Source organism: Streptomyces sp. NPDC030814, assembly GCF_055572155.1.
Genome location: NZ_JBVIDX010000015.1, coordinates 113,677 through 171,347 on the forward strand (window position 1 = coordinate 113,677; position 57,671 = coordinate 171,347).

The 57,671-nt window shown below is 71.5% G+C and carries 48 protein-coding genes, 1 tRNA gene and 1 riboswitch (2 of these 50 only partly in view); of the genes, 23 read left to right on the plus strand and 26 right to left on the minus strand.

The genetic code is table 11. The features are described 5' to 3' along the window. The 3 genes in view from ACZ43N_RS28065 to ACZ43N_RS28075 are tightly spaced (at most 24 nt apart) and all read right to left on the minus strand, a layout consistent with a single transcriptional unit that may run on beyond the window. Positions 1-825 carry the 5' portion of a DegT/DnrJ/EryC1/StrS family aminotransferase gene (locus ACZ43N_RS28065; protein ID WP_468101378.1) on the minus strand. It extends 309 nt beyond the left edge of the window, so the window shows 825 of its 1,134 coding nt (coding positions 1-825); its start codon is at positions 823-825; its stop codon lies off the left edge, out of view. A 23-nt stretch (positions 826-848) separates the two neighbouring features. Beyond that, positions 849-1,424 carry a dTDP-4-dehydrorhamnose 3,5-epimerase family protein gene (locus ACZ43N_RS28070; RefSeq protein ID WP_468101380.1) on the minus strand — a complete coding sequence of 192 codons (576 nt, stop codon included), beginning with the start codon at positions 1,422-1,424 and terminating at the stop codon, positions 849-851. A 24-nt stretch (positions 1,425-1,448) separates the two neighbouring features. Continuing rightward, complete coding sequence (locus ACZ43N_RS28075) at positions 1,449-2,588, minus strand: glycosyltransferase (RefSeq protein WP_468101381.1); 1,140 nt, start codon at positions 2,586-2,588, stop codon at positions 1,449-1,451. A gap of 226 nt (positions 2,589-2,814) precedes the next feature. On the opposite strand from ACZ43N_RS28075, the gene ACZ43N_RS28080 reads away from it, so the two are divergent. Further along, complete coding sequence (locus ACZ43N_RS28080) at positions 2,815-4,485, plus strand: MDR family MFS transporter (protein ID WP_468101383.1); 1,671 nt, start codon at positions 2,815-2,817, stop codon at positions 4,483-4,485. A gap of 265 nt (positions 4,486-4,750) precedes the next feature. On the opposite strand, the gene ACZ43N_RS28085 is transcribed toward ACZ43N_RS28080, so the two are convergent. Together ACZ43N_RS28085 and fabG are read right to left on the minus strand one after the other, a co-directional pair. Beyond that, a complete protein-coding gene (locus ACZ43N_RS28085) occupies positions 4,751-5,698 on the minus strand; it encodes an aromatase/cyclase (protein WP_468101384.1) in 948 nt (315 codons plus the stop codon). Between the two features lie 25 nt (positions 5,699-5,723). Next, positions 5,724-6,509 (minus strand): 3-oxoacyl-ACP reductase FabG, encoded by a 786-nt coding sequence (gene fabG / locus ACZ43N_RS28090; protein ID WP_468101386.1) that lies wholly within the window; start codon positions 6,507-6,509, stop codon positions 5,724-5,726. 231 nt (positions 6,510-6,740) lie between these two features. Here fabG and rfbB point away from each other — a divergent pair, with 231 nt between their 5' ends. The 13 genes from rfbB (at position 6,741) to ACZ43N_RS28155 (ending at position 20,103) form a co-directional block, all read left to right on the plus strand. Then, positions 6,741-7,730 (plus strand): dTDP-glucose 4,6-dehydratase, encoded by a 990-nt coding sequence (gene rfbB / locus ACZ43N_RS28095; protein ID WP_468101388.1) that lies wholly within the window; start codon positions 6,741-6,743, stop codon positions 7,728-7,730. Further along, positions 7,727-8,515: a thioesterase II family protein gene (locus tag ACZ43N_RS28100; RefSeq protein ID WP_468101390.1), complete on the plus strand. Its 789-nt coding sequence runs from the start codon at positions 7,727-7,729 to the stop codon at positions 8,513-8,515. Before rfbB ends, ACZ43N_RS28100 begins: the two co-directional genes overlap by 4 nt. Further along, complete coding sequence (locus ACZ43N_RS28105) at positions 8,512-9,783, plus strand: beta-ketoacyl-[acyl-carrier-protein] synthase family protein (protein WP_468101391.1); 1,272 nt, start codon at positions 8,512-8,514, stop codon at positions 9,781-9,783. The genes ACZ43N_RS28100 and ACZ43N_RS28105 overlap by 4 nt, the downstream gene beginning before the upstream one ends. Beyond that, entirely contained in the window at positions 9,780-11,042 is a 1,263-nt protein-coding gene (locus ACZ43N_RS28110) for a ketosynthase chain-length factor (protein WP_468101393.1), read from the plus strand. The genes ACZ43N_RS28105 and ACZ43N_RS28110 overlap by 4 nt, the downstream gene beginning before the upstream one ends. A gap of 106 nt (positions 11,043-11,148) precedes the next feature. Next, on the plus strand, positions 11,149-11,412 hold the full coding sequence (locus ACZ43N_RS28115; RefSeq protein ID WP_468101395.1) for an acyl carrier protein: 264 nt from the start codon (positions 11,149-11,151) through the stop codon (positions 11,410-11,412). Between the two features lie 220 nt (positions 11,413-11,632). Beyond that, positions 11,633-12,580, plus strand: coding sequence for an EamA family transporter (locus tag ACZ43N_RS28120; RefSeq protein WP_468101397.1), 948 nt, complete (start codon positions 11,633-11,635; stop codon positions 12,578-12,580). Further along, positions 12,516-13,310: a cupin domain-containing protein gene (locus tag ACZ43N_RS28125; RefSeq protein WP_468101399.1), complete on the plus strand. Its 795-nt coding sequence runs from the start codon at positions 12,516-12,518 to the stop codon at positions 13,308-13,310. Before ACZ43N_RS28120 ends, ACZ43N_RS28125 begins: the two co-directional genes overlap by 65 nt. 9 nt (positions 13,311-13,319) lie before the next feature. Then, the gene (gene asnB / locus ACZ43N_RS28130) at positions 13,320-15,134 is read left to right on the plus strand and encodes an asparagine synthase (glutamine-hydrolyzing) (RefSeq protein ID WP_468101401.1); all 1,815 of its coding nucleotides are present in this window, start codon (positions 13,320-13,322) and stop codon (positions 15,132-15,134) included. Further along, positions 15,131-16,180: a PrpF domain-containing protein gene (locus ACZ43N_RS28135; protein WP_468101403.1), complete on the plus strand. Its 1,050-nt coding sequence runs from the start codon at positions 15,131-15,133 to the stop codon at positions 16,178-16,180. The genes asnB and ACZ43N_RS28135 overlap by 4 nt, the downstream gene beginning before the upstream one ends. Next, entirely contained in the window at positions 16,159-17,325 is a 1,167-nt protein-coding gene (locus tag ACZ43N_RS28140; RefSeq protein ID WP_468101405.1) for an acyl-CoA dehydrogenase family protein, read from the plus strand. Before ACZ43N_RS28135 ends, ACZ43N_RS28140 begins: the two co-directional genes overlap by 22 nt. A 61-nt stretch (positions 17,326-17,386) precedes the next feature. Then, a complete protein-coding gene (locus tag ACZ43N_RS28145) occupies positions 17,387-18,805 on the plus strand; it encodes a dihydroorotase (RefSeq protein ID WP_468101406.1) in 1,419 nt (472 codons plus the stop codon). 78 nt (positions 18,806-18,883) lie between these two features. After that, complete coding sequence (locus tag ACZ43N_RS28150) at positions 18,884-19,390, plus strand: flavin reductase family protein (RefSeq protein ID WP_468101407.1); 507 nt, start codon at positions 18,884-18,886, stop codon at positions 19,388-19,390. A 17-nt stretch (positions 19,391-19,407) separates the two neighbouring features. Then, positions 19,408-20,103, plus strand: a complete 696-nt coding sequence (locus ACZ43N_RS28155) for a DsbA family oxidoreductase (protein ID WP_468101408.1) — start codon at positions 19,408-19,410, stop codon at positions 20,101-20,103. A gap of 120 nt (positions 20,104-20,223) precedes the next feature. On the opposite strand, the gene ACZ43N_RS28160 is transcribed toward ACZ43N_RS28155, so the two are convergent. Beyond that, a tRNA-Leu gene (locus ACZ43N_RS28160) sits at positions 20,224-20,306 on the minus strand. Positions 20,307-20,912: 606 nt separating this feature from the next. Here ACZ43N_RS28160 and ACZ43N_RS28165 point away from each other — a divergent pair. Both ACZ43N_RS28165 and ACZ43N_RS28170 read left to right on the plus strand, forming a co-directional pair. After that, complete coding sequence (locus tag ACZ43N_RS28165) at positions 20,913-21,683, plus strand: ABC transporter ATP-binding protein (protein ID WP_468101409.1); 771 nt, start codon at positions 20,913-20,915, stop codon at positions 21,681-21,683. A 79-nt stretch (positions 21,684-21,762) separates the two neighbouring features. Further along, the gene (locus ACZ43N_RS28170; protein ID WP_468101411.1) at positions 21,763-24,300 is read left to right on the plus strand and encodes an ABC transporter permease; all 2,538 of its coding nucleotides are present in this window, start codon (positions 21,763-21,765) and stop codon (positions 24,298-24,300) included. Between the two features lie 67 nt (positions 24,301-24,367). Here ACZ43N_RS28170 and ACZ43N_RS28175 read toward each other — a convergent pair whose 3' ends face one another. Further along, a complete protein-coding gene (locus ACZ43N_RS28175) occupies positions 24,368-25,672 on the minus strand; it encodes a class I SAM-dependent methyltransferase (RefSeq protein ID WP_468101412.1) in 1,305 nt (434 codons plus the stop codon). 385 nt (positions 25,673-26,057) lie between these two features. Further along, a complete protein-coding gene (locus tag ACZ43N_RS28180) occupies positions 26,058-27,443 on the minus strand; it encodes an NAD(P)/FAD-dependent oxidoreductase (protein WP_468101414.1) in 1,386 nt (461 codons plus the stop codon). 589 nt (positions 27,444-28,032) lie between these two features. Here ACZ43N_RS28180 and ACZ43N_RS28185 point away from each other — a divergent pair. Together ACZ43N_RS28185 and ACZ43N_RS28190 are read left to right on the plus strand one after the other, a co-directional pair. After that, positions 28,033-28,305 (plus strand): type II toxin-antitoxin system Phd/YefM family antitoxin, encoded by a 273-nt coding sequence (locus tag ACZ43N_RS28185; RefSeq protein WP_468101415.1) that lies wholly within the window; start codon positions 28,033-28,035, stop codon positions 28,303-28,305. Next, on the plus strand, positions 28,302-28,571 hold the full coding sequence (locus tag ACZ43N_RS28190) for a type II toxin-antitoxin system RelE family toxin (protein ID WP_468101416.1): 270 nt from the start codon (positions 28,302-28,304) through the stop codon (positions 28,569-28,571). The genes ACZ43N_RS28185 and ACZ43N_RS28190 overlap by 4 nt, the downstream gene beginning before the upstream one ends. Positions 28,572-28,575: 4 nt before the next feature. Here the strand turns inward: ACZ43N_RS28190 and ACZ43N_RS28195 are convergent, their stop codons facing one another. The 14 genes from ACZ43N_RS28195 to ACZ43N_RS28260 form a co-directional block, all read right to left on the minus strand. Continuing rightward, positions 28,576-29,517, minus strand: coding sequence for a Ppx/GppA phosphatase family protein (locus ACZ43N_RS28195; RefSeq protein WP_468101417.1), 942 nt, complete (start codon positions 29,515-29,517; stop codon positions 28,576-28,578). Continuing rightward, positions 29,514-30,044 (minus strand): DUF501 domain-containing protein, encoded by a 531-nt coding sequence (locus ACZ43N_RS28200; RefSeq protein ID WP_468101418.1) that lies wholly within the window; start codon positions 30,042-30,044, stop codon positions 29,514-29,516. Before ACZ43N_RS28200 ends, ACZ43N_RS28195 begins: the two co-directional genes overlap by 4 nt. 33 nt (positions 30,045-30,077) lie before the next feature. Then, positions 30,078-30,554: an FtsB family cell division protein gene (locus tag ACZ43N_RS28205; protein WP_468101419.1), complete on the minus strand. Its 477-nt coding sequence runs from the start codon at positions 30,552-30,554 to the stop codon at positions 30,078-30,080. A gap of 210 nt (positions 30,555-30,764) precedes the next feature. Beyond that, entirely contained in the window at positions 30,765-32,045 is a 1,281-nt protein-coding gene (gene eno / locus ACZ43N_RS28210; protein WP_468101421.1) for a phosphopyruvate hydratase, read from the minus strand. A 420-nt stretch (positions 32,046-32,465) separates the two neighbouring features. Next, on the minus strand, positions 32,466-33,146 hold the full coding sequence (locus tag ACZ43N_RS28215; RefSeq protein WP_468101423.1) for a transglycosylase family protein: 681 nt from the start codon (positions 33,144-33,146) through the stop codon (positions 32,466-32,468). 4 nt (positions 33,147-33,150) lie between these two features. Next, positions 33,151-33,349: riboswitch (cyclic di-AMP (ydaO/yuaA leader) on the minus strand. Positions 33,350-33,531: 182 nt separating this feature from the next. After that, a complete protein-coding gene (locus tag ACZ43N_RS28220; RefSeq protein ID WP_468101425.1) occupies positions 33,532-34,551 on the minus strand; it encodes a transglycosylase family protein in 1,020 nt (339 codons plus the stop codon). A gap of 182 nt (positions 34,552-34,733) precedes the next feature. Beyond that, a complete protein-coding gene (locus ACZ43N_RS28225; protein ID WP_468101427.1) occupies positions 34,734-36,035 on the minus strand; it encodes a cytochrome P450 family protein in 1,302 nt (433 codons plus the stop codon). After that, the gene (locus ACZ43N_RS28230; RefSeq protein ID WP_468101428.1) at positions 36,032-38,134 is read right to left on the minus strand and encodes a hypothetical protein; all 2,103 of its coding nucleotides are present in this window, start codon (positions 38,132-38,134) and stop codon (positions 36,032-36,034) included. Before ACZ43N_RS28230 ends, ACZ43N_RS28225 begins: the two co-directional genes overlap by 4 nt. A 42-nt stretch (positions 38,135-38,176) precedes the next feature. Next, positions 38,177-39,181 (minus strand): nucleoside triphosphate pyrophosphohydrolase, encoded by a 1,005-nt coding sequence (locus ACZ43N_RS28235; RefSeq protein ID WP_468101429.1) that lies wholly within the window; start codon positions 39,179-39,181, stop codon positions 38,177-38,179. A gap of 88 nt (positions 39,182-39,269) precedes the next feature. Then, positions 39,270-39,938: a SurA N-terminal domain-containing protein gene (locus tag ACZ43N_RS28240; RefSeq protein WP_468101430.1), complete on the minus strand. Its 669-nt coding sequence runs from the start codon at positions 39,936-39,938 to the stop codon at positions 39,270-39,272. Positions 39,939-40,141: 203 nt separating this feature from the next. Then, entirely contained in the window at positions 40,142-41,008 is an 867-nt protein-coding gene (locus tag ACZ43N_RS28245; RefSeq protein ID WP_468101432.1) for a glycoside hydrolase domain-containing protein, read from the minus strand. A 135-nt stretch (positions 41,009-41,143) separates the two neighbouring features. Further along, positions 41,144-42,637 carry a protein kinase domain-containing protein gene (locus tag ACZ43N_RS28250; protein ID WP_468101510.1) on the minus strand — a complete coding sequence of 498 codons (1,494 nt, stop codon included), beginning with the start codon at positions 42,635-42,637 and terminating at the stop codon, positions 41,144-41,146. Positions 42,638-42,675: 38 nt separating this feature from the next. Then, a complete protein-coding gene (locus tag ACZ43N_RS28255; protein ID WP_468101434.1) occupies positions 42,676-43,287 on the minus strand; it encodes a hypothetical protein in 612 nt (203 codons plus the stop codon). Between the two features lie 215 nt (positions 43,288-43,502). After that, a complete protein-coding gene (locus ACZ43N_RS28260; protein ID WP_468101435.1) occupies positions 43,503-45,530 on the minus strand; it encodes an N-6 DNA methylase in 2,028 nt (675 codons plus the stop codon). A 211-nt stretch (positions 45,531-45,741) separates the two neighbouring features. Here ACZ43N_RS28260 and ACZ43N_RS28265 point away from each other — a divergent pair, with 211 nt between their 5' ends. Both ACZ43N_RS28265 and ACZ43N_RS28270 read left to right on the plus strand, forming a co-directional pair. Continuing rightward, on the plus strand, positions 45,742-46,125 hold the full coding sequence (locus ACZ43N_RS28265; RefSeq protein ID WP_468101437.1) for a hypothetical protein: 384 nt from the start codon (positions 45,742-45,744) through the stop codon (positions 46,123-46,125). A 136-nt stretch (positions 46,126-46,261) separates the two neighbouring features. Further along, positions 46,262-46,996, plus strand: coding sequence for a hypothetical protein (locus tag ACZ43N_RS28270; RefSeq protein WP_468101440.1), 735 nt, complete (start codon positions 46,262-46,264; stop codon positions 46,994-46,996). A gap of 182 nt (positions 46,997-47,178) precedes the next feature. Here the strand turns inward: ACZ43N_RS28270 and ACZ43N_RS28275 are convergent, their stop codons facing one another. Both ACZ43N_RS28275 and ACZ43N_RS28280 read right to left on the minus strand, forming a co-directional pair. Continuing rightward, the gene (locus ACZ43N_RS28275; RefSeq protein ID WP_468101442.1) at positions 47,179-47,898 is read right to left on the minus strand and encodes an HNH endonuclease family protein; all 720 of its coding nucleotides are present in this window, start codon (positions 47,896-47,898) and stop codon (positions 47,179-47,181) included. Between the two features lie 126 nt (positions 47,899-48,024). Continuing rightward, positions 48,025-48,861 carry an SCO6745 family protein gene (locus ACZ43N_RS28280; protein ID WP_468101511.1) on the minus strand — a complete coding sequence of 279 codons (837 nt, stop codon included), beginning with the start codon at positions 48,859-48,861 and terminating at the stop codon, positions 48,025-48,027. A gap of 204 nt (positions 48,862-49,065) precedes the next feature. On the opposite strand from ACZ43N_RS28280, the gene ACZ43N_RS28285 reads away from it, so the two are divergent. Continuing rightward, positions 49,066-49,695, plus strand: coding sequence for a TetR/AcrR family transcriptional regulator (locus ACZ43N_RS28285; protein ID WP_468101443.1), 630 nt, complete (start codon positions 49,066-49,068; stop codon positions 49,693-49,695). A 23-nt stretch (positions 49,696-49,718) separates the two neighbouring features. Here the strand turns inward: ACZ43N_RS28285 and mfd are convergent, their stop codons facing one another. Next, complete coding sequence (mfd, locus tag ACZ43N_RS28290) at positions 49,719-53,288, minus strand: transcription-repair coupling factor (protein WP_468101445.1); 3,570 nt, start codon at positions 53,286-53,288, stop codon at positions 49,719-49,721. Positions 53,289-53,869: 581 nt separating this feature from the next. On the opposite strand from mfd, the gene ACZ43N_RS28295 reads away from it, so the two are divergent. Next, a complete protein-coding gene (locus ACZ43N_RS28295; RefSeq protein ID WP_468101447.1) occupies positions 53,870-55,312 on the plus strand; it encodes a DUF2079 domain-containing protein in 1,443 nt (480 codons plus the stop codon). 156 nt (positions 55,313-55,468) lie between these two features. Further along, positions 55,469-56,017 (plus strand): phospholipase A2, encoded by a 549-nt coding sequence (locus ACZ43N_RS28300; protein ID WP_468101449.1) that lies wholly within the window; start codon positions 55,469-55,471, stop codon positions 56,015-56,017. A gap of 193 nt (positions 56,018-56,210) precedes the next feature. Here the strand turns inward: ACZ43N_RS28300 and ACZ43N_RS28305 are convergent, their stop codons facing one another. Continuing rightward, positions 56,211-57,671, minus strand: partial view of an ABC transporter permease gene (locus ACZ43N_RS28305; protein ID WP_468101451.1) — the 3' portion only. 1,158 nt of this gene lie beyond the right edge of the window; 1,461 of the gene's 2,619 nt are visible here — the last part of the coding sequence; the start codon falls outside the window, past its right edge — the gene reads right to left on this strand; its stop codon occupies positions 56,211-56,213.

The window sequence follows — 57,671 nt, forward strand, 5'->3', positions numbered from 1 at the left end:
GTCGGCCAGCTCACGGTTGTAGGTGTCGACGATCTCGCCGCGGCGGCGGACGAACTCCGGCAGACGGCGCAATTGCACGGACCCGATGGCCGCGGTCAGGTCGTTCCCGATGACGCGGCGCGCGAAGTCCCGCACGTTCAGTTCCCACCAGCGGTGGGAGACCCTGGCGTTGGTGTATCCACTCGACTGCTCCAGCCCGTGGTAGGCGAGGCGCCGGGCACGGCGAGCCAGCTCCGGGTCACGGACGTACAGCATGCCGCCGTCGCCGGTGACCAGGACCTTCATCGCGTCGAAGCTCCACATGGCGATGTCTCCGAAGGTGCCGCAGGCACGGTCGCCCACGCGGGAGGCCACCGCGCAGGCGGCGTCCTCCACCAGCGGCAGACCCAGTTCCCGGCAGCGCGCCGCGATGGCCTCGATGTCGCCGGGGTAGCCGCCGTAGTGCAGGACGACGACGGCCCTGGTGCGCTCGGTGAGCGCCCTGTCGATGTCGGCCACGGACGGGTTGAGCGTACGAGGGTCCACGTCGCAGAAGACCGGTCGTGCTCCGGTCGCGGCGACGGCGTTGGCGGCCGCAACGAAGCTGACCGAGGGCAGGACGACCTCGTCCCCCTCGCCCAGCTCCAGCAGCTCCAGCGCCAGGAAGAGACCCGCGGTGCAGGAGTTGATGAACAGCACCTGCTCCGCACGCGCGCCGATGTGCTCGGCGAACTCCGCCTCGAAGGCCCTGCTGCGGGGTCCGTAACCCAGCCAGTTGCTGTCGAAGACCTCGCCGACGGCGGCCAGTTCCTCACTGCCCAGCTGCGGTTGGAACACATTGATCATTCGATTTCCTCCGTGACTCGTCATCAGGCGGGCCCGGGCCAGGGGGACAGGATTCCTGCGGCCAGCGCCTCGGCCAGCGAGGGGGCAGTGGCGTCCTTCCGGGACAGCACGGGCTTCTCCGTGAGGCCCCATGGCAGATCCAGTTCCGGGTCGAGCGGGTTGATCTCGAACTGGGTTCCGGGAACATAGGTGGTGGACAGCACATAGCAGATGCCGGAGTCGTCGGTCAGGGCGCGGAAGCCGTGCCCCATGCCCTCCGGGACGTACACGGCGGTGCCCTGACCGGCGTCGAGGACGGTGCTCGTGTGCCGGCCGAACGTGGGCGAGCCGACCCGCAGGTCCACGACGATGTCCAGCAGGGCCCCGCTCACACAGGTGACGTACTTGGCCTGACCGGGCGGCGACACCACTCCGTGGATGCCGCGCACCGTGTTGCGGCGGGACACCGAGTAGTTGATCTGCCGCACCTCGAAGGGCGTTCCGGTGGCGGCCCCGAGGAGGTCGGCTCGGAAGCCCTCGTGGAAGCGCCCCCGGTCGTCGGTGTGCACCTCGGGTGTGACCAGGTGGACGCCGGGCAGCGACAACTCTGTGATCTTCACAGCGGCCTCCGTCCTGTCACCGGCTCAGCCGGCAGCGGCGGCGAGCTTCTCCAGCACGCCGACGATCTCCGCGGGGGACGGCTGCGCCGCCATCTCGGCTGACAGCTCCCGGGCGCGCTCGGCGTAGGAGGGCTGGGCGAGCACCTCGCGGGCGGCCGCGACGATGTTCTCCGTGGTGTCCTCCTCGGGGGTCAGCATGCGGGCCGCGCCGAACTCCGCCAGCCGGGACGTGTAGTCGACGACGTAGGGCAGGTACGGGATCAGCACCTGTGGCACGCCGTGGGCCATACCGGTCAGCATGGTGTTGCCGCCCGCGTGGTGCACGAGGAGGTCGCACGTGCGGCCGACCACGTCGATCGGGAGCCAGCCGACGCGCACGTTGTCGGGCACCAGCGGCCGCAGGTCGTCCGCCACCTCGTGCGGCGCGGCGAGCAGCACCTCGACATCCATCTCCGCGACCCCGTTGCCGAGGGCCACCAGGATGTCGAAGTCGGAGTCCTTGGTGACGCGGCTGCCCGCCGTGACCAGGACCCTGGGCCTGTCGCCCCTGGTGTACATCCAGGGTTCCAGCGGACGCTGGGTCACGAACGGCACGTACCTCATCAGCTGAGCCGGGGGCGCGTCCGCCCGGCGCATGGTCGGCGGGCAGATGTCGACGAAGAGAGCCGGGCGCGGCATGTCGTGCAGTCCCAGCTGCTCCAGCTCGGGACCGAGTTCCGCGGCGGCGGCCAGGTCGATGGTGCGCGGCTCCCCCATGTCGATGGCATGGCGGACGAACGGTACTCCCAGATGTCCCGCGACAAGGGGCGCCGCGAAGGACAGTGCGCCCCCGACGACGAGATCGGGCCGCCAGTGCTCGGTCAGCTCCAGCAGGCCGCCGAGACACGCGGCGGCGAACCTGCCCATGATCCGCCCGTTGAAGATGAACCGCTCGTGCAGGTCCTCGGGCACTTCCACGCGCTTGCCCCGGCGGTCGACGAGGAAGTCCGGCATCGACTTCTCTGTCACGGCGACGAAGGGGAGCCCCGCGCTCGTGACGATGTGGGCGACGTTCTCGGGACCGGCCATGACGACCTCGTGTCCCGCGGTGCGGGCGGCCAGGGCCAGCGGGGTGATGGCGAAGATCACCCCGCCGCTGCCGCCCGCCACGAACAAAACCTTCATCTGCGCCTCGCTGTGTCGATCGGTCGCATGTCCCGTGCATGGTGGGGGCGTCGGCTCGAAAGGTGATCGAGGGGGCGTGCGCCACCGTTGCGCCCCTCCTCTCGAGCCGGTCTCGAAGACATCGGCATAGCTTCGGACGGGAATCGCCCGAGGGCTGACCCACGACCGGCAGCCGAAAGGATCGGGCGTTCGAGAGGGAGTTGATCGGAATGGAGATGTGCCTGTTATGAACGAGGCGACGACGGACGGGGCCGAGCCGATGGGGCAGACACCGAACCCGCGGGCGGTGCGGCTGATCGTCACGGGCCTGTTGCTGGCGGTTTTCATGTCCGCGTTGGACGGCATGATCATGGCCACGGCCATACGCACGGTCGCCGACGAGTTGCACGGGCTCACCGCGCAGGCCTGGGCGACCACCGGTTATCTGATCGCGGCCACGATCACGTTGCCGCTCTACGGCAAGCTGTCCGACATCTTCGGCCGCAAGCGGCTCTACCTGGTGGCCGTCACCCTGTTCGCCGTGGGCTCACTGCTGTGCGCGCTCGCGCAGTCGATGTACCAACTGGCGCTCTTCCGCGGCATCCAGGGCCTCGGTGGCGGTGGCCTCAGCTCACTGGCGCTCGCGGTGCTGGCCGACTTGCTGCCGCCTGAGCGGCGGGTACGGTACCAGGCCAACTTCGGGATGGTGTTCGGCGTGGCCAGCGTGCTCGGCCCGGTCCTCGGCGGGCTCTTCGCCGGCATGGACAGCCTCCTCGGCTTCGCGGGCTGGCGCTGGATCTTCCTGGTCAACCTGCCGGTGGCGCTGCTCACCTTCCTCATCATCTGGAAGCTGTTCACCATCCGGACGTCCACGGTGAGCCACCGCATCGACTACTGGGGCGGTGCGGCGCTGGTCCTCGCCTTCGTGCCGCTGCTCCTGGTGGCCGAGCAGGGCAGGGAATGGGGATGGGCGTCCCCCGCCTCGCTCACGATGTTCGGCCTCGGAACCGCCGGACTGGCGCTGTTCCTGGTGGTGGAGCACCGCATGGGCGACGAGGCGCTGCTGGCACGCCGGCTCTTCCGCAACGCCGCCTTCACCCAGGTGAACATCGTCAACTTCATCGGCGGGGTGGGAGCGTTCACGTCGTTCGCCTTCCTGCCGCTCTACCTCCAGATCGTTCAGGGCCTGTCGCCGACGTCCGCCGGTCTGCTGCTGCTGCCGCAGTCCGCCGCCACGACCGTGGGCGCCAAGCTCTGCGGTCCCACGGTCGCCCGGACGGGCCGATACAGGTCTTTGCTGGCCACCGGCCTGGGGCTGATGACCGCCAGTTATGCCGCGCTGGCAAACGTCGGCGTCGACACCTCGCTCTGGTTCATGGGCGGCCTGGCCGTCGTCATGGGCGTCGGTCTGGGCCTGTTCATGCAGACGGTGCTCACCGCCCTGCAGAACAGCGTCCCTCCCCAGGACATGGGCGTCGCGAGCGGTATGTACGGCTTCTCCCGTCAGATCGGCGCCATCGCCGGCACCGCCGTCTTCCTGTCCCTGCTCTTCGGCCTGGCCACAGGCCGCATCGCCGAGGCGTACGGCAGGGCGCGGTCGACGCCTGAGTTCCAGTCGGCCGTCGCGGACCCGGCTGTGCGGGCGAGCGCGGCCGACCAGAAGGTGATCGAGGGACTGCGGGACGGCACGGCGGGTATCGACCTCAACGATTCCTCGGCACTCCAGGAGATCGACGTCCGGGTCGCGCGTCCCATCCTCGAAGGGCTCGCCAGCGGTATCAACACCGTCTACTGGGCACTCGCCTCGCTGTGCCTCGTCGCCACCGTACTGGCCCTGTGCATCAGGGACGGCGGACAGGAGGTGGACGAAGGCCGGTCCGCGACGCCGGAGGAGAACGCCGAAACCGCCACCACATGAACCGGCGACACCCGGGGCCCGGCCGGACGGCCGGGCCCACGGTGTATGCGGGAGTGCTGATCCGGGTGGTCGTCCCGGCCGGCCCTCCCCGTCCCGGCCCGTGTGCCCGCACGTCCCAGTCGGCTGTGGTGCCGTTCTGGCGGCACAAGCCCGGCTGGGACGTGGCCGCGGCGGACGCGCCGGGAGGTGGTCCGAGCCACTCGAGCCCGAGTCCGCGACCGCCTCCCGGTGGGGGGCAGCCGCGGACGGGTGCGGGACGACCGGGTCACCCCTGGGCGCGGCGCTTCTCCGCGTACTCCTTGGCGTGGCCCAGCGTGGCGCGGCTGTTGGAGCCGAGGGCGCCCCGGATGAACTCGCGGGCCTCGGGCACCCCGGCGTCCGGGCCCAGGATCTTCGTGATGTTGTCGGCGTTGAGGACCACGGTGTGCTGGGAGGTGACGGTGGTGACGCCGTCGTCGCCCTCGTCGAGCTGCCAGTAGCCGGTGTGCAGGGTCATCAGCGCGGGCAGGGTGGTCTGCTTGTAGGCGATGCGGTGGTGCGGGAAGCAGACGCGGACCGACTCGGTGGTGTGCTTGGAGCCGTCCTTGGTGAGGGTGTCCATGCGCAGCACCTGCAGGCCCGGGGTGTCCTCGCGCAGGGAGACCTCGGCGACGTGCGGGAGTCGCTCGCGCCAGCGGTCGGCTTCGTTGATGAAGTCGTAGACGTCCTTGGCGGAGCCCTCGACACGGACGCTGTCCTCGAAGGAGAGGGTGAGCCCGACGGCCCGCACGGCGAGTTCGGCGTTGGTCTTCAGGGAGGCCAGCTCGGCGCGGCTGTTGCGGTCCACGGCCGCGTCGATCCAGGCGAGCCGCTCGGGGTCGTCGTCGATCGCGGAGTAGTCGTGCAGGAGCCGCACCCGGGACTCCTCGTCACCGAGCGGCTCGATGATCCAGGTGCCGCCCATCGCGGCCACCGGCGGGGCGGGGACCTCCTGGCGGAACTCGATGCGCAGTTCCTCGGGGTGCAGGACGCGGCGCGACGTCCAGTTCTTCGGCTCGCCGTTGGCGGTGGCCCAGATCCGGATGCGCTCCTCGCGCTCGCCCTTCTCGACGTGGTCGACGTAGATGGACGGCGGGAAGATCCGGGGCCAGTTCTCCACCTCGGCGATCAGCCGGTACAGCTCGGCGGCCGGGGCGGCGACGGTGATCTCGTGTTCGACCTCACGGGTCGTCATGTCCTTGTCCCTTTCGTCGGGCCGGTCAGAAGTTGCCGAGGCCGCCGCAGACGTTCAGGGCCTGCGAGGTGATGGAGGCGGCGGTGTCGGAGGCCAGGTAGCCGACGAGGCCGGCGACCTCCTCGGGGGTGGAGTAGCGGCCGAGCGGGATCTTGGCCTGGAACTTCTCCAGGATCTTGTCCTCGGTGGTGTCGTACGCGTCGGCGTAGCCCTGCCGCACGCGCTGCGCCATGGGCGTCTCGACATAGCCGGGGCACACGGCGTTGACGGTGATGCCGGTGGGGGCGAGCTCGTTGCCGAGGGCCTTGGTGAAGCCGACGACGCCGTGCTTGGAGGCCGAGTAGGGGGCGCCGAGCACCACGCCCTGCTTGCCGGCGGTGGAGGCGATGTTGATGATGCGGCCGCGGTCCTTGTGGCGCATGCCGCCGGTGGTGAGGACCTCGCGGGTCATCCGGAAGACGCTGTTGAGGTTGGTGTCGATGACGTCGTCCCACAGCTCGTCGGTGAGGTCGGCGGTCACACCGCCCCCGCTGCGGCCGGCGTTGTTCACCAGCACGTCGACGGTGCCGAAGCGGTCCACCGCGGCCCGCACGAACGCCTTGACGTCGTCGGCGGAGCGCACGTCGCAGGCGACGCCGTCCACCTCCAGGCCCTCCTCTCCGAGTTCCTTGACCGTGTCGCGCACGGCGTCCTCGCCGCGTGCGCAGAGGAACACCCGGTGGCCCTGCTGCGCCAGCAGCCGGGCCACCGCGAGGCCGATACCACTGGTCGCACCCGTGACGACGGCGGCCCGTCGCTCCTTTTTCGACATGAGCTCTCCTGGTTAGTCCGGCTCTTCTCGCAGAGGGAGGGTCCGGACCGTCGCTGGAGCGGCGCTCGAACATGCGTCGCGAGTCAGGCCGGGTCCGAACACACGAGCACCTTTCGACCAGCAGTCGAGCACGGATGAGCAACCTCCGTCGGGACAAGGAATCGGGGAGGCTGCCATGACCAGATGCATCCGGGACGGATACGGCGGAGCGGGCGCGGCCGAGGTGACGGCATGAGGATCCTCGTCACCGGCGGCGCCGGCTTCATCGGCTCCCACTACGTACGCACCCTGCTGGCCGGCGGCTACGAAGGCTTCGAGGACGCCCGCGTGACCGTCCTCGACAAGCTGTCCTACGCCGGGAACACCGCCAATCTGCCGATGGACCACCCGCGGCTGGACTTCGTACGCGGCGACATCCTCAACACCGAGCTGCTGCACCATCTGCTGCCGGGGCACGACGCGGTGGTGCACTTCGCGGCCGAGTCGCACGTCGACCGGTCGGTGGCCGGCGCCGCCGACTTCGTCACCACCAACGTGCTGGGCACCCAGAGCCTGCTCGACGCCTGTCTGCGGCTCGGCGTCGGGCCGGTCGTCCAGGTCTCCACCGACGAGGTGTACGGCTCGATCGACAGCGGCGCGTGGACCGAGGAGGAGCCGCTGCTGCCGAACTCGCCGTACTCGGCGTCGAAGGCATCCGCCGACCTGCTGGCCCGCGCCTACCACCGCACCCACGGCCTCGACGTCCGCGTCACCCGCTGCACCAACAACTACGGCACCCACCAGCACATCGAGAAGCTCATCCCGCACTTCGTGACCCGGCTGCTGCGCGGCATGACCGTGCCCCTCTACGGCGACGGCTCCAACGTCCGCGAGTGGCTGCACGTCGACGACCACTGCCGGGCGGTCCAGCTGGTCCTCACCGGCGGGCGGGCCGGGGAGATCTACAACATCGGCGGGGCCACCGCCCTGACCAACCTGGAGATGACCGAGCGGCTGCTCGACCTGTGCGACGCGGACTTCTCCTCCGTCGAGTACGTCGAGGACCGCAAGGGCCACGACCTGCGCTACGCCATCGACGACCGCAAGATCCGCGCCGAACTCGGCTACGCGCCCCGCCGCACCCTCGACGAGGGGCTGCGCGAGGTCGTCGCCTGGTACCGGGACCGCCCCGACTGGTGGAAGCCGCAGGCCGACGCCGCGGCCGAGGGCGGTGCGGCATGAAGCTGTACTGCTTCGCGCACGCGGGGGCCGGCACCTCCGCGTTCGCTCGCTGGCCCGAACAGCTGGGTCCCAAGGTGGAGGTCGTGCCGGTGCTGCTTCCGGGCCGGGACGCCCGCCGCCGCGAGGCCCGCGTCACCGCCCGCCGCGCCCTCTTCGCCGACCTGCTGCGCCACCACGGCCCGGTGCCCGACACACCGTACGTCCTGTACGGGCACAGCCTCGGCGGCGTGATCGCCTACTCGGTGGCCCGCGCCCTGGAACAAGCCGGGCGCCCGGCCCCCGCGCTGGTGGTGGTGGGTGCCTGCCCGCCGCCGGACGCCCGGGTGCGGCTCGTCCAGGCCGCCGACCTGCCGGACTGCCGGCTGATGGAGACGCTGCGGGAGGCGGGCGCCGTACCGCCCGACACCCCGCGCGGCGGGGTGTGGCAGCGCTCGGCCCTGAAGGTGATCCGCGACGACCTGCGGCTCGCCCAGTCCCTGCGGGAGGCCGCCGACGGCCCGCTCTCGGTGCCGCTGCTCGCCGTCTCCGGTGACCTCGACCCGCTCGCCGGGCGGGAGGTGATGGCCGGCTGGCGGGAGTGGACCACCGGCCCGTTCGTCGAACGCACCCTCCCCGGCGACCACTTCTTCCTGCGCGGACCGGCGCTGCCGCGGCTGCTGGACCGGGCCTGCCGGGTCGTGCAGCGCCGGGCCGGCGCACCGCGGTCCGCCGGGGCCGCCCGTACCCACCCGACCGCCTGGACCGCACCCCAGCTGGAGGACCCTGCCGTGAAGGACAGCCAATGAACCGACGTGTCGTCATCACCGGTATCGGGGTGGTCGCCCCCGGCGGCGTGGGCACCAAGGAGTTCTGGTCGCTGCTGACCGCCGGACGGACCGCGACCCGGGGCATCACCCTGTTCGACGCCTCGTCGTTCCGGTCCCGCATCGCCGCCGAGGCCGACTTCGACCCGCTGCTGCACGGCTTCACCCCCGAGGAGGCCGGACGCCTCGACCGGGCCGCCCAGTTCGCGCTCGTCAGCGCCGACGAGGCACTGCGCGACAGCGGCCTCGACCCCGACAGCCTCGACCCGCTGCGCACGGGTGTGACCCTGGGCAGCGCCGTCGGCTGCACGATGGGCCTGGACCGCGAGTACAACACCGTCAGCCGGGGCGGCTCCACCTGGCAGGTGGACCACACCCTCGCCGTGCCGCACCTGTTCGACTACTTCGTGCCCAGCTCCATGGCGGCCGAGGTCGCCTGGCGGACCGGCGCGCAGGGCCCGGTCTCCATGGTCTCCACCGGCTGCACCTCGGGCCTGGACTCCATCGGGCACGCCCTCGAGCTGATCCGCGAGGGCAGCGCCGACGTCATGGTCGCCGGGGCCACGGAGGCGCCGATCTCCCCGATCACCGTGGCCTGCTTCGACGCCATCAAGGCCACCTCCCCCCGCAACGACGAACCCGGGACCGCCTCCCGCCCGTTCGACGCCTCCCGCAACGGCTTCGTGCTCGGCGAGGGGTCGGCGGTGCTGATCCTGGAGGAGTTCGAGGCCGCCCGCCGCCGCGGCGCCCACGTCTACGCCGAGATCGCGGGCTTCGCCACCCGCTGCAACGCATACCACATGACCGGTCTGACGAAGGACGGCACCGAGATGGCCGAGGCGATCCGGGTGGCCCTCGACGAGGCCCGCCTCGACCCCACGGCCGTCGACTACATCAACGCGCACGGCTCCGGCACCAAGCAGAACGACCGCCACGAGACGGCGGCGTTCAAGCGCAGTCTCGGCAGCCACGCCTACGAGGTGCCGGTCAGCTCCATCAAGTCGATGATCGGACACTCCCTGGGCGCCATCGGCTCCCTGGAGGTCGCCGCCAGCGCGCTGGCCATCGAGCACAACACCGTGCCGCCCACCGCCAACCTGCACACCCCCGACCCCGCCTGCGACCTGGACTACACCCCGCTGACCGCCCGCGAGCAGCGCACCGACACGGTGCTCAGCGTGGGCAGCGGCTTCGGCGGTTTCCAGAGCGCGATGATCCTGACCCGCCCGCGCACGGGAGAAGCGGCATGACCACCCAGACCTTCGACCGCTCCGCCACCGCCACGGACGGCCCCTCCCCGGGCACGCCCCTGGTCACCGGCCTCGGTGTGACCGCGCCCAACGGCCTGGGCACCGAGGCCTGGTGGGCCGCGACCCTGCGCGGCGAGAGCGGCATCCGGCCCGTCACCCGCTTCGACGCCGGCCAGTACCCGGCGAAGCTCGCCGGTGAGGTGCCCGGCTTCGACCCGGCGGAGCACGTCTCCAGCCGGCTGCTCCCGCAGACCGACCACATGACGCGGCTGGCGCTCGCCGCCGCCGCGGAGGCCCTCTCCGACGCCGGTATCGACGCCTCGGAGCTGCCCGACTTCTCCGCGGGAGTCGTCACCGCCGCCTCGGCGGGCGGCTTCGAGTTCGGCCAGCGGGAGCTTCAGGCCCTGTGGAGCAAGGGCGGCCACCACGTCAGCGCCTACCAGTCGTTCGCGTGGTTCTATGCCGTCAACACCGGCCAGATCTCCATCCGGCACGGGCTGCGCGGACCCAGCGGGGTGCTGGTCACCGAACAGGCCGGCGGCCTCGACGCCGTCGCGCAGGCCCGCAGGCAGCTGCGCAAGGGCGTTCCGGTGCTGCTCACCGGCGGCGTGGACTCCTCGCTGTGCCCGTGGGGGTGGGCGGCGCACCTGGCCGGCGGCGAGCTGAGCACCGCCGAGGACGCGGCCCGCGCGTATCTGCCGTTCTCCGCCGACGCCTCGGGCCATGTCGCCGGTGAGGGCGGCGCGCTGCTGGTCCTGGAGGACGCGGCCGCGGCCCGCGCCCGTGGCGTGGGCGGATACGGCACGGTCGCCGGGTACGCGGCGACCTTCGACCCGCCGCGCGGCAAGGGCGCCCCGCGGCTGGGCGCCGCCGCCGAACTGGCCCTGGCCGACGCGGGGCTGACCGCCGCCGACGTGGACGTGGTGTTCGCGGACGCGGCCGGCCGCCGGGACGCCGACCGGGCCGAGGCCGAGGCGCTCGCCGCGCTGTTCGGCCCGCGCGGTGTGCCGGTCACCGCCCCGAAGACCATGACCGGGCGGCTGGCGGCGGGCGGTGCCTCCCTGGACCTCGCGGCGGCGCTCATGGCGCTGCGGGACCAGGTGATCCCGCCGACCGTCCACGTGACGGAGCCCGCCGCCGACTGCCCCGTCGACCTGGTCACCGGCGAGGCCCGCCCCGCGCCCCTGCGCACGGCGCTGGTGCTGGCGCGCGGCCGGGGCGGCTTCAACGCGGCGATGGTGGTGCGCGCCGCCGGGTGACCGCGTACGACCCCGCACGTACCGAAGGGAACGGGCCGCGCCGCGGTCCCGTTCCCGCTCTCCCATCGCAATGCCCTGGAATCGCAAGAGACCGAGAGGAAACCCCATGCCCGCACTCACCCTCACCGAGCTGACCGACCTGCTGCGCGAGTGCGCCGGCGAGGCCGAGGCGGTGAACCTCGACGGCGATGTGCTGGACGTCCCGTTCGAGGTCCTCGGCTACGACTCGCTGGCCGTCCTGCAGACCACGGGCCGCATCGAGCGCGACTACGACGTGACCCTGGACGAGGACGCCGTCACGGACGCCGAGACGCCCCGCCAGTACCTGGAGCTGGTCAACGAGGCTCTCTCCGCCAAGGGCGCCGCCTGATCCGCTGGCGTCCCCCGAGGCCGCCCCTTCCCTTCCGCACCCTTTTCGGGCCCGTGTCCCGGCCGAGCGCCGGGCACGGGCCCGACGTGCGTTTTCACCGCGAACCATCAGATCCCCTGAACTACCAATGGGAACCGGAAGGAATCACACCGGGACGGACACGGGACCGCAACCGGAGAGGCTCGGCCCAGACCCACCCCTGATGAGAGGAGGGGCCCAGATGTCCGTGAGACCCCGTGCGGCCGACGCCGTGACGGCCGCGCTCGCGCCGATGGTGTGGGGCAGCACCTACCTCGTCACCACCGAGTTCCTGCCGGAGAACCGCCCGTTGCTCGCCGCCACGGTCCGCGCCCTGCCGTCCGGGCTGCTGCTGGTGCTGGTCACCCGCAGCCTGCCGCGGGGCGTCTGGATCGGGCGGGCCGCCGTGCTCGGCGTGCTCAACATCGGCGCGTTCTTCGCCCTGCTGTTCGTGGCGGCCTACCGCCTTCCCGGAGGCATCGCCGCGCTGATCGGCTCGCTCCAGCCGATGCTGGTCCTCGGGCTCGCCGTGCCGCTGCTGGGGGACCGGGCACGCGGCCGGGACCTGACGGCATGTCTGCTCGGCACGGCCGGCGTCGGGCTGCTGGTCGGCGCCTCGGCCACCGCCCTCGACCCGGTCGGCGTGGCCGCCGCACTGGGCTGCGCCGGCTGCATGGCCCTCGGCATCGTGCTCACCAAGCGGTGGGGCCGCCCGGCGGGACTGATGGCCTTCACCGGCTGGCAACTCGCCCTGGGCGGACTGTTCCTGCTGCCCTTCACCCTGCTGTTCGAGGGGCTCCCCCAGCGGGTCACGACCGTGAATCTAACGGCCTACGGCTATCTGTGCCTGGTGGGCGCGGTGTTCGCCTACACCGTGTGGTTCCGCGGTGTGGAGCGGCTGCCCGCCGTGGCCGTGTCCCTCCTGGGCCTGCTCAGCCCGGTCGTCGCCGCGCTGCTCGGCCTGGTGGTGCTCGGTCAGGGCTTCACCCCGCTGCAGCTCGCCGGAGCCGCCGCCGTCCTCGCCGGGATCGTCCTCGCCCAGCTCCCCTCCCCTCGTACCGCACGCCCCCAGCGAAAGGAAAGCCATGAGCACCGCAACCGTCCAGGGCGCCGTCATCAAGTCGGGCGACCTGGAGTTCCGTCAGCTTGACGGCTGCCGGGTCGCGACAGCGGTCGGCCCGCACCTCGGGGCGCGGATCGTACGGCTCGACGTGGTCCGGGTGCCCAGCGGCGCCGTGTGGCGTCCGCAGTCCTCGGCGCACGAGGAGAACGTCGTGGTCGTCTTCGCGGGCTCCGGCTCCGCCGCCTCCGGCGCCGCCCGCAGGCGCGTCAGCCGCGCCGACACGGTGTACACGCCGACCGGCGACCTGTACGAGCTGAGCGCCGACGCCGGCATGGACCTCACGGCCTACGTGTGGAACACCACGCTGCGCCCGGACCGCGCCCCCGGCACCGAGCCCCGCCGCTTCTCCCGGCTGTGGAACGAGGAGACCCAGCTGAAGGGCTTCACCGGCACCGGCCAGGCGGAGGCCTCCGCCCGGACCGCCACCATGAACTTCCTCTTCTGGCCGGGCACCGGCTCCCCGCAGCTGTGCCTCCACTGCGGCTTCATGCAGCCCGGCGAGTACTTCAACGTCCACGTCCACCCCGAGAGCGAGGAGGCGTTCATCGCCTTCGAGGGCAAGGGCCAGCTCCACCTCGACGGCCAGTGGTACGACGCCGAGCCCGGCGACGTGCTCTACGCGCCCCCCGGTGTGCCGCACGGCACCCGGCACCCCGACGAAGACCCCGCCGCTCCCCGCTTCGCCACGTGCGGTGGCCCCACTCCGTTCGATCCGGTGCTCTATCAGCGCGCCGGTGTCTCGACAAAGGTCCGGTGATCTTCAGACATGTGCAGGATATTCGGTCACTTCGACGCCCTGGCCACACCGCACGAACTGCGGTCCGTGGCGGCGGCCCAGCGGCACGGCGGCCCCGACGCGCAGACGCACGCCGTCGGCGCCGGCTGGGCGCTGGGCAACAACCGGCTCGCGATCATGGATCTCGACGGCGGCGACCAGCCGTACACCCTCGGCGAGGACATCGTCGTGGTCTTCAACGGCGAGATCTACAACCACGACGAGCTGCGGGCGAAGCTCTCCGCCCGCGGCCACACCTTCAAGGACACCTGCGACGGCTCGGTCATCCCGGCCCTGTACGCGGAGTACGGTGCCGCCTTCCCCGAGTACCTCGACGGCATGTACTCGGTGGCCGTCGTCGACCTGCGCGGTGAGCCCACGCTCTACCTCGCCACGGACGAGGTCGGCATGAAGCCGCTGTACTACCACTGGGACGCGGCCCGACGGCACCTGTACTTCGCGTCCGAGCTGCCCGCCCTGCTGTCCTTCCGCAACGTGGAGGCCACGCCCGCGGAAGCCGGCCTCGACGCCTACCTGGCGACGAAGACGCCGTTCGGCGAGCAGACCATGTTCGAGGGCATCAAGGTGCTCCCGCCGGCCGCGACCGTCCGGGTCACCCGCGCCGGCGGCATGCACGTCACCATCCGCCCCACCACCGGTGCCCGCTCCCCGCACTGCGCCGAGGCGGAGGCCGCCGAGCACGTACGGTCGCTGCTGCGCACCGAGGTGCACCGGCTCACCGAGGCCGACGTCCCCGTCTCCGCGATCACCAGCGGCGGCCTGGACTCCAGCCTCGTCACCGTGCTGGCCGCGGAGAAGGTGCGCGACCTGCACTCCTTCAACATCGCGTACACCGGCACCTGGCCGTCCGACGAGCGGGCGTTCGCCCGGGAGGTCGCCGAGCGGGCCGGTACGACCCACCACCAGGTGGAGATCGACCCGGCGACCTTCCCGTCGCTGCTGGCCGACGTCGTCTGGCACCTCGGGCAGCCCAACGCCGACCCCATCACCCTGTCCACGTACGCCCTGTTCGGCGCCGTCCGCGACGCCGGCTTCAAGGTGGCCATCACCGGTGACGCGGCCGACGAGCTGTTCGGCGGCTACGACCGGCTGAAGAAGGCCATGGACGCCCCGTTCGGCACGGACTGGGTGCCGGACTACGTCGAGGCTCTCGCCGCCGTCCCGAGGAACCTCCGGGAGAGCCTGTACTCCTCGGACTACCTCGGCTTCGTCACCGCGGCCGGGTCCGCCGCCGAGGAGATCACCGAGCGGCTGCGCGCCTCCACCGCCGACCGGATGACCACGCTCACCGAGTTCGAGATCGGCGAGCGGCTGCCCGCCTACCACCTGCGCCGCGTCGACCACCTGTCGATGTCGGCCTCGGTCGAGGTGCGGCTGCCGTTCTGCCAGCCGAGCGTCGTCCGCTACGCCCGCTCCCTCAAGGCCGACCTCAAGATCGACGGCACCCGCCGCAAGAAGGTCCTCTACGCCGCCGCCGACGGCCTGCTGCCGGAGTCGGTCCTGAACCGCCCGAAGCAGCCGTTCACCCTGCCCATCACCGCCATGCTGCAGCCCGGCCAGGCGCTGTTCGACCACGCCCGCGACCTGCTGGCCGAGGACCGGTTGCGCCGCGGCGGCAAGCTGAACCCGCGCAAGGTCGAGGAGCTGTTCCGCGTCCAGGCCCAGTCCCCGAACGACCGGGCCTCGCTGGCCATCTGGTCGCTGATGGTCCACGAGCTGTGGCTGGACCAGTTCTGCTCGCCCGCCGGCGCGGTCGCCGGGCGCGTCCCGGGGGTGACGGTGTGATCGGGTACATCGCACGGGCCGTGGGGGCCCCGACCCCCACCCTGGTGCTGGACCACCGGCAGCTCCCCCGGGACGAGGAGCGGCTCACGCCGGTGCTCACCCGGATCCGGGAGTGGCTGGAGGCCAACGGCCGCGGCGACATCCTCAAGTTCGCGCTCGTCGAGCCGTCCGCGCACCCCATGTTCGACCTGGACTACCGGTTCGTGCAGGGGCTGACCGGCGGCGTCGACCGGTTCGACTTCAAGGGCAGCTGCGGGCACTCCATCCTCGCCTCGGTGGTCGCCGCCGACGGCCAGGCGTGGCTGCCCCGGCTCGCTCCCGGCGGCCGGGTCCGGGTCCGGGTCATCAACAACGGCGACCACGTGGTGTGCGAGGTGGACGAGGCACGCCGCCGCAGCGGCAGCTTCACCGTGCACTTCCTCCAGGACGCGGGGGCCCGCCTCGACGAACTGCTGCTCACCGGCAACCCGGTGGACCAGCTGATCACCGGCACCGGCGTGCAGGAGGCGTCCCTGGTCTCCATGGGCAACCCGTATGTGTTCGTGGACGCCGACGAGTTGGGCCTGAACAGCGTGGACGAGCTGTTCGGGGCGGGCGACGACATGTACGCGCGCATGCTGGAGATCCGTACGGCCGCCTGCGAACTGCTCAAGTGGCCCACCGACGGCGTCTTCCCGAAGATCGCGGCCGTCGGCCAGTACACGGAGGGCCGGCTCGCCGTGCGGGCCATCTCGGTGCCCAAGTGGCACCCGAGCATCGCGCTGACCGGCACCACCTGCCTGGCCGCGGCCTCCAGCATCCCCGGCACCGTCCCCGAACGGCTGGCGCGCCGGGCCGGGCTGTCGCGCGGTGTCATCGAGATCGACACCCCGGGCGGCAGCACCGCCGCCGCGGCGTCGGTGGCGGGGCGCGGTGACGGCGCCGACACCCTGCACTGGGTCAGCGTCAGCCGCAAACTCGCCCAGCTCGACGAGCCGGCGTGCATCGCCTCGCTCAAGAACTACGACTACAAGGAGGAAACGGCATGGCTCCCGCTGGCGGTCTGACCCTCACTCAGGCGGGCACCGAGGTTCCCACCCGCGCCGAACTCGCCGAGCGTTACGCGAGCCTGACCGACGTCCTGCACCGTCACGCGCAGAGCGCCGACGCCGCCGCCGAGCTCCCGGAGGAGGTCTTCACCGCCCTGCGCGCCTCCGGCATCCTTGGCGCGGCCATCGCCGTGGAGTACGGCGGCCAGGGGGGTGGCTCCCTGCTCACCAACCGGCTGATCGAACTGACGGCCGCCGCGGACCCGTCGGTCGCGATCATCCTGTTCCAGCACTACGCCGTCAGCTCCCGCATCAGCGAGTGGGGCAGCGAGGCCCAGCGCGAGCGCTACCTGCCGCGGCTGGCGAGCGGCGAGTGGATCGCCGCTTCCGCGTGGAGCGAGTCCGGTTCGGGCGCGGACAAGCGCAACCTCGCCACCAAGGCGCGGCGCACCGAGGGCGGCGGCTGGCTGCTGGAGGGCGCCAAGGCGTTCACCACCGGGGCGGGCCTCGCCGACGTGTACCTGGTGCTCGCCCAGACGTCGGCGCCGACCGACGGCCACGCCAGCACCTACGGCAGCGACGGCCAGACGTTCTTCCTCATCGAGGCGGGCAACCCGGGTCTGTTCGCCAACACCGGCATGGACCTGGTCGGCATGCGCTCCTCCGCGACCGGTTTCGTCGAGCTCACCGCCTGCGAGGCCGACGACTCGGCCGTGCTCGGCCCGGTGGGCGCGGCGGTCCGGATCATCGCCGGGGTGCGGGAGTCCGGCGCCACGCTGGGCGCCGTCTCGGCCGGGATCGCCGCCGCCGCGTACCGGACGGCGTTCGCCCACGCGCGGCGCCGCGGCCTCGAGGACCAGCAGGCGGTGCGCCACCGCCTGGTGGACCTCGCCGCGAAGGTCGAGGCCGCCCGCTCGCTGGTCGACGCGTCGGCCCGCCGGGACTCCGCGGAACCGGGCAACACCACCCTCTACAGCAAGATCCTCGGCTCGCGGATCTCCGAGGAGGTCGTGCAGGAGGCGCTGCGGCTCCTGGGGAGCGCCGGCTATCTGCACGACCACCCGCTGAACAAGCTGGCCCGCGACGCCCGCGCGGTCGGCCTCATGGGCCCGACCAACGACCTGGCCCGGGAACTGGTCAGCGCCTCCTGGACCGCCGCCTGACCGCGGCCGCCGCAGCACCACCTCAACCACCGACCTGCCCACCCACCAACCCGGAGGACCTGTGTCGCAGATCCACGACCTCGTCGTCACCAACGCGCGCGTAGTGACCCCTGACGGAGTCAAGCCCGGAGGCCTGGCCGTCTCCGGTGAGCGAATATCGGCGATCCTGGCGGACGGCGAACAGCCGCCCGCCAAGGAGACCATCGACGCGGGCGGCCGCCATCTGCTCCCCGGCGGCATCGACCCGCACGTCCACTTCCGCACGCCGGGCCTCACCCACAAGGAGGACTGGGCGCACGGCAGCCGCGCGGCGGCCGCCGGCGGTGTCACCACCGTCATCGACATGCCCAACACCCAGCCGCCGCTCATCGAGCCGGAGCTGGCCGCGGAGAAGGCGTCCACCGTCTCCGGTGACTCCCTGGTCGACTTCCGTTTCCACATGGGCGTCACGGTCGACAGCGTGGAGAGCCTCCGCCGTCTCCAGCCCCGCCAGGCGACCTCGGTGAAGGTCTTCATGACCGGTCACCACACCGCGCCCAACATCATCCGCGACCCCCTCGTCCTCGACCGCATCTTCCAGGTGGCCGCCGAGCGCGGGATCCGGCTGGTCCTGCACGCGGAGGACGACAGCGTCTTCTCGCTGCTGGACGAGACCCAGGCCCCGCCGACCGGCTACGACGCGTACGAGTCCGCGCACCCGCGTACCGGCGGCATCGTCGCCTCGTCCCGGGTCATCGAACTGGTGCGCAAGCACGGCACCGCCGCGCACATCCTGCACGTCTCCTCCTCCGAGGAGTCGGACCTGCTGAAGGCCGCCGCGAAGGCGGGCCTGCCGATCACCTACGAGGTGACCGCGCACCACCTGTCCTTCTCCGCGCCCGACACCCAGCGGCTCGGCGCCCGGATCCGGCTGCGTCCCGCGATCCGCTGCGAGAAGGACAAGGGCCGGCTGTGGGACGCGGTGATGGAGGGCAGCGTCGCCAGCCTCGGCAGCGACCACGCCCCCCACACCGTCGAGGAGAAGCTGCTGGCCGTCGCGGACGCCCCGCCCGGGCTGCCCGGGGTGCAGGAGCTGATCATCGCCCTGTACACGGGGATGCGGCGCCGCTACCCGAGCATGTCCACCGACGAGGCCATGCGGCACGTCGCCCGGCTCACCGCCGAGGGGCCGGCCGACCTGTTCGGGCTGGGGGGCCGCAAGGGCCGGATCGCGGTCGGTCTCGACGCCGACTTCACGCTGTTCGACCCGGACGTCACCTGGATCATGGCCGCCAAGCACACCTACGCCAAGGTCGGCTGGTCGGCGTACGAGGGCTGGACCTTCACCGGCCGCCCCGACGTCACCGTCCGCCGCGGCGAGATCATCTGGGACGGCCGGGACCCGGAGCAGCCGCGCTTCGGGACCGCGTCCGGTATCTGGCTCGACGCCGAACCGGCGGTACCCGGCGGGTTCACCGCGCAGCGCGAGACCAGCGCCTGATCCGCACGGACCGCAGGGGGGAGGGGCCGTCGGTCCCTCCCCACCGCCCCCATCCGCTTCCCGGCCCCTGGAGGACCGATGTCCGCCGTCGCCCCATCGGATTTCACCCGCGCCATGGCCCAAGTGCCCAGCCCCGTCACCATCGTGACCACCACGGACGGGAGCGGCCGGCGCTGGGGATTCACCGCGAGCTCGTTCAGCTCGCTCTCCCTGGACCCGCCGCTGGTGCTGGTCTGCCCCGCCAAGTCGGCCGGCTCCCACGACACGTTCGCGGCCGCCGAGCGCTTCATGATCAATATCCTGTCCGCCGAACAGGCCGCCATCGCACAGCACTTCGCCCGCTCCGGTCACGACAAGTTCGCCACCGGCGACATGGTCCCCTGCGAGCTGGACCTGCCCGGTCTGCCCGGCGCCACCGCCCGGCTGGCCTGCACCGCGCACGCGGTGCTCGACGGCGGCGACCACAGTATCCTCGTGGGCCGGGTCGAAGCCGTGTACGTCGGCGACCAGGAGCCGCTCGTCTACCACAACCGCACCTTCACCCGCCCGGAGGCGGCCAGCCCCGCCCTGGCCGCAGCCCGCTGAGGACGGAACGCCCCGTGATGAACACCGTGACCGTGTACTCCGACATCGGCTGCCCCTGGGCCTCGCTGGGACTGTTCAACCTGCGGCGGGCAGCCGTCGAAGAGGGCGTCGAACTCGCCGTCGACCACCGGGCGTTCCCTCTGGAGCTGTTCAACTCCCGGCCCACACCCAAGTGGATACTCGACCCCGAGGTCGCCGCCGTGGCCGAGCGGGAACCCGCCCTCGGGTGGACGGGCTGGCAGGGCCCTGAGTCCGGCTATCCGGTGACCGTGCTGCCCGCCATGGAGGCGGTCCAGGCGGTGAAGACCCAGCCCGGCACCCGGGAGGCGGGCCTGGCCGCCTCCGACCAGCTCGACGCGGCCCTGCGTCATGCCTTCTACGCCGAGTCCCGCTGCATCAGCGTCCACTCCGAGATCCTCGCGGTCGCCGACGGCTGCCCCCTGGTCGACACCGGTCACCTCGACGGGGCGCTGCGCCGCGGCACCTACCGCGGGGTCCTCTTCGACCAGTGGGAGGAGTCGAAGGCGCCTGAGGTGCGCGGCAGTCCGCACTTCTTCCTCCCCGACGGCACCGACCTGCACAATCCGGGCATCGCCTTCACCTGGCCGAAGGGCACGCCCCGGCCGCTGATCACCGAGTACACCCCGGCCTTCTGGACGTCCCTGGTCCGCTCCCTGGCCGACCGGGCCCCGGCGACTTCGCTGCCGGACTGACACGCGCCGCGGTCCCCGGAACACACCATTCCGGGGACCACAGCAGCCTTTGCGGCACCCGTCGGCGCGCCATGGCGGTCGACAACGGGTTCTCGCGCACTCACGCCCTGTGAGGGAAGGTGCCCGGAACCGGACTTGAACCGGTACGCCCGCGAGGGGCAGCGAGGTTTAAGCTCGCCGTGTCTGCATTCCACCATCCGGGCAGGCCATGGGCTCCGCGCTGAGGTCCGAGCCTATCGGGAGGCTTCCCCCGAACAGCGGAACAGCGGACCGATGTTGTCTTATTTTATTGATGTCTGAGGGTGCATCAGCCCATGGAACACGCCATCCGCACTTGCCAATAGCCTTTCGTGCGGTGCGACCCGGCGTATGCGGAATGACGGAATTTCACCGCCCGAACGAGTGACCTCCCGACGACCCGCACGGTGACGACTGACTCGTGTAGGCCATGCCGTCCGAATATCGCCGTCCCCGGACGGCCCCTCTCCGGGCACGCCGTCATACCCAGGTATGACGGCGTGCCGCTCCGTCAGTCAGAAGTCTGCCCCCGGAACCAGAACTGCGGCTGACTACACGGCGGCTCGGGATCGCGACGATGGAGACATCCTCGAAACGTCGCCCGCCGCGGAACGGCGGACGTCCACCCAGGCATCGCCGCACCGGCCCCAGGGCCCCGCACCACCGGCGCCACGCCCGGGTCGCGGCGTCCGCCGGCACGGCCCTCAACCGTCCAGGACACCGCCTCCGTTCCGCCCGCCCACGTTCCTCGAACCGTCCAAACGCCCTCGCCCCGACAGGAGTTCCCTCCCGTGACCACCACTCCCCTCGCCGACCGGGCCACCGCCGTGGCCGCCCGCGCCACGGAACTGTCCAAGGTCTACGGACAGGGCGAGACCCGGGTCGTCGCCCTGGACCGGGTGACCGTCGACTTCCGGCAGGCCCAGTTCACCGCGATCATGGGCCCCTCCGGATCCGGCAAGTCCACGCTGATGCACTGCGTGGCGGGCCTGGACGGCTTCTCCTCCGGATCCGTGCGCGTCGGCGACACCGAGCTCGGCTCCCTGAAGGACAAGCAGCTCACCCAGCTCCGCCGGGACAAGATCGGCTTCATCTTCCAGGCGTTCAACCTGCTGCCGACGCTGACCGCGCTGGAGAACATCACCCTCCCGATGGACATCGCGGGCCGCAAGCCGGACAAGCAGTGGCTCGACACCGTGATCGGGATGGTCGGTCTCGCCGACCGGCTGAGCCACCGGCCCGCCCAGCTCTCCGGCGGCCAGCAGCAGCGCGTCGCGGTGGCACGGGCCCTCGCCTCCCGGCCGGACATCGTCTTCGGCGACGAGCCCACCGGAAACCTCGACTCCCGCTCGGGCGCCGAGGTCCTGGGCTTCCTGCGCAACTCCGTGCGGGAGCTGGGGCAGACCGTGGTGATGGTGACGCACGACCCGGTGGCGGCGGCGTACGCGGACCGGGTCGTCTTCCTCGCCGACGGACGGATCGTGGACGAGCTGTACGAGCCGACGGCGGACTCCGTCCTGGACCGCATGAAGCGGTTCGACGCGAAGGGCCGCACCAGCTAGTGCTGTGACCGCCCGGCGGACCGCAGCGCCCGCCGACCCCGTCCACCTCACCACCCGACCCCGAACAGGGACCCCTTTCATGTTCCGTACCGCCCTGCGCAACGTGCTCGCGCACAAGGCCAGACTCCTCATGACCGTGCTCGCCGTGATGCTGGGCGTCGCCTTCGTGTCGGGCACGCTGGTCTTCACGAACACCATCTCGGAGGCGTACCAGAAGAGCTCCGCCAAGGGCTTCGACCATGTGGACGTCGCCGTCCAGCAGGCGTACCGCCCGGACGAGGGCGACCGGATCGCCGAGCAGCCGAAGCTGACGCCCGAGCTGCTGAAGAAGGTCGAGCAGGTGCCCGGCGCCGAGTCCGCGACCGGTGTCGTCAGCGGCTTCACCGCGCTCGCCGACAAGGACGGCAAGCTGATCGGCGGCGGCTTCCAGTCCCAGGGCGGGAACTACTGGGGCGAGGACGACCCCAGGTACCCGATCGAGGACGGCCGCGCGCCCCGGGGCGCCAACGAGATCGCCATCGACGCGAAGACCGCCGAGCGGGCCGGCTACAAGGTCGGGGACACCGTCCGGCTGTCCGTCGACGGCCCGGTCCTGTCCCCCACCATCAGCGGCGTCTTCACGACGGACGACGGCAATGTCGCCGCCGGCGGCAGCCTCACCCTGTTCGACACGGCGACCGCGCAGAAGCTCTTCCACAGCGCGGGCGAGTACGACGAGATCACCGTGACCGCGACGCCCGGCACCAGCCAGGACCGGCTCCGGTCGGCGATCGACAAGGCCGTCCCCGAGGACGTCGCCACCACCGTCACCGGTGAGCAGCTCGCCTCCCAGCAGGCCACGCAGATCGCCGCGTCCATGAGCGGCCTGAAGAACGGTCTGCTGGTCTTCGCCGGCATCGCCCTGTTCGTGGGCACGTTCATCATCGCCAACACCTTCACGATGCTGGTCGCCCAGCGCACCAAGGAGCTGGCCCTGCTGCGGGCGGTGGGCGCCTCCCGCCGCCAGGTGACCCGCTCGGTGCTGGTCGAGGCGTTCGTGGTGGGCGCGGTCGCCGCGGTCACCGGTCTGGCCGTCGGCGTCGGCATCGGCGCCGCGATGCGAGTCCTGATCGGCACGCTCGGCGACACCGTCCCCGACGGCCCGCTGGTGGTCTCGCCCGGCACGGTCGCCACCGCCCTGCTGGTCGGTGTCCTGATCACCATGCTGGCCGCCTGGCTGCCGGGCCGCCGCGCGGCGAAGATCCCGCCGGTGGCGGCGATGAGCAGCGTCCACGCGAAGGCCACGACCCGGTCCCTCGTCGCGCGGAACACGATCGGCGCGCTGTTCTCCGGCGCGGGCGTCGCCACCGTCCTGTACGCCACGACCCTGGAGGGCTCGGACGGCCAGGTCCCGATGGGGATCGGCGCGGTACTGCTGATCATCGGTGTCTTCGTGCTGACCCCGCTGCTGTCGCGCCCGCTGATCGCGGCCGCCGCCCCGGTCCTGCGTGTCTTCGGTGTCTCCGGCAAGCTCGCCCGGCAGAACTCGGTGCGCAACCCGCGCCGCACAGCCGCCACCGCCTCGGCCCTGATGATCGGTCTCACCCTGATCACGGGCATGACGGTGATGGCGGGCAGCCTGCAGACCGCGATCGGCAAGATGGCCGCCGACTCGATCAAGGCGGACTACGTCGTCTCGATGGCCAACGGCAGCTTCCTCTCCCCGGATGTGGAGAAGAAGCTCGCCGGCGCCGAGGGCGTCACCGCGGTCTCGCCGCTGCGCAACGCCGAATCCCGCATCGACGGGCGGACGGAGTACGTCACCGGCGTCAACGGCGACGCCATCGGCGAACTGACGAAGCTCCCCGTCGACGAGGGCGCGTTCGAGGTCGGCGGCCCGAAGGTCGTGGTGGACACGGAGACCGCGCGGCAGAACGGCTGGAAGGCCGGGACGTCGTTCACGGCCGGGTTCGAGGGCGGCGAGAAGCAGAAGCTGACCGTGACCGGGATCTACGAGGCCAACGAGCTGATGCGGGGCATCCTCCTGGACAACCGGACGCTGGAGGAGCGGCTGCCCGCCGACTCCCGCCCGGCCGACATGATGGTCATGGTGAAGACCTCGGCCGGTGCCTCGGAAGCCGCCAAGGACCGGCTGGCGAAGGCCCTCGGCGACAACCCGGCGATCAAGATCCAGGACGGTCAGGACCTCTCCGACGACATCGCCCGGATGTTCACGCTGATGCTGAACCTGCTGTACGGCCTGCTGGCCATGGCCGTGATCGTCGCGGTCCTCGGTGTCATCAACACCCTGGCCATGTCCGTCTTCGAGCGGTCGCAGGAGATCGGCATGCTCCGCGCGATCGGCCTCGACCGCCGGAACATCAAGCGGATGGTCCGTCTGGAGTCCCTCGTCATCTCCCTGTTCGGCGGTGTCCTCGGCATCGGTCTCGGCGTCTTCTTCGGCTGGGCGGCCGGCGAGCTGGTCGCCTCCCGGATGCCGACGTACGAACTGGTCCTGCCCTGGGCCCGGATGGGTGTCTTCCTGCTGCTGGCCGGCACGGTCGGCGTCCTGGCCGCGATGTGGCCGGCCCGGCGCGCGGCGAAGCTGAACATGCTGGCCGCGATCAAGGCGGAGTAGAGGCTCCGCCACGACGGCCCGCGGGGCCCGCTCCTTCCCGGAGCGGGCCCCGCGGCCGTGTGGGAGCTCAGGCGCCCCAGGTACGGGTTCTGAGCGGCAGCCCCGACGCACCCCCTTCCGGCGTCCGCACGGCCAGCACCTGGTTGACGCCGATGCGGTTGCGTTCGAAGCCGAGGGCGGAGGCGGCCATGTACAGGCGCCACACGCGGGCGCGGCCCGGACCGGCGAGGGCGGCGGCCCGGGACCACTGGGCTTCGAGGTTGGTGACCCAGGCGCGCAGCGTGAGGCCGTAGTGCTCGCGCAGGGACTCCACGTCGCGGACCTCGAAACCGGCACGTTCGAGCTGGGTCACGGTGGTGCCGATGGGCGCGAGTTCGCCGTCGGGGAACACGTACGCGTCGATGAACCCGTTGAGGGAGTAGCCGTTCTCGTCGGGCCGCGGACGTCGCGAGATCTGGTGGTTGAGGAGCCGCCCGCCGGGCCGGAGGAGGGCGTACAGGTTCTCGGCGTACGCCAGGTACCTGTCGGCGCCGACGTGTTCGGCCATGCCGATGGAGGAAATGGCGTCGTAGGGCCCGTCGGTGACGTCCCGGTAGTCCTGGACGCGGATCTCGATCCGGTCGGTCAGCCCCTCGTCCGCGACCCGCTTGCGGGCGTACGCGGCCTGTTCCTGGGAGAGGGTGATGCCGACGACGTGGACGCCGTGGTCGCGGGCGGCGTGCACGGCCATGGAGCCCCAGCCGCAGCCGACGTCGAGGAGGCGCTGCCCCGGGGCCAGGTCGAGCTTGCGGCACACGAGGTCGAGCTTGGCGCGCTGGGCGGCCTCCAGGGTGGTGGAGCCGTCGGAGGTCTCCCAGTAGGCGCAGGAGTACACCATCGACGGGCCGAGGACGATCTCGTAGAAGTCGTTGCCCACGTCGTAGTGGTGGCTGACGGCCCGTTTGTCGCTGCGTCTGGTGTGGAGGTGGCGGGTTCTTCGCACCTCCTCGCGGGGCGGTTCGGGCGGCACCAGGACGGCGGGCCCGGCCAGTTTCAGCAGCCCCCGGACGGCCGCACGCGTCTCCGGGTCGCGCAGGACGTCGGTCAGGCTCCGGGAGTCGTCGTCCCGCTCCCACACATGCCCGGCCATCAGGTCCAGGACGGCGTAGAGATCCCCCTCGACGTCCAGGTCACCGGCGACCCAGGCGCGGGCCAGGCCCAGCTCGCCGGGCTTCCACAGCAGCCTGCGCAAAGCTCTGCGGTTCCGTACGACCAGCGCTGGGGCCTGAGGGGGTCCCGCCTCCGACCCGTCCCAGGCCCGAAGCCGGACCGGGAGGGGGGCCCCGAGTACCTGCTCGAACAGGCTCTTCAGCCGCGACGCGGCGTCCTGCATGACGCGCACCTCCGTGACAAGAGATCCCGGAATGTCCAACGCCACGGTAAACACGGGTGAGGCTTCGCCGTAGTCCCGGTAGAGGGTGTGTTTCGGCTGCGGGTGAGTGGGGGTCGCTCGCGCCCACGCGGCGGAGCCGCATGTGTCACCGCCCCGCGCCCCTGACGGCATGGGCCTGCGGCCCGGCCTTCATCGAAAAGCACGGGGCGCAGCCCCGGCGCTTTTCAGGGGCGCGGGGGCTGCGCGAGAAACCACAACGCACCCGCACCCGCCGACGAACCCGCGCCCCCGAGCTACAAGGCGCCCCCCGGAAACGCCGAAGGACCCCCCGCACCACGGATGGCGGAAGGTCCTTCGGGTCGAACGACTGGGTGACCGGAGAGGGTCAGGAGGCCTTGGCCTTCTCCTCGGTCTTGGCCGGAGCCGCGGCGACCGGCGCCGGCTTGGCCGCCTCGTAGAACTCCTCGCGAGGAGACTCGATGGCACCGAGGGAGACGACCTCGCGCTTGAGGAACATGGCGAGCGTCCAGTCCGCGAAGACACGGATCTTGCGGTTCCAGGTGGGCATGGCCAGACCGTGGTAGCCACGGTGCATGTACCAGGCGAGACGGCCCTTGAGCTTGATCTTCATCTTGCCCATGACGATCATCGCGACGCCCTTGTGGAGGCCGAGGCCCGCCACCGCGCCCTTGTTGGAGTGCGCGTACTCCTTCTGCGGGAAGCCCCGCATGCCGGAGACCACGTTGTCGCCGAGGACCTTGGCCTGACGCAGTGCGTGCTGGGCGTTCGGCGGGCACCAGGCGTTCTCGACGCCGGCCTTGCGGGCGGCGACGTCCGGCACCTGCGCGTTGTCGCCGGCGGCCCAGATGTAGTCGGTGCCCTGGACCTGGAGGGTCGGGGCGGTGTCGACGTGGCCGCGGGGGCCGAGCGGGAGGCCGTAGCGGGAGAGGACCGGGTTCGGCTTGACGCCGGCGGTCCAGACGATCGTGTTGGAGTCGACCTCGAGGCCGTTCTTCAGGACGACGTGGCCGTCGACGCAGGACTCCATGGAGGTGTTGAGGTAGACCTCGACGCCACGGCTTTCCAGGTGCTCCTTGCCGTACGTGCCGAGCTTCGGGCCGACCTCGGGGAGGATCTTGTCGGCGGCGTCGACGAGCACGAAGCGCATGTCCTCGCGGGACACGTTCTTGTAGTACTTCGCGGCGTCGCGGGCCATGTCCTCGACCTCGCCGATGGTCTCCGCGCCGGCGAAGCCACCGCCCACGAAGACGAAGGTCAGCGCCTTGCGGCGGACGTCCTCGTCGGTCGTGGAGTCGGCCTTGTCGAGCTGCTCCAGCACGTGGTTGCGCAGGCCGATGGCCTCCTCGATGCCCTTCATGCCGATGCCCTGCTCGGCGAGGCCGGGGATCGGGAAGGTGCGGGAGACGGCGCCGAGCGCGATCACCAGGTAGTCGAAGGGCAGCTCGTACGCCTCGCCGACCAGCGGCGCGACGGTGGCGACCTTGCGGTCCTGGTCGATGGTGGTGACCCGGCCGGTGAGGACCTCCGCCTTGGGAAGCACGCGTCGCAGCGGGACGACGACATGCCGCGGGGAGATGCTGCCGGCGGCGGCTTCGGGGAGGAAGGGCTGGTAGGTCATGTACGACCGGGGGTCGACGACCGTGACGGTCGCCTCGCCGTAGCGCATCTTCTTGAGGATGCGCCGAGCTGCGTACAGGCCTACGTACCCACCGCCTACTACGAGGATCCTGGGACGCTCCGTGGTGCTCATGCCATCGAGTATGTACCCGCCATCCGGGGGGTGCTCGTGCGCCCCTTCACAAGCTTCCTCAGGCCCTCTGCTACACTGCGCGGCCCTCGTGATCGAGGTCATCGCTCAGCAGGGGAACCACGTCGCAGGGCCGACCGTTGTCAATGCCGCGTGAACTGCCCTTCCGGTCCCGCGGACCCCTTGCCGACACTCCGATCGGGCCCCGGTTTTCACCCGGACGAGTGCCCTTCACAACCCCTTCGGAGGCGCCCTCTCGACCCTCCGGAGCCCCCGAAGGCTCTGCGCAGCCTCAAAACGTCGCCCAACAGGGCCGATTCTCTTGTGAAGAACTTCACGAAGTTTTCCGGCGGCGCGTCAACGAGGGATACCAGCACACCCCTCGAAGGCGCTCATACGTTATCCGAACAGCTCAACCGAGGCTACCGGCGAGTAGTAAACACTTGCTCACATACGCCCTGGGCCGACCGGGAGGACACCCGGAACCGCCCGCCCTGCTATGCGGCGGACCAGGCGATGCCGTCGAGGATCGCTCGCGAACGCGACGCACCGAAAGAAGCATCGTGTACACATTGATGCGTACACTGGTCTCATGGCTGAGAACACCGTGACTGTACGAGAAGCCCGCGCGCACCTCGCCGACCACATCAACCGGGCCGAGCAAGGCGTTCCGACCGTCATCACGCGCAACGGTGCTCCGGTGGCGGCCGTGGTCCCGATCGCGGATTTCGAAGCCCTGGAGGAAGCGGCCGACGTCATGCTGGCGCGCGAAGCCGAAGCGGTCCTGGCCGAGGGCGGCCCCACCGTGACGATGGCAGAACTGCTGGCAGACCTGTTCACCGAGCAGAACGGCGATGCGGCTTGAAGAACGCCTTCCGGTACACCACGGCGGCGCAGCGGCAGCTGCGGGCCATCAGCCGGCCCGACGCCATGCGCATCCTGACCGCGCTGACCGCGCTCGGTGACGACCCGTACCGCGAGGACGCCGACGTCAAGAAGCTCACCGGCCCGTCCGGGCTCTACCGACTCAGGGTCGGAAGCTACCGTGTCGCCTACCAGATCAACGATGGTGAACTCGTCATCCTCGCCGTCAAGGCGGGCGACCGGCGGGACGTGTACCGCAGCCTGTAGGCGGTCAGGCCAAGGACCAGGCGATGCCGTCCAGGATGTCGTGTTCGCTCACCACGACCTCCGCGGCCCCGATCCGTTCCATGATCGCGAGCAGCACGAGGGCACCGGCGGCGATCACGTCCACCCGGCCGGGGTGCATCGAGGGGATCGCGGCCCGCTCGGCGTGGGTGGAGCGCAGCAGTCCCTCGGTGATCTCGCGGACCCGGTCGTAGGGGATCCGGGAGTGGTGGATGGCCACGGAGTCGTACTCGGGGAGGTCCTGGGCGATCGCGGACAGCGTCGTGACCGACCCGGCGAGACCCACGAGGGTGTGCGCCTCCCGCAGCGGCACGGTCCGCTCCGCGAGATCCAGCGCGGCCTCGATGTCGGCGCGAACGGCCGCGATCTCCTCGGGGCCGGGGGGATCGATGACGGCGCCGTCCCGGACGAGGTGCCGCTCCGTCATGCGTACGCAGCCGATGTCCACGGAGCGCGCGGCACGCACATGGCCGTCCCCGACGACGAACTCCGTGGAACCGCCGCCGATGTCCACCACCAGGAACGGCTTGGCCAGATCGTCCCGGCCCAGCAGCTCCTTGGTGGCGCCGGTGAAGGAGAACTCGGCCTCCTGGTCACCGGAGATCACCTCGGGCTCGACACCGAGGATGTCCATGACGCCCCGGACGAACTCGTCCCGGTTCTCCGCGTCCCGCGAGGCGGACGTCGCGACGAACCGCAGCCGCTCGGCGCCGAGTTCCTTGATGACCGCCGCGTACTCCCGGCACGCGGCGAACGTCCGCTGCAGCGCCTCGGGCGCCAGCCGGCCCGTACGGTCGACGCCCTGCCCGAGCCGGACGATCGTCATCCGGCGCTCCAGGTCGACGAGTTCACCCGTCTCGGGATCGGCGTCGGCCACAAGCAGGCGGATGGAGTTGGTACCGCAGTCGATGGCGGCGACACGGGTCACTTGGCTGCCTCCTCAGCGGGAACCACGCACGGTCCCTTCGCCCACCACTCCGGCAGCATCGCGATCGCCTCGTCGCCCAGCGGGTTCACACCGGGGCCGGCGGCCAGCGAGTGCGCCACGAGGACGTGCAGGCACTTCACCCGGTCCGGCATACCGCCCGCGCTCGGGAAGCCCTTCAGCTCCTCGATCTCGTCGCGCCGCCGGATGTAGTCCTCGTGCGCGGCGCGGTACGCGGCGGCCAGGTCCTCGTCCCGGGCCAGCCGCTCGGTCATCTCCTTCATCACGCCGTTCGCCTCCAGTGTGCCGATCGCCGAGGCGGCCCGCGGACACGTCAGGTAGTACGTCGTCGGGAACGGCGTCCCGTCCGGCAGGCGTGGCGCCGTCTCGACGACGTCCGGCTGCCCGCACGGGCAGCGGTGGGCGATCGCGCGCAGTCCGCGCGGCGGGCGTCCGAGCTGCTGCTGGAAGGCCTCGACGTCCGCGTCGGTGGGCTCGGTGCGCGCGGTGGAGGGCGGGGGCGTGTCCATACCTGTACGTAAGTCCTCTGGAGCTCTGGTCGGTTACTGGTCGGCGGCGTCGGCCTTGTCGACCCCGTCCCAGACGTTGGTGTACCAGGGGACGCGGGCCGCCCCCTGCGTCGTACGGGACTGCTTCGCCGCGTCCGGGTGGATCATGATGTAGCCGGTCTCGCCCGGCATGACGTAGTGCAGCCGCTCCCGGATGCGCTGCTCGGCGTACGCGTCGTCCTGCCAGCGCGCCTTGAGGTCACGCAGTTCCTCGACGCGCTCGCGCGCCTCCTGGCGCTGCCGCCGCATGTCGGCGATCTCGGCGCGCTGGGAGACGTACTGCCTTATGGGGTAGGCGAGGGCCACGATCATCGAGCAGAGGACGAGGGCGAGCAGCGCGGCCCGGCCGGTGAGCCGGGAGCGACGGGCCTGGCGCCGGGTCTGGGAGCGGTAGACCCGGGCCGCCGTCTGCTCACCGAGCAGCTTCAGCCTGGTCGCGGTGGAGAAACGGTCCCGGTCCTTCACGGGCATGTCCCCCTTCCCCTTCCTGCGGGCCCTACGTGCGTACGTCCCCGCACACGGTACGGGACCGGGTACGGGGACGTACGTGCGACGCCTGCTGCCGCCGCCCTGCTGGTGTCAGCCCTTGCTGTGCCCGTGGTCCGCGGAGCGGACGTGGGGAAGGACCGGTCAGCCCTTGCTGTGCCCGTGGTCCGCGGAGCGGACGTGGGGAAGGACCGGTCAGCCCTTGAAGCGCGGGAAGGCGCTGCGGCCGGCGTACACCGCGGCGTCGTCGAGGATCTCCTCGATGCGCAGGAGCTGGTTGTACTTGGCGACGCGGTCCGAGCGGGCCGGGGCGCCGGTCTTGATCTGGCCGCAGTTCACGGCGACGGCGAGGTCGGCGATGGTGACGTCCTCGGTCTCGCCGGAGCGGTGGGACATCATGCACTTGAAGCCGTTGCGCTGGGCCAGCTCGACGGCGTCCAGGGTCTCGGTGAGCGAGCCGATCTGGTTGACCTTGACGAGCAGCGCGTTCGCCGCGCCCTCCTCGATGCCGCGGGCGAGGCGCTCGGGGTTGGTGACGAACAGGTCGTCGCCGACGAGCTGCACCTTGTCGCCGAGGCGCTCGGTGATGGTCTTCCAGCCGTCCCAGTCGTCCTCGAACAGCGGGTCCTCGATGGAGACGAGCGGGTACGCGTCGACGAGCTCCGCGTAGTAGTCCGTCATTTCGGCGGCGGAGCGCTCCTTGCCCTCGAAGACGTACACGCCGTCCTTGTAGAACTCGGAGGCGGCGACGTCGAGCGCCAGGGCGATCTGCTCGCCGGGGGTGTAGCCGGCCTCGTTGACGGCCTCGAGGATGAGGTCGAGGGCGGCGCGGTTGGAGTCCAGGTTCGGGGCGAAGCCGCCCTCGTCGCCGAGGCCGGTGTTCAGGCCCTTGCGCTTCAGCACCTTCTTGAGGGTGTGGTAGACCTCGGCGCCCCAGCGCAGGGCCTCGGAGAAGGACTCCGCGCCGATCGGGGCGATCATGAACTCCTGGATGTCCACGTTGGTGTCGGCGTGCGAGCCGCCGTTCAGGATGTTCATCATCGGAACGGGCAGCAGGTGCGCGTTCGGGCCGCCCAGGTAGCGGAAGAGCGGGAGGTCGCTGGCCTCGGAGGCGGCGTGGGCGACGGCGAGGGAGACACCGAGGATGGCGTTGGCGCCGAGGGAGCCCTTGTTGTCGGTGGCGTCCAGGTCGAACATGGCCTGGTCGATCAGGCGCTGCTCGGTGGCGTCGTAGCCGACCAGCTCCGGGCCGATCTGCTCGATCACGGCGAGGACGGCCTTCTCGACGCCCTTGCCGAGGTAGCGGTTGGGGTCGCCGTCACGGAGCTCGATGGCCTCGAAGGCGCCCGTGGAGGCGCCGGACGGGACGGCGGCACGACCGGTGCTGCCGTCGTCGAGGCCGACCTCGACCTCGACCGTGGGGTTGCCTCGGGAGTCCAGGATTTCCCGGGCTACGACGACGTCGATGGACGGCACGAGCATCTCCTTCTTGGGATGTGACGCATTGGTGCGGGGCCGCGAGGGCCATGCGACTAGAGCCTAACCGCCCCGGGGCCGTCGGCAGCCGACCGACCGTCCCGTGGACAGACAGACCGTACCCATTGTTTCGGCTCGGAACAAAGGGGGGTGGGCGGGAAAGTGAACAGAAGGGGGAGCGACGGCGGTCCGGGGCACGAAAAACCCCGCCCCGGTGCGTACGGGGGAATGCGCACCGGGGCGGGGGGCCCGTGGGGACGGGGGACGGCCCTCACGAGGTCCTCACAAAGGAGGACACGGCCGTGAGCGGGCCACGGTTCAGCCGGGGAGCGGCCATTTTTTCGGCCCGGCCGAACCGGTGTCCCGGCCCGGCCGCGGCGGACCCATGGGCCCGGCCGCGGCGACCGTCGGGACCGGCCGTCAGCTCAGGTGGAGCTGCTGGCCGGGGTAGATGAAGTCGGCGTCGTCGATGATGTCCTTGTTCAGCTCGAAGAGCTTCTCCCAGCCACCCTTGACGTTCTTCTTCGCGGCGATGCTGCTGAGGGTGTCACCGCTGACGACCTTGTACTCTCCGTCGCCCTTCTTGACCTTCTTGCCGGTCGGGGTCTCGACGGTGGCGCGCCCGGAGGAACGCGAGGCGCGGGTGTCCTGGGTGCTCTCCTGCGAGGAAGAGGAGGAGGACTCCGAGCCGGAGTTGCCCGAGGAGGCGGCGGCGCCGTCGTACGAGGCGCTGGACAGGCCCTTGCCGCAGACCGGCCAGGCACCCTTGCCCTGGCTCGCGAGAACCTTCTCGGCGACGGCGATCTGCTGCGCCTTGGTGGCCTGGTCGGCGGTGGAGGCGTACTGCGTGCCGCCGTACCCGGCCCAGGTGGAGGCCGAGAACTGCAGCCCGCCGTAGTAGCCGTTGCCGGTGTTGATGGACCAGTTGCCACCGGACTCGCACTGGGCGACGGCGTCCCACTCGGATGCGGTGGCGGCGGAGGCGCTGCCGGCCGCCATCAGCGGGACGGCGATCGCGGCGGCGCCGGTGACACCGGCGACGGCGATGGCGCGGGCGGTCTTGGACGGACGGCGGTGCTTGCCCTTGCTGGAAGACAGCATGGAGTGATCCCCTCACCGACGCCTACGAGGTGAGCTGTCGGGTTCGGGCCGGTTGAGTTGCCCGGCCGCATCCGCTCGCCTCCCGGCTCACGTATGCGGCTTCACCCCGAGCCGGTGCCGGCGGTCTGACCCCGAAGGGCCTCAACCGCCGGACCCGGCGCAAACCTTGGGTCCCCCGCTCCTGCCTACGGCGCTTGACGCGACGACTGTTCCGAGCGGCCGTCGGCAGGATTCGGCGTGACGACCGCAAGGGCCCGCTGTGGCGAGCGGTCACGACCGTAAACACGTGATTCGCCGAATTTCAAAGACGATCAGGGGGTCTGTGATTCATCTCCCACCGAGATCAAAACGGGCATTAACGGGCGAACCATGACCGGAACTGCCGCTACTTTTCGCCCGTTTCGGCACTGACTTCCAGGGTCTGACCGGGAAGGATGAGGTCCGGGTCGGTTCCGACCGTGCGCTCGTTCTCGGCGTACAGCTCCCGCCACCCGCCGCTCACCTCAAGGGAGTCGGCGATGGCCGTCAGGCTGTCCCCGGGGCGGACGGTGTACGAGCCGTCGACGGCCTCGCGGGAGGCGTCGCCGCCACGGGAGGCGTGCCGGCCCGAGGAGGTGTCGCCGCGCGAGCCGGCCGCGTCGGTGTCGACACCCTCCTCCGCGCTCGCGCCACGGTGACGACCGGTGCCGGCATCCGCGTCATCGCTGGTGGAAGGGGTATCGGTCCGCGTGGAGTTGCCCGAGTCACCGCGGCGGGCGTCGGCCGTGGAGGAGCTGCCGGATTCCCGCGACCCGCCACTGCGGTCGGAGTCCGAGATGTCGACGGAGTCCCCTGCGCCCGCGTCGGCCTTGGCGGAACCCTCGGCGGTATCCGAGGACGAGTCGACCGAACCGGGCGAACCGGATGGGTCGGAGGAATCCGATGAGTCGTCGGACTTGGTGGAGTTACGGGATGAGCCGGATGAATCGGACGAATCGCCTGAACCGGACGAATCTTCCGCGACGCCGGTGTCCACGTCGGCCGAGGTGGAGTCGCCGTCGAGGTTGTGGAGGAGTCCGCAGGTGGACCAGACGCCGACACCCTGGTCGGCGAGGATCCTCTCGGCGACCGCGATTTGCTGCGAACGGCTGGCCTGGTCGGGGCTGGTCGCGTAACTGAGGCCGCCGTACTTCTCCCAGTTGGACTGGGAGATCTGGAGGCCGCCGTAGCGCCCGTTCCCGGTGTCCGCGCTCCAGGAACCGCCGCTCTCGCACTCCGCCACCTGGTCCCAGGTGGTTCCGCTGGCCGCGCTCGCGCCGGTGGCGCCGAGGAGCGGGATCGCGATCGCGGAGCCGGTCACTCCGGCCGCCACGAGGAGTGCCGGAGCCTGACGGGGGCGACGGTGACGACCGTTCCCGGAGAGCATGCGATTGCCTTTCACGCGACAGCAGTGAGCTGCGCGAAGGATGTGACCAACCTTCGCACTGCCGTGTGAACGTAGCCGCAGACGATCAGTTGTCACAAGTTAATGCAGCGGAGATCACGTGAAGATCACGAACTTGAGGGTGTGTCATGTTCTGCCGCTGTTCCGGGTACCGTACGCGCCGTTCAACCGCCCTGACGCGGTGTGAATTCGACCGGAAGCGTGCGCAATCCACGCATGATGAGCCCGCCGCGCCAGCGCAGGTCGGACGGATCGGCCGCGAGCCGCAGATCGGGCAGACGGGTGAGGAGTGTGGCCAGCGCAGTCTGCCCCTCCAGCCGGGCCAGGGGCGCGCCCAGGCAGTAGTGGATGCCGTGGCCGTAGCCGAGGTGCTGGTTGTCACGGCGGGAGAGGTCGAGGGTGTCGGGGTCGGCGAAGCGGGCCGGGTCACGGTCGGCCGCCGCGAGTACCACGAGCACGGGGTCGCCGGGGGCGATGTCCTGCCCGCCGATGGTCAGCGGCTGCGTGGCGAACCGCCAGGTGGCGAGCTCCACGGGGCCGTCGTAGCGGAGGAGTTCCTCGACGCCGGTCTCCAACAGGCCCCTTCCGCCCGCGGCGAGGGAGGCCTGGAGTCGGGCGCGCTGCTCGGGGTGCGTGAGGAGGGCGTAGGTGCCGTTGCCGATGAGGTTGACGGTGGTCTCGAACCCGGCGAACAGAAGGATGAAGGCCATGGCGGCGGCCTCGTTCTCGGTGAGGTGCTCACCGTGGTCCGAGGCCCGGATGAGACCGGAGATGAGGTCCTCGCCGGGGGTGGGTTCGGCGGGGAGCGCCTCGCGCTTGCGATGGATGAGGTCCGCGAGATAGCCGCGCATCTTCTTCACCGACCTGGCGACGCCGCCGCGCGGCCCGCCACCGTGCCGGATCATCATCCCCGCCCAGTCCCGGAAGTCGTCCTGGTCCTCCCGTGGGACGCCGAGCAGGTCGCAGATCGCGTGGATGGGGAGCGGGAAGGCGAACTCGTGGATGAGATCGGCCTCTCCCCGCTCCACGAACCGGTCGATCAGGTCGTCGGTCAACTCCTGGACCCTGGGTGCGAACTCGGCGACCCTGCGGGGCGTGAACGCCTTGGAGACGAGGCGGCGCAGCCGGGTGTGGTCCGGCGGGTCGATGTTCAGCAGGTGCGTCATCAACTCGGCCTTGCGCTCACCGGGGATACCGGTCTTGCCCTTGGCGTGCGCGGGCTCGTCGTGGTGCGCCGGGTTCTTGGACAGGCGCTGGTCGGCGAGGGCCTGCTTGGCGTCCTTGTACCGGGTGACCAGCCAGGCCTCCACGCCGCTGGGCAGCTTGGTGCGGTGCACGGGGGCGTGCTCGCGGAGCCAGGCGTAGGCGGGGTACGGGTCGGTGGCGAACTCCCAGGTGAACAGGGCGGGCGCCGGGGCGGGCGCCGGCTGCGGCCGGGAGTGCGGAGGGTGGGGCTGGTTGGTCACTCCTCGACGGTATCGGGCTGGTCGTCGGGGGGTACGGGCAGCAGGCCCAGGTCGCGCAGCGCGTGGTAGTGGTCCAGGTCGGCGGCCTTGTGCAACCACTTGTCGGCCTCGCCGGTGTCCCCGCGCCGGCGCAGGTGCAGCGAGAGCCAGTAGGCGGCGTCGCCGCTGCCGAGTGCGGCGTCCTCGTGGAACAGGTGCCTCACCTCGTCGGAGGGGCCGTCGCCCACGCGGAGGAGGAGGGCTGCGAGATGGCGGGACGCGGCAGGGTGGCCCGCCTCCTTGGCCTCGCGGAAGAGCCGCTCCGCCTCCTCGTCGTGGTCGCCGAGGCTGTGCAGGTACGCGGCGAGCGCATGCACGGCGTGGGCGTCGCCGAGCGCGGCGCCGCGGCGGAGCCAGAACTCCGCGTCCTTGCTCCTCCGGTAGTACAGGGCCCGACCCAGGCTGGTGGACACCTCCTCGTGACCGGCCCGGACCGCCCTGACGAACCAGCGCAGCGCGTCAACCTGTCCGGAGCCCAGCAGCAGTTCGCCCAGCTCGTGGGCCGCCGCCCCGTCCCCTGCTTCGGCGGCCTTCCGCAGCAACAGCTCCGCGCGCTCGCGGTGCAACCGCCCCGCCTCGCGCGCCGCCTCGACGCTTCCGCCCTGGGCGGCGATCTCCAGATACCGGATCGCGGCGGCCTCGTCACCGGCTTCCACCAGGTGCGTCGCCCACTCCTCGGCGGCCTCGCGGTGCCCGGCCTCCGCGGCCCGGCGGATCAGGTCCGCGCGTTCGTCCCCGCCCACGCGCTCGGCGAGGGCGACCATCAGGTCCGTGTCGCCCGCCTCGATCCGCGGGTGCAGCGCCGCACGGGCCGCGTCCAGCACGGCCTCGCGGTCGATCCGTGCGCCGCCCTGCGCCGCGTCCAGCAACAGCCACCACACCGCGTCCGGCACCGGCTCCAGATCCTCCGCGCGCAGCGCCTCCGCGACCAGCGCCCCGTACGCCCGCAAGGTGCCGTCTTCGTCACCGGCCACGAGCAGGCCCGAGACCCCGAACATGCGGGTCGTGGCCCAGGTGAGGGCGTCCTCGAACGACTCGCGCTCCTCCGTGCCGTACTGCTCCTGCACCTGTGCGAGCAGCTCGGTCGGTACGGCGCCCCGCACTCCGCACCGCGCCAGGTCGACGGCGGCCCGGACCAGCAGCTGTCCACACGGGTGCTCCACCTTCGTCCCCGGCCGCCGCCACTCGTCGTACATGGTGTGCCCGATCGCGAAGTACGACGCGGCGCCCTCCTTGCCGCTCCACATGAACGCCGGGTAGGCGCGCGGGTCGTCGAGGTCCTTGAGGCGGTCCAGCTCGGCGTCGCTCCACTCCCGCGGCACCTCGACCGTGCGGGCCTTGGTCAGGGCGAGGCCGATGCGGTCGCTCATCATCCGGCGCCGGTAGTACTCCTCGGAGCGCATCGTGCCGAGCAGGACCGCGCCGAGGCCGGCGAGCCGCCCCAACAGCCTCCGGTCCAGCCCGTCCTCGCCGAGGTGGTCGGTCACCTCGTCCAGCCAGATGACGTACTCGCCGGGCTCGCCCCTCAGCGCGGCGAGCACAGCCCGCAGATCCTCCCCCGGGTCCGGCGCGTACAGCCGGTACCCCTCCAGCGACCGCACCCCGTGCCACGCGGTGTACGACTTGCCCGCGTACCGCTCGCCGAGGACCAGCACCAGCCCGCTGTGCGCGAGCTTGGCGCGCAGGTCCTCGTCGCAGTCGCGGGGCACGTACGGCGGCACGTCGGGCTGCCCCGGTATGTGCCGGGTCGGGCCGACGCCGAACTCAAGGGGCTCCACCTCGCCGACCGGCCGCCACCCGGCCGGGTCGAGCACGACGTGGCGGTCGTGCTCGACGGCGGTGGCTCGGTCCCCGGGGGCTCCGGCACGGGGGCCGGCCAGGCGTTCGTCGGCCGAGGACCCGTGCGAGACGTGGCCGATGCGGCCGGCCTGAATCACGATCCCGTTGCTGACATTGCCGGTGAAGGCGTTCCCGAGGTCGCCCCCGGCGGCGATGGAGCTGCTGCCGCCGGCCTCGACGGAGCGCCTGCCCCCGGTCTCGTCGTCCGACTCCCGACCCACTCGAGCCCCCACGCGTCGCAACCACCCGTGAGGGCAACGGTACTAAGCGTTCAGTCCTTCAGCCGCCCGCACGGCGTCACGATACGAGCGGGCAGCCGCCCGGAGCGCCGCCTCCGGATCGACGCCGGCGGCCTCGGCCCGTACGGCCATCGCCAGCAGCTCGTACCCGATGCCGTCGCCCGCCGGGAGCGGGACGTCCAGCCCGGCCGTGCGAACCCGGGACGCCAGCTTCGAGGCGAGGGCAAGGCCGGGCTGGCCGAGGGGTATGCCGTCGGTGACCGACTCGCGCTGCTTCTCGACGGCCTTGGTGCGGAGCCAGTGCTGCTTGACCTCCTCCGGGGTGGTGGCGGTCGCGTCGCCGAAGACATGGGGGTGGCGGTGGATGAGCTTGGTGACGATGGTGGCGGCGACGTCGTCGATGGAGAAGGGCGCCTCGGGGTCCTCCTCGGCGATACGGGAGTGGAAGACGACCTGGAGGAGGACGTCGCCCAGTTCCTCGCGGAGTTCGTCCCGGTCGCCCTCCTCGATCGCCTCCACCAGTTCGTAGGCCTCCTCGATGCCGTACTTGGCGAGGCCCTTGTGGGTCTGCCGGGAGGACCAGGGGCATTCGGCGCGGATGCGGTCCATGACCTGGATCAGATCGAGGAGACGGGCGCCGGGGAGGTCGTAGGAGGCGGGGAGGAGCTCCAGTGACGGCATCCGCAGGCGGCCGGAGCCGGCGAGGCGGGCCAGGCCGTCGGTGAGTCGGGGTTCGCCCTCGGCGGTCGCCACGACGACCACGGTGCGGTCGCCGGCGCAGGCGTCGACCAGGTCCTCGGCCGTGGGGGCGGCCTGCTCGACCGTGATGCCGGCCTCGCGCAGATAGGGCAGCTGCGGGTGGGCCTCGTCCGCGCACAGGACGCGGTCGGCGTCGTGCAGGGCCTGCCAGGCGGGCCAGGAGAGCAGACCGGGTGCGACGCGGTGGCTGGTGGTGAGCAGGACGACCCTGCCGGGGCCGGAGGCGGGGGCCTCGGTGTCGGGGGCGTCGTCGGGGCGGTGTGCGTTCACCCCACGAACGTAACCCACGCCACCGACGGCCCCCGAAGTTGTCCACAGGCTCCGGCGGCCGACGGCCGACGCGGCTTTCGCCGACCGGTTACGCCGGCTGCTGCGTGGCCTTCTTCGTGACCTCCCGCACCCACGGCGTCTTGGCGTCCGCCATCCCGAGCCGGCCGTCCTGGGCGACGCCCCATGATCCGTAGCGGGGGTTGAGGTCGACGTCGAGTTCGTCCGACGCGTTGGCCATGGCCTTCCAGAAGACGGTGCCGCCCTCGGGGCTGTTCATGTCGGCGCCGAGCGCCGCGGCGAGCTTCTGGACCTCGACGTCGCTGCGCAGGCTCTCCTCCAGGTGCTCGGGGGCGACGTTGTACTGCTGGAGCCAGGCCGTCTCCAGCGCCCGGGAACCGCCCGCCTCGTGCTCGAGGTCGGAACGGTACTTCTGGACTTCCTTGCGGGTGACGGTCACACCGGCGTCTTCGAGCGCCTGGTCGAGGACCTTCTCCAGGACCATGCCGTTCAGCGTGTTGCGGGTGAGGGTGCCGGTCTGGGCGACCAGGCGCTGGTACTGGGCGTCGTCCCCGGTGGCGGCGCGCTGGGCGGTGCGCACGTCGTTCACCCGGTTCTCCAGTTGCGCGACCGTGATCCGCTCGCCGCCCACGACGGCCGCCGCGCCGGGATGCGCGTCGCTCCCGCAGGCGGTCAGCAGGGGAGCCGCGGCGGCGATCGCGGCGGAGAGGACGAGCGCGGTGCGACGGCGGCGGTGCAAGTTGGCCTCCCGAGGAGATTGTGCGACGGTGCACAAGGTCTTGCGGTGATCGATGGTAGGCAGTGGCCCTGCTCTCGGCCAGCCATTCGACCAACGATTCACACCGACTTCCGGCACCGTCGCACCGCGAGGGCGCCCCGGACGGCCCGCAAGGTCGCCCCCACCGGGCCGCGCCCCGCGTCGGGACGGCGCTCGGCGTCCGGTTATCCGACGATCGCCACCGGTGCGTCCCACGCGTCACGGTCCACGGTGATCGTGTAGCCGCCGCGGCTCTCCTTGCTGTTGACCATGTACTGGTGGGCGCGGTGGTGCCCGGTGTACAGCGTCGAGGCGTACGGCCAGTCGCTGGTCGTCGTGTTGACCTTGTCCCACTTGGCGTACCAGAGGTTGCCCGGCAGATTCGTGCGGTCGGTGGCGGTGGCGACCGCCTTGGCGCTGGAGCTGCTGAAGCCGTAGAAGCCGGAGCGGTACTGCTTGGCGCCGAGCGCCTTGTGCCAGGCCCGGACATAGGTGAGGACGGCGTCGTTGCACGCCGTGTCCGTGATGTCGTACGCCTCCATGTCGAGGTAGAGCGCGCTGCCGGGCTTCATACCGAGGGCGGCGGCCTTGGCGACGGCGTCGGCCCCGTCGGCGGCGCCCTGGGAGGCGGCGGTCGACGCGGTGATCACCTCGGGGCTGGAGCCGCTCTGGCAGGGCGGCTGGGCGCCCACGTAGAGCGGGACGAGCTTGAAGCCGAGGGTGTTGACGGACTTCACCCAGGACGCGGTGAGGTTGGGCTGGGCGCAGCCGCGGTTCTTGCCGCCGATGTAGACGGCCGCCGCGCCGTAGAAGCCGGTGTTCCATGCCTTCATCGCGGACAGGGACGGTGCCGTGCAGGTGTCGAAGGCGCGGCCCGTGTAGACCTTGGCGGCCGGCCAGGCGGTGGTCGTGGCGAGGGAGTTCTGCGCGGCGACGCCGGCCCCGGCGAGCACGGCGGCTCCGGCCGCGGTCCAGGCGATGTACCTGCGCTTCCTGGACTGCCGGTGGCCCGGCTTGCCCGACCGTCTGCGGCTGCTCGTGTCATCGGACATGGATGGCCCCACCCCTTGATCGCTCCGTCGTGTGTGTACAGCCAAGCGGCGCCGGCCCCGAGTTCGGGAAACACCGTCTCCGCGGTGCGGCAACCTTCGGCCGAGGCGGCGCAAGACATGCGCCCGGCGTTGGTGTCAGCCGCGCACCTGTCCCAGCCACTGCAAGGTCCGCCGGACCTCCCCCGCCAGCGGATGGCCGGGGCCCCGCAGCCGCTCCACGTCCAGCAGGAGGCGGCCGAGGGTCTCGTGGGCGGCGCCCCGGTCGCCGAGGGCGAGGAGCAGGTGGCCTATGCGGCGGCGGACGTCGAGGGCCAGCTCGGGGTCGCCGCCCACGTACCGGTTCTCGAAGTACGGCAGCAGCGAGCGGTACTCGGCGAGGGCCGCCGCCGGTTCGCCGAGCTGTTCGAGGCACTGGGCGGAGTCGTAGCGGAAGCGCAGGGACTGCGGGTCGGCCTGGCCCGCCTCGGCGGCGCGCTCGTCGGCGAGGCGGCGCAGCTCGGGCAGGGCGCGGCGGTATTGACCGTCGTCCATGAGGGTGGCCGCGTACTGCTTGCGCAGGGTGCGGACGACCGGTGAGTGCTCGCCGTGCTGGGCGGCGGCGGCCGGGAGGATCGCGCCGAGGATGTCGACGGCCTGGGTGATACGGCCCTCGCCGAGCAGCCGCTTGACCTCGTCGACGGCGCCCGCCACATCGGGCTTGTCGACCGGAGGGGCCTCCGCGGGAGCGGCGGAGGGCTGCGGCGCGGGGATGCGGGCGCGGTCCGGCCAGGGGGCGTGCGGACGCAGGAAGGGACGGGTGGGGTCGAGCGGGGAGCCCGTGGGCATCCCGCGCGCCGGAAGCAGCGGCAGGAGCTGCTCGTATGTCTCCTGCGCGGAGGACGGGCGGTGCTGCGGGTCCTTGGAGAGCAGCCGCAGCACCAGTGTCTCCAGGGTCTCGGGGACCTCGGGGCGGAGCCTGCGGACGGGGACCGGCGGCTCGTACAGGTGACGGTGGAGGACGCCGAGGGCCGTCGAGCCCGTGAACGGCACGTTCCCGCTGAGCAGTTCGTGCATCAGCACGCCGAGGGCGTACAGGTCGGTGTACGGGCCGACCGCGCCGCCCATGGCCTGCTCGGGAGCCATGTAGGCGGGGCTGCCGATGGGCGAGCCGGTGTGGGTGAGGCGGGTGGTGTCGGTGTCCATCACGGAGGCGACGCCGAGGTCGAGGACGGTGACCGTGCCGTCCTGCTTGACCATCACGTTCCGCGGCTTGAGGTCGCGGTGGATGATCGGCACCGCGTGCACGGCGGACAGCACCGCGCACAGCTGGGCGGCGACGGCGACCGTCCACTGCCACGGGTAGGGGTCGTGCTCGGCGAGGTGGTCGGAGAGGTCCGCCCCGTCGACGTACTGCATGACGAGGAACAGCTCCTCGCCCTCGCTGCCCGCGTCGTGCACGGTGACCAGGCCGGGGTGGTCGACCTGGGCCGTGACCCGGCACTCGCGCACGAAGCGGCGGCGCAGCTCGTCGGCCTCCTGGCCGGCGACCTTGTCCGGGCGCAGCAGCTTGACCGCCACCCGCCGGTCGAGGCGCTGGTCGTACGCCGTCCACACCTGACCCATGCCGCCCTGTCCGATGAGCGTGGACAGTTCGTAGCGGCCGGTGATCAGGCGTCCGGTCCCCTGGGTCACCGGTCTCCTTCGTTTCTGCGGAGATAGTCACTGAGCTCGTCGAGCTCGGCGCGCACCTGGTCTATGCGGGCCGGGCCGGGGCGCTGCGGATCCGGCGCGGGCTGCGGCTGGACGGGGGGCCCCGGGATCGGCGTCCCCTGCGACTGGACGGGCGGCTGCGGGGCCGGGGTGTAGGGCTGCGGGACCTGGACCGGCGGGTAGCTGTAGCCCGTCTGCTGGGAGTAGACCGCGGTCTGGGCGAACGCCGAGGGCGGGGCCGTGCGGGACCGGCTGAAGTGGCGTATGTCCGCGTACAGGTAGTACGCGACGGTGACCACGAGGCCGATGAGCAGCATCGCCATGCCGACGTCGCCGCGCCAGGTGGTGAACTCCTCCTCGCCCGGGTCGGAGCCCAGGATGTACAGCGCCGTCACGATGTGCACGACCGCCAGGGCGAACAGGAACCAGTCGAGCGGTTTGCGGGTGACGGAGGCCAGTCGCAGCAGGCTGGCCCAGCCGAGGAGGCCGCAGCTCATGACGGTGACCACCACGAAGATCACACGCAGCGTGACCGGCGCCCCCTGCGAGGGGCCGGGGGGCTGTTGCGGCGCGTAGCCGTGGCCGTGCATGACTGCTCCTGAAGGCCTGTGGTAGTGGACTGCGATGTCGTTCCGAGCGTATAGGTCGACCACGACAAGCGGTCCAGGGTTGTGGACAACCGTTGCAGTCCTGGTCACGTCGCCCGGTGCGGAGCGGTTCCGTCCGGTGGACCCGTGTCGGTCGTCCCGGCGGATCCACACGATCGTTCGACGGACCCACCTGATCGTAAGGGCAGTTCGCCGTTTCAGTCCGGGGTGACCGTTCCGTCCGTCAGTCCGTCGTACATGCCGCGCACGAGGCGTGTGCCCAGGCGGCCCGCCTCGCGGAGCGCGTCCTCGAAGGCGGCAAGGGCCCTGAACCGCTCACCGTAGCGGCGCTGCTGGTCCAGGGGCAGCCGGGGCAGTTGGAGGCGGCGTACGTCGAGACGGCTGGCGGTGGAGGCGTAGCTGCTGGCCTGGCGGCTGTTGGCGGTGCCACGCAGGAACCCGGCGACGAACCACGCGTCGAGCGCCGCCGGATCGGGGCGCAGGAGCGTCAGGTTGCGGCCGAGGGCGGCCCCGGCGGTCTCCTCGTCGATCACGCGGGCGATCCCGCCGCCGCCGAGGACGGGGACGACGATGTCGCCCCGCTCCACCAGCACCGGCTCCTCCCCCGTCTCGGGCAGGGACCCGGAAGGTTTTGTGCCCGACAGGACGTCGTGGTCGGTGAGCACGCGCGCGTGGGGACCGTTCCCGCCGGTGCGCAGCAACAGTGCCCCGCCGCGCGCGAGTTCCCCGACGGTGGTGAGCGGCCAGCGCGGGGGCTGCGTCTCGTCGGGGAGCGGGGGCGTGAGGTCGGCGGTCAGCCGCAGGGTCTCGCCGAGGCGTTCGCGTACGGCGGTGAGTTCCGCGGCGCCTGAGCCCGCGGCCGGTGGCGGCAGATGCCGGGCGGGGGCCAGGTCCACGTCGTCGTCGAGGAGTTCGATGACCGGCATCGAACGGCTCAGTCCGGGGCGCTCCTCGACCTCTCCCGCGCGGTCGAACGGTTTCCACGCGTCCAGCACGGCGGTGCGCACGGCCGCCCAGTCGACCCCGCCCCGCCCCTCGGCACCGAGCCGCCCGGTGTCCACGAGCAGCAGCTCCGGCGCCGCCGCCGTCCTGCCCGGCCGGCGCAGCACCCACAGGTGCAGCGGGATGTTGTACGGGGGTGCCGCACCGACCGGCAGGGCGATCACGGCGCGCAGGGCACCGCGGCGCAGCAGGTCGGCGCGGATACGGCGCCCCGAGCGGCGGCTCGCGACGGCCGGCGGCATCAGCAGGACGGCGGTGCCGCCGTCCTCCAGCCGGGCCAGCGCGTGCTGCACCCAGGCGAGTTCGGACTCCGTGCGGGCCGGGAAGCCGTACTCCCAGCGCGGGTCGTAGGCGAGTTCGTCGTGGCCCCAGTTGCGCTCGTTGAACGGCGGGTGGCACAGCACCGCCTCGGCCCTGAGCTGCTCGTGGGCGTCCGCGCGGAGGCTGTCCCCGGCGGCGGTCCGGATGGCGCTCTCGCTGCGCAGGGCGAGCCGGAGCGCGGTGAGGGCGGCCAGGTCGGGTGCGCTGTCCTGGCCGTGCAGCTCCTGGCCGGGGCGGGGGGCGACGGCGCGCAGCAGGGCACCGGTGCCGCACGCCGGGTCGAACACGGAGCGGGCGGGCCCGGCGAGTTCGGCCATCAGCTCGGCCAGCTCGCCCGGAGTGAGCGTGTACTGGCGGGGGTTGGCGTCGAGGTGGCGGGCCAGCAGGAACTCGAAGGTCTGCCGCGCGCCCAGATCCGCCGCGAGCTCGGTGGCGCCGCGCAGCAGCGGGATCGACGGCAGGAGCTCGGCGGCCGTCGGGCGGTGCGCGGCGGGCTCGCCGGCCGGGCCGAAACGGGCGGTGAGGATCTGCGCGAGCTGGTCGGACAGCCTGCCGGCCAGTTCCTTGTCGTCAGGGGTGGCGCTCAACTCCAGCCAGACCAGGGGCCGGTCGTGGAGGTGCAGCAGGGCGCAGCCGGCGTGCACCAGGGCCGTGACGGGGCCGTCCGGGTGGCCGGTGACCTGCTGCCAGACCCGCTCCTTCAGGGGGACCTCGGCGAGCTTGCCCTGCTTGCGCAGCCACTCCTCGACGTCGGTCAGCGCGAAGGACGGGCTGGTCTCCGTGCCGCCGACCGGCCTGGGGAAGTCGGCATGGCGACGACGCCAGTTGCTGACGGCGGCCCGGCCGACGCCGGCGAGCCGCGCGATCTCCGCGGCGGTGACCTCTGTCCCGTTGTCCTGCACGCGCCCGGCTCCCCTCGTACCTGGTGTGTGGCGTTGAGCATACCGACGTACGCAAGATCTACCTCTTCACGCCGTGTACGCACTCGTTATCGTGAACCGTGTTGACTCGGTTCACAAGCTCTGCTGTGATTGACTCATCGAACGACGGGCCGCCCGCCTCGGGTGGTCACACCTCGTCGTGCGGTCGAACACCAGGGGAGGAGGCACGACCATGGGCATGAAGACCCAGCTCGCACTGCATGCGGCGGTCGGTCTGCTCGTAATCGGTGTGGTCTCGGCGAACGCCGGGAGCGGTGACAGCGCCTCATACGGCACCGGATCCGCCGACCGCTTCAAAGCATTTGTGAACACTCACGGCACCTCCGCCGAGAGAGCCGCCGTCTCGCATGTCACCCATGTACACAGACCCGCGCCACCCGCGGGCGGGACCGGCTCGACCGACGTCCTCACGGACTTCACCGGCGGCCCACCGGATGGCGGTGCCCGCCCCGCCCGGCTGATCGCCGCCGCCTTCGCCGACTTCCGGCACGACGACCGGGGCCACGTCACGGTCTACGACTCGGCGGGCGAACAACTCGCCACGCGCGCCTACTGACAGACACCTCCGTTCACCGGGCGGACGTCACGCCCACCGGTCCGAGATCACCGCTCACTTCCGCCGCCGCACGCACACCCGTGCCCGCGTACGGCGGCGGCACCGCTCACTCACCAGATCCCAGGGGGGACCTCCCATGCGTCGCACCGCACTCACCGCTCTCTGCATCGCCGCCGCGGCCACCTTCTCGCTCACCGGCTGCCTGCCCGGCGAGGACAAGTCGAACGAACCGTTCTCCGGCCTGAGCGGCGGCGAGATCGCCGACAAGGCCGTGAAGGCCACCTCCGACGCCGACTCGCTCCGGATGAAGGGCGAGATCAAGGACGACAGCGCCGGCGGCACGATCAACCTCGACATGGCCCTCAACAAGAAGGGCGACTGCGCCGGCACGATCGGCATGAAGGACGGCAAGGCCGAGCTGATCAAGACGGGCGACACGATCTACATGAAGTACGACGAGGCGTTCCTGCGCGCCCAGGCGGGCGGTTCCTCCAAGGAGGAGACCGACATGATCGTGGACATGCTGGCCGGCAAGTGGACCAAGACGTCCGCGACCGCCGAGGACTCCAAGGAGATGGCCAGCTTCTGCGACCTGGACACCGTGCTCGCCGACTTCGAGGACACCAACTCCGACGCCGAGCGCGGCAAGACCACCACGGTCGACGGCACCCCCGCGATCCTCCTCCACGAGAAGGACGGCAAGGACCGTTACACCCTGTCCGTCGCCACCAAGGGCAAGCCGTACCTCCTGCGGGTCGTGAGCAAGTCCGCCAAGGAGCCGGGCGACGTGAGCTTCACCGACTACAACAAGCCGGTCCCGGCCGACGCCCCCAAGGGCAAGGTCATCGACCTGGACAAGGAGTGGAGCTGATCTGACGCCCCGGGGCTCGCACCGGGCACGACCCGCACGAGCCCCGGGGCGCGGGAGGCAGGCACACCGCACGAGCCCCCGCCGCGCGCGTGAGCCCCACGGCGTCCGAGGCGCCCGGCGCCCCGCACGCCACGGTGCACGCCACGGTCTTCTCCGGCGCTCGGTACAGCGACCCTCAGGCCTCAGTCCGCGTGGAAGCGGGCCGGGGCCTTGGTCGGGTTGCCGCCGCCGGGGAGCTTCTGGTCGGGGCAGGTACTCAGCACCCGCTTCATCGCGGTCTGTTCGGCCGAGGTGACCCACAGCTCGTACTTCTTCTTCACGGCGACCTGCGCGGCCACATACGTGCACCGGTAGGCCTTGTTGGGCGGAAGCCAGGTGGCCGCGTCGCCGTCGCCCTTGCCCCGGTTGGTGCCCGCGTCGACCGCGAGAAGGTTGAGCGGGTCGTTGGCCAGGGCTATGCGCTTGCTGTCGTCCCACTTCTGGGCGCCCTTCTGCCAGGCGTCGGACAGGGCCACGATGTGGTCTATGTCGATCTGGCTGCGGCCCCGTACGAACGACACGTCCTCTCCGGTGTACGGGTCCGGGTCGAGCACACCGGAGGCCACCCGGCAGTCCCCGTCGCGGAACTTCACGTCCTCCAGGTCGCGTTGGAGTATGTCGTCCCGGGTGTCGCAGTCATTGGAGTCGGTGTCGGCCCAGGGGCTGCCGAACTCCTCCCGGTCGTAACCGGTCTTCGGCGCACGGCCCTTGACGGTCAGGGACTCCGCCGCGGCCAGGGCGGGGCCTCCCCCGCCCGGGTTGTCCGCCGGCTCCGCGGAACCCTTCGTGCCCGGTTCGCAGCCGCTGACGACGGCGACCAGTACCAGGGCTGCGACGGCCACCCCACCCCTCAGACGCACCACGCGACCCTCCTCACTGTCCTTGCTGGTTGCTTCGGTCCGGTTGCCCTGCCTGTGTTCCCTGCCCACTCCGGCCGACACCGTAGCCCCCGTGGGTAAGGGGCGGATCTGCAGGCACCGGCTCCGGGCTCACACCTTGCCTATCCCCAGCGTCGTCTCCGACGGCAGCAGACCCGAGCCGATCGCGGCGACCCAGAACTCGCCCAGCAGGTCGGCGAGTCGCGCGGTGTCGGCCGGGCCGAGCAACTGCCAGGGCTCGGCGGCCAGTCGGTCGGTGTGCCGCTCGACCTCGCGGCGCAGGCTCCGGCCGGCTTCCGTGGCCGTACCGTCGGCGTCGACCAGTCCGCGTGCTGCCAGGCAGTCGCGGGCAGCCGACCACTCGGCCGGGGTCCAGCCCCGGCTCTCGAAGCGTGCCACCGAGGCCGCGCCTATGGCCGCGAAGGAGACGAGGGATTCGGCGGGGTCGAGGTCCGCGATCAACAGGGCCGCGAGGTGGCCGTCCCCCCGGTGCTCGCGCAGGATCGTCGCCGCCCGCCACAGCTGGAGGTGCGCGGGCTCGGGCCAGGGCAGTTCGGCGTTGGCGGCGGCCAGCGGGCGGCCCGCGGTACTCAGGGACTCGGCAGCGCGGCGGGCCAGGGCGGCAGCCTCCGCGAGTTCGGGACTGTGCGCTCGCTCCGCGAACAGCCCGCGGTACACCCGGTCGACCGCCCGGTCCCGGGCCGCAAGCACGGCCTCCGGGCTCGCGGTCCGCCAGGCCGGTTCGATGTGTTCGGCGACCATGCGCGGGCTGAAGCTGTAGAAGGCGGAGGCCACCCGCTCGCTCCTGGCCGCGCCCAACGGGGCCGCCCGGTAGGCGAAGTAGCTCGGCCAGCGCTCCGTCACGTCGTATCCCAGCGCGGCGGCCTCCTCGAAGGCCTCCGGCGCGTAGTAGAAGACGGCGTGCAGCGGCTCCAGCAGGTGCCACATCCGGCGGACCTCGCCCAGCGCGACGCCGTCGCCCCGGCCCACTTCCGCACCCACACCACTCACGCTGACGCTGACGTTCTCGGACATGACGCATCCCCCTTGCCGCTCCCCCGGCCACGACGACCGAGTCAGAACTTGTCACTGACAAGATTGCCCGACCGCCCGCAAACTTGTCAACGACAAGATTGGGCGTACGCTGACCCCATGCCCCGCAGCAACTCCCCGGACGACGCCGACCGCCCTGACAGGCCCAACCGTCCAGATGGGCCCGACCGTCCCTACCACCACGGCGATCTACGGCGCGCGATCCTCCGCGCCGCGCTCGACGTCATAGCCGCCGACGGGCCCTCCGCGCTCAGCCTGCGGGACCTGGCCCGCCGCGCGGGCGTCTCGCACGCGGCGCCGGCGCACCACTTCAAGGACCGCACGGGGCTGCTCACGGCGATCGCGGCGGAGGGCCACGCGCTCCTGGCCACCACGCTCACCGAGGCCGACGACCTGCGGGACGCGGGCGTCCGCTACGTCCGCTTCGCCCATGAGCACCCGGCCCACTTCCAGGTGATGTTCCGCCCGGAGCTGCTCCGCGAGGACGACCTCGAACTGACCACCGCCCGCGCCCTGTCGGGCGAGCGGCTGCGCATCGCGGTCAGTACCGCCCGCCCCGAGTTCGGCGGGGCGGACCCCCGGCTGGCCGGCATCGCCGCCTGGTCCCTCTCCCACGGCTTCGCGACGTTGCTCCTCAGCCACAACCTCGACGCGGTGGTCGGCGACCGGGACCCGGAAGACGTCTTCCGCACGGCGACGGAGCTGCTGTTCCCGTCCACAGGACGGTGACCACCGCCGTCATCGAAAAACAGCTACGACCCCAGAATCGAAGCCAGGAACTCCCCCGTCCACCCCAGCAACTCCCGCCCGAGCAGCGGCTTGCCGCCGACCTTCGCCGTCTTCGGGCGGGGGACCAGCACCTGGTGGACGGCCGGCTTGATGACCGTGCCGGGGTAGAGGCGCTTGAGGCGCAGCTCCTGGGACTCGCGCAGCTCGACCGGGGCGAAGCGGATGTTGTTGCCCTGCAGCACGATCTCGCCGACGCCGCAGGCCCGGGCGAGCATCCGCAGCCCGGCCACCAGCAGCAGGTTCTCCACCGGCTCCGGCAGCTTGCCGTAGCGGTCGACGAGTTCCTCGCGCACCGCGGTGATGTCGGCCTCGGTGTTGACGGAGGCGATGGCCCGGTACGCCTGGAGGCGGAGCCGCTCGCCGGGCGCATAGTCGTGCGGGACATGCGCGTCGACCGGCAGTTCGATCTTGACCTCGAGCGGCGGCTCCTCCCATCCTCCCGCCGAGGGCTCCCCTGTCTCCAGCTGGCGCCGGTAGTCCGCGACCGCCTCGCCGACCATGCGGACGTACAGGTCGAAGCCGACGCCCGCGATATGGCCGGACTGCTCACCGCCGAGGAGGTTGCCGGCGCCGCGGATCTCCAGGTCCTTCATCGCCACGTACATGCCCGCGCCCATCTCGGTGTGCTGGGCGATCGTCGCGAGGCGCTCGTGGGCGGTCTCCGTCAGCGGCTTCTCCGGCGGGTACAGGAAGTACGCGTAGCCCCGCTCCCGGCCTCGGCCGACACGGCCGCGCAGCTGGTGGAGCTGGGACAGGCCGAAGGTGTCGCCACGCTCCACGATCAGGGTGTTGGCGTTGGAGATGTCGATGCCGGACTCCACGATCGTCGTGGAGACGAGCACGTCGAACTTCTTCTCCCAGAAGTCGACGACCACCTGTTCCAGGGCCTGTTCCGACATCTGGCCGTGGGCGGTCGCGATGCGCGCCTCGGGGACGATGTCGCGCAGCCGGGCGGCGGCGCGGTCGATCGACTCCACCCGGTTGTGGATGTAGAAGACCTGGCCCTCGCGCAGGAGTTCACGGCGGATGGCCGCGCCGATCTGCTTCTCCTCATAGGGGCCGACGAAGGTCAGGACCGGGTGGCGTTCCTCCGGGGGCGTGGTGATCGTCGACATCTCCCGGATGCCGGTCACCGCCATCTCCAGGGTTCGCGGGATCGGCGTCGCGGACATCGTCAGGACGTCGACGTTGGCGCGGAGCTTCTTCAGCTGCTCCTTGTGCTCGACGCCGAAGCGCTGCTCCTCGTCGACGATGACGAGGCCGAGGTCCTTGAACTTGGTCTCGGAGGAGAACAGCCGGTGGGTGCCGATGACGATGTCGACCGAGCCCTCGCGCAGACCCTCCAGAGTGGCCTTGGCCTCGGTGTCCGTCTGGAAGCGGGACAGGGCCCGGACGCTGACCGGGAACTGCGAGTACCGCTCGCTGAACGTGCCGAAATGCTGCTGCACCAGGAGCGTCGTGGGGACGAGCACCGCCACCTGCTTGCCGTCCTGGACGGCCTTGAAGGCTGCGCGGACCGCGATCTCCGTCTTGCCGTAGCCCACGTCGCCGCAGATCAGGCGGTCCATCGGGACCGTCTTCTCCATGTCCTCCTTGACCTCGGCGATCGTGGTCAGCTGGTCGGGGGTCTCCGCGTACGGGAAGGCGTCCTCCAGCTCCCGCTGCCAGGGGGTGTCCGGGCCGAAGGAGTGGCCGGGGGCGGCCATGCGGGCGCTGTACAGCTTGATCAGGTCGGCGGCGATCTCCTTGACCGCCTTCTTCGCGCGCGCCTTGGTCTTCGTCCAGTCGGCGCCGCCCAGGCGGTGCAGTGTGGGTGCCTCGCCGCCGACGTACTTGGTGATCTGTTCCAGCTGGTCGGTGGGGATGTAGAGACGGTCGCCGGGCTGGCCGCGCTTGGCGGGGGCGTACTCGACGACCAGGTACTCGCGGGTCGCGCCCTGCACGGTCCGCTGGACCATCTCGATGTAGCGGCCGACGCCGTGCTGCTCGTGGACGATGTAGTCGCCCGCTTCGAGGGTGAGCGGGTCGATGGTCTTGCGGCGGCGGGCGGGCATGCGGGCGCCGTCCTTGCCGGCCGCCTTCTGCCCCGAAAGGTCGGTCTCGGTGAGGACCGCGAGCTTCAGGGACGGGGCGATGAAGCCGTAGTCGATCGAGCCGCACGCCACATGCACCACCGACGGGGCGATCTTCCCGAGGTCAGCCTCCAGGCGGGCCGCGATGCCCTCGCCGCCGAGGACCTCGACCGTGCGGGCGGCGGGGCCGTGGCCCTCGGTCACGAAGACCGTGCGCCAGCCGTCGGCGAGCCAGCCCTTGGTGTCGGCGAGCGCCTTCGCGGTGTCGCCGCGGTAGGTCTCGGGGGCGTGCATGCCGAGCTTGAGGGTGTCGGCGTCGCCCGCCGCGTCAGCGGCCGATGTCCACGTCTCGTCGGCGGCGAACGGGGACACCGACCACCACATCATGTCCAGCTCACGGGCCCGGTCCCGGATGTCCGCGATGGACCACAGGGAGGCCGCGCCGACGTCGATGGGGGCCTCGCCGCCGCCGGCCGTGGCCGCCCACGACGCCTGGAGGAACTCATGCGAGGTGGCCACCAGGTCCGCGGCCCGCGTGCGCACCCGCTCCGGGTCGCACACGACCGCCATCGCGCCCTTCGGCAGGACGTCGATCAGCAGCTCCATGTCGTCGACGAGGACCGGAGCGAGGGATTCCATGCCCTCGACGGCGATGCCCTCGGCGATCTTGCCGAGGAGTTCGCCCAGCTCGGGGTGGCGTTCGGCGAGGACGCGGGCGCGCTCGCGCACCTCGTCCGTGAGGAGGAGCTCGCGGCAGGGCGGGGCCCACAGCCCGTGCTCGGCGACTTCCAGGGAGCGCTGGTCGGCGACCTTGAAGTACCGGATCTCCTCGATGTCGTCGCCCCAGAACTCCACCCGGAGGGGGTGCTCCTCGGTCGGCGGGAAGACGTCCAGGATGCCGCCGCGCACGGCGAACTCGCCGCGCTTCTCGACCAGCTCGACCCGGGAGTACGCGGCCGCCGCGAGCGCCTCGACCGTGCGGTTCAGGTCGGCGCTCTCGCCGGTGCGCAGGGAGACGGGCTCCAGGTCGCCGAGGCCCTTGACCTGCGGCTGCAGGACGGAACGCACGGGGGCGACGACCACCTGGACCGGGCCGGTCTCCGGGTCGTCGGGGCTCGGGTGGGTCAGCCGGCGCAGGACGGCGAGGCGACGGCCGACGGTGTCGCTGCGCGGGCTGAGGCGCTCGTGGGGGAGGGTCTCCCAGGCCGGGTACTCCACGACGCCCTCCGGCGGGAGGAGGGAGCGCAGCGCCGCCGTGAGGTCCTCGGCCTCCCGGCCGGTGGCCGTCACGGCCAGGACGGGGCGGCCGGCGTCTCTCGCGAGGGCCGCGACGGCGAAGGGCCGGGCCGCCGGGGGGCCGACCAGGTCGACGTGGGTGCGGTGGCCGTCGGTTGCCGCCCTGATCGCTTCCGCGAGGGGGGCGTCCTTGACTACGGCGTCGAGCAGACCGTGGAGGCTCATGAAGGGCGTTTCCCGTCCGGGGGTCAGGCTGCGGCTGGGGTACAGCGGGGGCAACACGAACGCCCGACCTCGTGGGAGGGGCCGGGGGTGTCCAGGGTACGACGGGTGGTGGGGGTGGTGCGGGGGCTGTGGACAACCGGGGGCGGGCCGGTCACGGGGCCGCCCCACCGCCGCCATGACCCGTCCCCTTCCCCGGGGGCTCCGCCCCTTCGGCCCCGGACGCGCGCCCAGAGCGCCGTCCCGCGGTGCCAGGACCGCGGAGCGCCCCGACCCGGGGGCTGCGCCCCCGGATCCGCACACGAGACAGTGGGGCCTCCCGCGCCCGCTCGACTGCGGACCGTCGTGGTCGCTCGCGCAGTCCCCGCGCCCCTTCTGGTGCCCGGCTTCTGGTGCCCGGCTTCCTGCGCCCCGGCTTCTGGCGCACCGCCTCGTCGTGGCCCCGCACCGCCTCGTCGTGGCCCCGCACCGCCTCGTCGTGGCCCCGCACCGCCTCGTCGTGGCCCCGCACCCCCTTGTGCGAGGGCGTCCGCCTACCCTGTTGGGCGCCCGGCGCACCAGCCCCGCCATGAACGTGAGCCCCGATGCCCCCGACCGTGTCACCACCGGTGTCCTCCGCACCGCCCGTCATACCGGAGCCGGTCATGGCGCCGCCGCTGCGGCCTCGTGACCGTCGCTCGTTCCTCGCGCGGCGCGCCCCCCACCTGCTGGCCCTGGTGCTGTTCGCGGTGTACGCGACGGAGTCCGTCTGCCGGTACCGGTACCTGGGGACACGGTCGTGGGACCTGGGGATATTCGAACAGGCGATACGGGCCTACGCGCATCTGGAGGCGCCGGTCGTCGATCTGAAGGGGCCGGGAGCCCATGTGCTCGGCGATCACTTCAGCCCCGTCATCGCGCTGCTCGCGCCGTTCTACCGGGTCTTTCCCTCGCCCGTGACGCTGCTCGTGGCGCAGGCCGCGCTGTTCGCCCTCTCCGCGGTGCCGGTGACGCGGGCCGCGGCCCGGTGCCTGGGGCTGCCGAAGGGGCTCGCGATCGGCGTGGCGTACGGGCTGTCGTGGGGGCTCCAGCGGGCGGTGGACTTCGACTTCCACGAGATCTGCTTCGCCGTACCGCTGATCGGTTTCTCCCTGGAGGCGCTGCTCGCCCACCGGTGGCGGGCGGCGCTGCTGTGGGCGCTGCCGTTGGTGCTGGTCAAGGAGGATCTCGGGGTGACGGCGGCGGCCCTCGCGGTGGTCGTCGCGCTACGGGCCCGGCGGCACGGTTCACCGAACGACGTCGCCTGCGCCGTCGCCGTCGCGTCGTTCGGGGCGGTCGCGTCGCTGGTCACCTTCACGATGATCATCCCGGCGTTCAACGTCTCCGGCGGGTACGACTACTGGACGAAGGTCGGTGACGCCGGCCCCTTCGACGGCCTCGACACCAAGGTCCGCACCCTGCTGTGGCTGCTGGTCCCCACCACCGGGCTGCTCGCCCTGCGGTCGCCGCTCCTCATCGCCGCCCTGCCCACCCTGGGCTGGCGCTTCCTGTCGTTCGACGACCACTACTGGGGCACGTCCTGGCACTACAGCGCCGTGCTGATGCCGGTCGTCCTCCTCGCCCTCGTCGACGCGCTGCCCGCCGCGCACCGCAGCCCCCGGCCGTGGCTGCGCTCGTACGCGTTCCATCTGCCCGCCGGGGTCGCCTCGGCGGCGCTGGCCCTGACGACCTCGCTGCCGCTGTCGGCGCTCACCGACGCCGACGCCTACCGGGTGCCTGAGCGCGTGACGGCCGTGGAGAAGCTGCTGTCCACGATCCCGGACGGCGCCACCGTCGAGTCCAACGTCGGCCCGATCAGCCGTCTGACGTCACGCTGCCGCGTCTTCTGGATCGGCCGGACCAAGGGCCTCGCCCCGGACTACATCGTCTTCAACAACTCCTCGCGGTGGGTCAAGGACGTTCCCCGGTACGCCCGTCAGCTGCATCCCCGGGACCACTACGAACTCCAGGGCCTCATCCAGGGATATGTACTGCTGCGCCGCGTCTGATCCCCGCGCCACATCCCAATCCACGGGAATACGGAACGCCTCGTTCAATTCCGCGCACTGCCCCAAGGGACAATTGGCGCCCTTCCCCTGACATGACACCGTGGCGATCGCTTCCCGAGCAGCAGTCCACCAGAAACGGGGAAAACCATGACCGTGTTGAGCAGAGCAATTCCCGGCGCCACTCTCTCGGCAGTTCTTCTGCTGACCGGCGCCGCACCCGCCCTCGCCGGTCCCGCCGCGTCGGACGGTGGGGCGTCCACGCAGGCGGTCGTCGGCGTCACCAAGGCGCAGAAGCTCTCGAAGCTGAGCACCCTGACCGGGAACTCGTCCGGCTCCCAGACCAACTGGTTCACCGCGCTCGGCCAGCACCGGCAGCACAAGCCGGCGATCACGAAGTACAAGTTCAACTGGAGCACCAACTACTGCAATTCGTCGCCGGAGAAGATCTGGGGCGGGTACGACTTCTCGTTCGCCTGCTACCGGCACGACTTCGGATACCGCAACTACAAGACGATCGCGGGCCAGGCCGCATTCAAGCGGTCCCACAAACTCCGGATCGACAAGGCGTTTCTGGGTGACATGAACCGCGCCTGCGGACAGAGGTTCTGGGCCGACCCGCTGACACCGGCCGGCCGTGAGAAGGCCAAGGCCGCGTGCCTGAAGACGGCGAAGAAGTACTACCAGGCCGTCCGCGCCGCCGGCTGACGCAGCCCGGCCCGACGGCCGGAGGACTCGGCCTCACCACATCGGCGGGGCGTGGGGATCATTCATTCCCCACGCCCCGCCGTCCCCCGTTCCAAGCGGCCCCCCGTACCGCCCCCGGACCGGCCCCCCGTACCGGTCCGAGCGGCTGGTCCGAGCGGCCGCCCCCTCCCCCTGGCTTCTCCTTCCTCCGGCGTCAGTCCGTCGCGATCGCGTTGAGCACGTTCATCCGTCCCGCCCTGAACGCGGGGACGAGGGCGGCGAACAGTCCCACGAACGCCGAGCCGATGAACACCCCGATGATGGTCGGCCACGGGATGTCCAGGACCTTCAGACCCTCCAGGGCGAGGAGCCGCTGGGCGGTGGCGCCCCAGCCCATCCCCAGGCCCAGGCCCAGCAGCGCGCCGAACAGGGCGATCACCACGGACTCCAGGCGGATCATGCGGCGCAGCTGACGGCGGGAGAGGCCGATGGCCCGCAGGAGACCGATCTCCCGGGTGCGTTCGACCACCGACAGGGCCAGGGTGTTCACGACGCCGAGGATCGCGACGACGATGGCCAGGGCCAGCAGGCCGTACACCATGTTGAGCAGCTGGCCGACCTGGTCCTTCAGCGCCTGCTTGTAGTCGGTCTGGTCCATGACCTGGACCGTGGGGTCCTTGGCGACGGCCGTCTTCAGCGCGGCGTACGCCTGGTCCTTGCTGCCCTCGTCCGCCTTGGCGAGCAGGGCCGTGTCCAGCGGCAGCCGCTCGGCCGGCACGTACCGCTCGACGGTGGTCAGGTTGGTGTACATCGCGCCCTGGTCGAGGCCCGTGTCGTCGGAGGTGATGGCCGCGAGCCTCAGCTTCGCGGTGCGGCCCCCGTCGAAGGCCACGGTCAGGGTGTCGCCGACCTTCACGCCCGCCTTCTCGGCGAACTCGGAGCCGACGGACATCGCGTTGTCGCCGTAAGCGGCCGCGAGGTCACCGGAGACCGTCTCGCGGCGCAGGTCATCGGCGTAGGTGGGTTCGGCGGCGAGCAGTTGTCCCGACTCGGAGGTGCCGTCGGGCGCGGTCACCTCGGCCGGTGTCTCCTTCATACGGGTGACGTGGCCGAGGCCCTTGACCCCTTCGACCGCCTTGACCGTGGCGGGGTTGAGGGGCTTGCCGCCGTTGCCCGCGGTGACGATGAAGTCGGCGCCGACCGACTTGTCCAGCTCGGCGGTGGCGGAGGTCACCATGGAGGAGCCGACCACGGAGAGGCAGGCGACCAGGGCCAGTCCGATCATCAGGGCCGCGCCGGTGGCGCCCGTACGGCGCGGGTTGCGCAGCGCGTTGCGCTCGGCCATCCGGCCGACCGGGCCGAAGGCCCGCAGCAGCACGGCGCTGAGCACCCGCACGACACCGCCCGCGAGGAGCGGGCCGATCACGACGAAGCCGATGAGGCTGAGGACGATGCCCGCGCCCAGGATCAGCGAGCCCTCCTTCGCCTGGTCCGCGGTGGCGGCCAGGTACAGCGCGAAGGCGCCCGCGCCGGTCAGGACCAGGCCCACCAGACCGCGTACGAGTCCGGCGTTGCCGTCCGCCGGGGTGCCCGCGTCGCGCAGCGCGGCCATCGGGGAGACCTTGCCCGCGCGGCGGGCGGGCAGATAGGACGCGAGGACCGTCACCACGATGCC

Bases quoted from the DNA above. Each gene is read 5' to 3' on its own strand.
- ACZ43N_RS28185 (WP_468101415.1), top strand. From the start codon at position 28,033: ATGGCTGAGAACACCGTGACTGTACGAGAAGCCCGCGCGCACCTCGCC.
- ACZ43N_RS28075 (WP_468101381.1), bottom strand. From the start codon at position 2,588: ATGAAGGTTTTGTTCGTGGCGGGCGGCAGCGGCGGGGTGATCTTCGCC.
- ACZ43N_RS28125 (WP_468101399.1), top strand. From the start codon at position 12,516: ATGAGCACCGCAACCGTCCAGGGCGCCGTCATCAAGTCGGGCGACCTG.
- ACZ43N_RS28140 (WP_468101405.1), top strand. From the start codon at position 16,159: ATGGCTCCCGCTGGCGGTCTGACCCTCACTCAGGCGGGCACCGAGGTT.
- ACZ43N_RS28285 (WP_468101443.1), top strand. From the start codon at position 49,066: ATGCCCCGCAGCAACTCCCCGGACGACGCCGACCGCCCTGACAGGCCC.
- ACZ43N_RS28255 (WP_468101434.1), bottom strand. From the start codon at position 43,287: ATGCACGGCCACGGCTACGCGCCGCAACAGCCCCCCGGCCCCTCGCAG.
- ACZ43N_RS28085 (WP_468101384.1), bottom strand. From the start codon at position 5,698: ATGACGACCCGTGAGGTCGAACACGAGATCACCGTCGCCGCCCCGGCC.
- ACZ43N_RS28155 (WP_468101408.1), top strand. From the start codon at position 19,408: ATGAACACCGTGACCGTGTACTCCGACATCGGCTGCCCCTGGGCCTCG.
- ACZ43N_RS28215 (WP_468101423.1), bottom strand. From the start codon at position 33,146: ATGCTGTCTTCCAGCAAGGGCAAGCACCGCCGTCCGTCCAAGACCGCC.
- ACZ43N_RS28100 (WP_468101390.1), top strand. From the start codon at position 7,727: ATGAAGCTGTACTGCTTCGCGCACGCGGGGGCCGGCACCTCCGCGTTC.
- ACZ43N_RS28245 (WP_468101432.1), bottom strand. From the start codon at position 41,008: ATGTCCGATGACACGAGCAGCCGCAGACGGTCGGGCAAGCCGGGCCAC.
- ACZ43N_RS28200 (WP_468101418.1), bottom strand. From the start codon at position 30,044: ATGGACACGCCCCCGCCCTCCACCGCGCGCACCGAGCCCACCGACGCG.
- ACZ43N_RS28105 (WP_468101391.1), top strand. From the start codon at position 8,512: ATGAACCGACGTGTCGTCATCACCGGTATCGGGGTGGTCGCCCCCGGC.
- fabG (WP_468101386.1), bottom strand. From the start codon at position 6,509: ATGTCGAAAAAGGAGCGACGGGCCGCCGTCGTCACGGGTGCGACCAGT.
- ACZ43N_RS28080 (WP_468101383.1), top strand. From the start codon at position 2,815: ATGAACGAGGCGACGACGGACGGGGCCGAGCCGATGGGGCAGACACCG.
- ACZ43N_RS28270 (WP_468101440.1), top strand. From the start codon at position 46,262: ATGCGTCGCACCGCACTCACCGCTCTCTGCATCGCCGCCGCGGCCACC.
- ACZ43N_RS28265 (WP_468101437.1), top strand. From the start codon at position 45,742: ATGGGCATGAAGACCCAGCTCGCACTGCATGCGGCGGTCGGTCTGCTC.
- ACZ43N_RS28220 (WP_468101425.1), bottom strand. From the start codon at position 34,551: ATGCTCTCCGGGAACGGTCGTCACCGTCGCCCCCGTCAGGCTCCGGCA.
- ACZ43N_RS28180 (WP_468101414.1), bottom strand. From the start codon at position 27,443: ATGAGCACCACGGAGCGTCCCAGGATCCTCGTAGTAGGCGGTGGGTAC.
- ACZ43N_RS28295 (WP_468101447.1), top strand. From the start codon at position 53,870: ATGCCCCCGACCGTGTCACCACCGGTGTCCTCCGCACCGCCCGTCATA.
- ACZ43N_RS28205 (WP_468101419.1), bottom strand. From the start codon at position 30,554: ATGCCCGTGAAGGACCGGGACCGTTTCTCCACCGCGACCAGGCTGAAG.
- mfd (WP_468101445.1), bottom strand. From the start codon at position 53,288: ATGAGCCTCCACGGTCTGCTCGACGCCGTAGTCAAGGACGCCCCCCTC.
- ACZ43N_RS28170 (WP_468101411.1), top strand. From the start codon at position 21,763: ATGTTCCGTACCGCCCTGCGCAACGTGCTCGCGCACAAGGCCAGACTC.
- ACZ43N_RS28120 (WP_468101397.1), top strand. From the start codon at position 11,633: ATGTCCGTGAGACCCCGTGCGGCCGACGCCGTGACGGCCGCGCTCGCG.
- ACZ43N_RS28115 (WP_468101395.1), top strand. From the start codon at position 11,149: ATGCCCGCACTCACCCTCACCGAGCTGACCGACCTGCTGCGCGAGTGC.
- ACZ43N_RS28280 (WP_468101511.1), bottom strand. From the start codon at position 48,861: ATGTGGCACCTGCTGGAGCCGCTGCACGCCGTCTTCTACTACGCGCCG.
- rfbB (WP_468101388.1), top strand. From the start codon at position 6,741: ATGAGGATCCTCGTCACCGGCGGCGCCGGCTTCATCGGCTCCCACTAC.
- ACZ43N_RS28175 (WP_468101412.1), bottom strand. From the start codon at position 25,672: ATGCAGGACGCCGCGTCGCGGCTGAAGAGCCTGTTCGAGCAGGTACTC.
- ACZ43N_RS28150 (WP_468101407.1), top strand. From the start codon at position 18,884: ATGTCCGCCGTCGCCCCATCGGATTTCACCCGCGCCATGGCCCAAGTG.
- ACZ43N_RS28110 (WP_468101393.1), top strand. From the start codon at position 9,780: ATGACCACCCAGACCTTCGACCGCTCCGCCACCGCCACGGACGGCCCC.
- asnB (WP_468101401.1), top strand. From the start codon at position 13,320: ATGTGCAGGATATTCGGTCACTTCGACGCCCTGGCCACACCGCACGAA.